The organism is uncultured Serinicoccus sp. (assembly GCF_947487915.1).
Classification (GTDB): Bacteria; Actinomycetota; Actinomycetes; order Actinomycetales; family Dermatophilaceae; genus Ornithinicoccus.
Map to the genome: position 1 here is coordinate 167,631 of NZ_CANKYH010000007.1, position 54,571 is coordinate 222,201.

Genomic DNA, 54,571 nt, shown 5'->3' on the forward strand with positions numbered 1-54,571 from the left:
CACCAGTCGCGTGCGGCGTGCGCCGCCGCCACCGGGTCCGGGGGTGCCGGTGCGGGGAGTCCCTCGGTGCGACCGCCCACGTGCAGGCGGGCCAGGGCGCGGGCGAGCGCCGCGAGGAGCTCGTCGGTCCAGTCGGCAGGGGCGCGCACCTCACCCGGGACCGCCGTGCTCACGAGGTATGCCGTGGGGTCGCCCTCCGTCGGCAGCCGCACCGCCACCGGCCGCGCGGCGAGGTCGGCGTCCGCGGGCACCCGGGCGAGCAGGTCCAGCTCGGCGTCCAGGCCGAGCGGCAGCTCGTGCACCGGCCGGTGGGGCACCCGCACGGCCAGACCGGGCTCGACCAGCCACACCACGCACGACTCGCCCCGCCCCAGGAGGCGCACCTGCGGGCGGCCCGACGGCACGGCATACCCGGCGGTGGTGAACCACGCGGGGTGGGCGGCGGCCAGGTCGGCGACCCCCGCGGCGTCCAGCTGGGTCGGCAGCACCGCCCGATCGTCGCACCCGGGGGTCGTGCCACAGTGGCCGGGTGACGCACCCCGCCGAGGCCCTGCTCGACCGCTGGCTCGCCGACGCCTCGCTGCTCGCGCCCGATGCGGGCCGAGACCTGTGGCTGGCCGAGGGGTCGCTCCTGCTGCGCGGCTGGTCCGAGCCGCAGCGGCGCTACCACACGACCGAGCACCTCACCGAGGTCCTGGCCGCCCTCGACGAGCTGCAGGAGGCCGGTGCGGTCGACGCGGGCGAGGCGCTCGTGGCACGGACCGTCGGGTGGTACCACGACCTCGCCTACGACCCCCGCGCAGCGCAGGGCAGCAACGAGCACCGCAGCGCCACCCTCGCCCGCGACCACCTGCACCGGCTCGGCGTCGACGACCGCACGGTCGACGCCGTCGAGGCCGGGGTGGTCATGACGCTGGACCACGAGGGCCCCGGCGAGGGAGGTGCCGCCACGGACGCCGTGCACGACGCCGACCTGTGGATCCTCTCGGCGCCGCCCCTGCGGTATGCCGCCTACCGCGCCCAGGTGCGCGAGGAGTACGCCCACGTGCCCGAGGACGCCTTCCGGGCCGGACGACTGGGGGTCATGGGGCCGCTCGCCGCCCGGGAGCGGCTCTACCGGACCGAGCACGCGCACGCGCACTGGGACGCCCGGGCCCGGCTGAACCTGCAGGCCGAGCTGGCGGAGCTGCGGCGGCCCTGACCAGTGACGACGCCGACCCGGCGGTGCTGAGGTAGGCCCGCGGAGCGCCGCACCAGGTGGTGACCGCGGGGGGAGGCGCCGGTGGATGGTCTGCCCGACCCCACAGCTCCCACGAGCCACACGCGCACCACGCTGCGGAGACCTTGCCCGACGCCGGGGATATAACCCCGGCTCGCGTGACTTTCCCCGCAGCGGGATGCGTATGAGGCCAGCGTGACCCAGGTGAGGTCGACGGCTCGGCCGGACACCACCGGTCCCGCACGCCACACGCGCCCCGCCCTGCGGAGATCTTGCCCGACGCCGGGGATATAACCCCGGCGCGCGTGACTTTCCCCGCAGCAGGGTGCCCGAGGGGCCTGTGTGACTCATGTGGTACCGCTTCCCTCCGGTGGCGGCGCCTCACCCACGGACGCCCAGCCCGTCGGCGCCCCGGCCTGCGCAGCCCCAGCCCCCGAGGCACGACCTGCGGCGCCCTACCCCCGGGGCCACCACCACTCGGCGAGCGGCCACCAGGCGGCCGCGCCCGCGACGTCCCGCGCCTCCACGAGGGTCAGCCAGCGCGCCTCGAGCACCTCGACCCCGTCCGGCCGCAGCGGCAGCGGGGACGGGAGCGTGACGGCATACACCTGGACGTAGTTGTCCCCCTCGTCCCAGCTGCGGGCGCCGTGCCCGGGCGGCAGGGTGATCCGCTGGTAGCCCACGGCGACCAGCCGTTCCTGCTCGAGCTCCACGGAGATCTCCTCGGCGACCTCGCGCACGGCCGCCGCCCGCGCGGAGCCGTCGCTGACCTCGCGCTTGCCGCCGGGCGCGCCCCAGCCCTCCCGGGTCGAGGTGCGCACGAGGGCCATGCGCTCCGGGGCCCCCTGCGCCCGGGTGAGGACCACCGACGCCCCGGCGCCGAGACGCTCCAGCGGGGAGGCGACCACCTCCAGCAGGTGTGGTGTCGGCGCGGCCCCGGCCAGCCCGTCCTCGACCCGGGCCAGCGGCCGCTCCCCCTTGCGCTTGCGGAAGCGCAGCCCGCTGTCGCGCAGCCGCCGGGCCAGCTCGGTCCCGCTCACCTCGACCGCGCCGGCGGCGACGACCTCGGCATACCGCTCCTGGGGTATGTCGTAGTGGTCTCCCTCGAAGGACCGTCGCGGGATGCCGACCCCGGCCGCGAAGGCGTGCAGCTCGGCGAGGGAGGCGTCGCTCGCGACGTGCGACCAGAGCCGCCCGTGCGCCGGCCAGCGGGGCGGGTCGACGAGGACGGTCATGCTTCGGACCCTACCTGTGGACAACTTCTGCGCGGGGACCGCGAGGCGGGCTAGCGTCGTGAGCACGAGGTGGCCGACCGGCCGCCGCACGAGGGAGGGACCCCCATGAGCAACACCTTCGCCGTCGACACGGCACGCATCGCCGCCGCCTCCGGTGACATCGAACGGATCGCCGCCAGCATCGAGGGGGAGGTCCGGTCCATGATGGCCAAGCTCAACGCGCTCCAGGACTGCTGGCGCGGGTCGGCGGCCGGTAGCTTCCACAGCGTCACCCAGGACTGGAGCGCGACCCAGGAGAAGGTCCGCACGTCCCTGCAGCAGATCTCGACGACGCTGCGGACGGCGGGCCAGGACTACGAGCTGGTCGAGCAGACCAACCGCACCCGTTTCACCCCCCAGTGAGGCGGCGGCCTCGTCCGGCGCAGGGGGCGGGACGAGGCGCAGGATGTCCCGGGTGGAGCGTCATCCCTGCGGGTGACGGGCGACGCCGCAGCGGGTCCGCAGGCCGGACCCGGCGCGTCGCCGCGCGGGCCGCACCCCGTGAGGCGGTCGGCGCGGGGCCCCCAACCCCAGCCGTCACCTGGCTCCCCGGGCACACGCCGACGGGCGGCCCCTCCACGAAGGAGGGACCGCCCGTCGGTCGTTGGTCGCCCGCGAGGAACGCAGGCGCGTCAGGTCTGATCCGGGGGGATCAGAAGTCCATGCCGCCCATGCCACCCATGCCGCCGTCACCGGCCGGCATGGCCGGAGCCTTCTCCGGCTTGTCGGCGATGACGGCCTCGGTGGTGAGGAAGAGCGCCGCGATGGAGGCGGCGTTCTGCAGGGCAGAACGGGTCACCTTCACCGGGTCGGCCACGCCGAAGCCCAGCATGTCGCCGTACTCGCCGGTCGCGGCGTTGAGGCCCTCGCCCGGGGTGAGGTTGCGGACCTTCTCGGCCACGACCCCGCCCTCGAGACCGGCGTTGATCGCGATCTGCTTGAGCGGAGCCTCGATCGCCACCTTGACGATGTTGGCGCCGGTGGCCTCGTCACCCGTGAGCGAGAGACCCTCGAAGGCCGTGGACGCCTGGATGAGCGCCACGCCACCACCGGCGACGATGCCCTCCTCGACCGCAGCCTTGGCGTTGCGGACGGCGTCCTCGATGCGGTGCTTGCGCTCCTTGAGCTCGACCTCGGTCGCCGCGCCCGCCTTGATGACGGCCACGCCACCGGCCAGCTTGGCCAGGCGCTCCTGCAGCTTCTCGCGGTCGTAGTCGGAGTCCGAGTTGTCGATCTCGGTGCGGATCTGGGAGACCCGGCCGGCGATCTGGTCGGCGTCGCCGCCGCCCTCGACGATGGTGGTCTCGTCCTTGGTGACCACGACCTTGCGGGCGGTGCCCAGCATGTCGAGCTCGGCGGTCTCCAGCTTGAGACCGACCTCCTCGGAGATGACCTGGCCACCGGTGAGGATGGCGATGTCGGCCAGCATGGCCTTGCGCCGGTCACCGAAGCCCGGGGCCTTGACGGCCACGGACTTGAAGTTGCCGCGGATCTTGTTGACCACCAGGGTCGCCAGGCCTTCGCCCTCGACGTCCTCGGAGATGATCATCAGCGGCTTGCCGGACTGCATGACCTTCTCCAGCAGCGGGAGCAGGTCCTTGACCGAGGAGATCTTGGAGTTGACGACCAGCACGTAGGCGTCCTCCAGGACGGCCTCCATGCGCTCGGTGTCGGTCACGAAGTAGGGGCTGATGTAGCCCTTGTCGAACCGCATACCCTCGGTGAGCTCGAGCTCCAGCCCGAAGGTGTTGGACTCCTCGACGGTGATGACGCCCTCGTTGCCGACCTTGTCCATGGCCTCGGCGATCATGCCGCCGATCTCGGTGTCGGCCGCGGAGATGCTCGCGGACTGCGCGATCTGCTCCTTGGTCTCCACCGGCTTCGCCATGGCGAGCAGGTCGTCGTTGACCGCCTGGACGGCGACCTCGATGCCCCGCTTGAGGGCCATCGGGTTGGCGCCGGCGGCGACGTTGCGCAGGCCCTCCTTCACCATGGCCTGGGCGAGGACGGTCGCGGTGGTGGTGCCATCTCCCGCGACGTCGTCGGTCTTCTTGGCGACCTCCTTGACCAGCTCGGCGCCGATCTTCTCGTAGGGGTCCTCGAGCTCGATCTCCTTGGCGATGCTCACGCCGTCGTTGGTGATCGTGGGGGCGCCCCACTTCTTCTCGAGCACGACGTTGCGGCCCTTGGGGCCGAGGGTCACCTTCACGGCGTCGGCAAGGGTGTTCATACCCTTTTCGAGCCCGCGGCGAGCCTCCTCGTCGAAAGCAATGGTCTTGGCCATCTGAGTTGCTTCCTCCACATGTGGATGGACGGGTGACCGGGTGCCGCCCGCGACGGACGAGCCAGGAGGCGCGAGGATCAGGTCTCCCCGGCTCCCGACCCTCGACAGGCCGGTCGGATTATCACTCTCGTGGTGAGAGTGCTAGGTCCATGATGAGCACTCGGGGCCCTCGAGTGCAAATGACCGGGCCGGTATGCCGTCCCGCACCCGGTCACGGCTGCGCGGCTCGGCGGACGGGGGCTCGCGTCAGTGGCGCAGCTCGAGCGTGCGCACGGCGGCCAGCCGCAACGTGTCCTCGGTGAGCCCCAGCCCGCGGCCGGCGTTGGCCAGCGAGTCGACGCCGGCGATCCCGGTGCCCAGCACCTCCGCGAAGCGCTCGGCCATCGCGGCCAGCTGGCCGGCCTGGCTCTCGACGAAGGACCGGTCGACGACCCGGCCGTGGCCGGGCACCCAGGTGTCGGCCAGCCCGGCGGCGGGCTTGTCCAGCAGCGTGCTCAGCGTGGGCGCCCACTCCAGCGGGTAGGCGTCCTCCATCGCCGGGTCCGCGCCCTCCTCGACCAGGTCGCCCGTGAAGACGACGCCGACGTCCGGGACCGCCACGGACAGGTCGTGGTCGGTGTGCCCGCGCCCGGCGAAGAGCAGCTCGACGCTGCGGTCCCCCAGGTCGAGGACGGTGTCGTCCTCGACGAGGTAGAACGGCAGCACGATCTCGGTGTCCTGCACCTCGTCCGCCAGCCCCTCGCGGTCGGTCGAGCGCAGGTGCTCGACCACCTGGCGTCGCTGGTGCTCCCCGGTGCGGCGCAGGTCGTCGGCGGCACCGGAGTGGGCATAGATCTGCGAGTCGCGGAACGCGACGTTGCCGAAGCAGTGGTCGTAGTGCGCGTGGGTGTTGACGACCACGAGCTCGGTGTCGGTGATCTCCCGCACCGACTCCAGCAGCTCCTGGCCGAGGGAGCGGTAGCTGCGGGTGTCGACGACGAGGGACCGCTCGCTGCCCACCACCAGGCCGCAGTTGAGCTTGAGCTCCTCGTGCCGGCGGACGTGGACCCCGGGAGCCACCTCTCTCCAGGTCACCTCAGTCATGCCGCCCGAGTCTAGGTGCTGGGCGGACCACGCCCCGCCGCCCCGCCCGGACACGGCGGGTCGCCGCCCCCCGGTTACCGCAGGGTCACTCTCGACTGGCGGACCCGGGGCGGGCAGGGCAGGGTGGGGCCCGCCAACCGCACGCCCGCAGCGCCCGGAGGGGTTCAATGACGTTCCCGACCCGCATCCTCTATGCCACCGACGGATCCACGAGCGCCGCCCTGGCGCGGGCTCGCACCGTCGACCTGGTCCGGCATACCGACGCAGAGGTGCACGTCGTGCACGTCGCGCTGGTCTCGCCCTGGACCAACCCGACGCCGCTCAGCCCCAGCCAACGCGAACGCCTCCAGATCGAGGCCAGACCCGTGCTGGACGCCGGGGCTGCCGCCCTGGAGGCGGAGGGGGTGGCCGTCACCGGCACCTACCTGCGCAGCGGTCGCGCGACGGACGAGATCCTGCGCCTGCGCGACGAGATCGACGCCGACCTCATCGTCATCGGCAGCCGCGGGCAGAACGCCTTCGTGCGCGTCCTGCTCGGCAACGACGCCGAGGGCGTCGTCCGGCACGCGCCCTGCGCCGTGCTCGTCGTCCGCAGCGAGGGGGAGACCCGATGATCACCGACGTGCTGCTCCCGCTCTCCGGCTCCTCCGACGGGGGGATGCCCGACTTCACCGTCCGCGCCCTCGACCTGTCGGTCATCATCGGCTACCTCGTCCTGAGCCGGATCATCCCGCTCGTGGCCGGCGCCCGGATGAAGCGCAAGGCCCACGCCGAGGCCAAGGCCAGCGGCAAGGAGAGCGACGCCTCCGAGGACTACTTCCTCGGCGGGCGCAACTTCATCTGGCCCTTCGTCGGCCTCTCGCTGGTCGCCACCAACATGTCCGGGGCGACCTTCGTCGGTCTCGCCGGCGGCGCCTACGAGCAGGGCATCTCGATCTTCGCCTACGAGTGGATGTCGGCCGTCATCCTCGTCGTCTTCATCTTCTTCATCCTGCCGTTCTACCTGCGCTCCAAGGTGTTCACGCTGCCGGAGTACCTCGAGCAGCGTTACGACCGGCGCTCCCGGATGGCCTTCGCGGGGTTCAACCTCTTCGCCAACATGTTCATCGACATGGCTGCGGCGCTCTTCGCCGGGGCCGTGGTCGTCAAGGTGCTCTACCCCGACATCCCCATGATCGTCTCGGTGGCGGTCCTGGCGATCCTGGCGGCGATCTACACCGTCATCGGCGGGCTCGGCGCGGTCATGATCAGCGACTCGATCCAGGCGACCGTCACGCTGATCGGCGGCGTCATCGTCCTCATCGCGACCTTCAACGCCATCGAGTCCTGGGACTCCATGGCGCAGGCCGCCGGCGACGAGAAGATGAGCCTCATCCTGCCGGCCGACAACGCCGACCTGCCGTGGCCCGGGCTCATCACCGGTGTGCTCGTCGTGGGGCTCTACTACTGGACGACCAACCAGCTCGTCGTGCAGCGCACGCTGGGCGCGAAGTCGCTCGACCACGGTCGCTGGGGCTCGTTGCTGGCCGGCTTCATCAAGCTGGCCTTCCTCTTCCTGTTCATCTTCCCCGGGGTCATGGCGATCTCGCTCTACCCCAACCTGGACAACCCGGACACGGTCTTCCCGACGCTGGTCTTCGACCTGCTCCCCGTCGGGCTGCGCGGCCTCATCCTGGCGGCCGTCATCGCGGCCATCACCTCGACCGTCGACTCCATCCTCAACTCGGCCTCGACGATCGTGACGATGGACTTCGTCAAGACGCTGCGTCCGGACACCTCGCAGCGGGCGCTGGTCTTCACCGGTCGGGTGGCCACCGTGGTGGCGCTGGTCGTGGCGATCATCTGGGCACCGTTCATCGCCCAGTTCGACACGCTCTACAACTACCTGCAGTCGGTGCTGTCGTTCCTCGTCCCGCCCGTGGTCGCGGTCTTCCTCGCGGGCATCGCGTGGAAGCGGATCAGCGGCACCGCCGCCTTCCTCACGCTGATCATCATGCAACCGGTGGGACTGATCGCCTTCATCCTCACCCAGGTGCTGCCCGAGGAGCCCACGATCCAGTTCCTGTATGCCGCGGGCATCAGCACCGCGCTCTCGGTGCTGCTCCTCGTGGTCGTCAGCCTGCTCGGACCGTCCCCGGACGAGTCGAAGACGGCCGAGCTCACCTGGAAGTCGGAGTACTGGACCGAGGAGTCGCAGGCGCTGCAGGGCACCGCGGTGTGGGCGAACTACCGGGTCATCTCGGTCGTGCTGCTGGTCCTCACGGCGGCCATCGTCGTCACCTGGGCCTGACCGGCATACCGGAGCCTCCCCGCCGCCACGCTCCCACTCATGCACGGAAGGTGTTCCTCTGCGGTGACGCATCACGGCAGAGGAACACCTTCTGTGTATGAGTCCGGTCAGCTGAGACCGGTGATGGTGCCGTCCTCGGCGATGTCCATCCCGAGCGCCGCCGGGACCTTGGGCAGCCCGGGCATCCGCATGATGTCGCCGGTGAGGGCGACGACGAAGCCGGCCCCGGCGTTGACGACCAGCTCGCGGACGGTGATGGTGAAGCCGCGCGGGGCGCCGAGCAGGCTCGGGTCGTCGGAGAAGGAGTACTGCGTCTTGGCCATGCACACCGGCAGGCCGCCGAAGCCGCCGTCGGTGAGCTCGGCGAGCTGAGCGCGGGCGGTGGGGGCGAAGTCCACCCCGTCGGCGCGGTAGACCTGGGTCGCGATCGTCTCGATCTTGTCCCGCAGCCCGGCGTCGTCGGCATACAACGGGGCGTAGTCGCTCCACTGCTCGCACAGCTCGACGACCGTGCGGGCCAGCTCCTCTCCCCCCTCGCCGCCGCGGGTGAAGACCTCGGAGAGCGCGACGTCGACGCCGAGCTGGCCGCAACGATCCCGGACCAGCTCGAGCTCGGCGTCGCTGTCGCTCGGGAACCGGTTGATCGCGACGACGACCGGAACCCCGAACTTCTGGAGGTTCTCCAGGTGCTGCTCGAGGTTGGCCAGGCCGTCCCGCAGGGCGTCGAGGTCCTCGGTGCCGAGCTCGCCCTTGGCCGCCCCGCCGTTGAGCTTCAGGGCGCGCACGGTGGCGACGATGACCGCCGCGGCCGGGCGCAGGCCGACGGCCGGGCAGACGATGTCGAAGAACTTCTCCGCGCCCAGGTCGGCGCCGAAGCCGGCCTCGGTGACGACGTAGTCGGCCAGCTTGAGCGCCGTGCGGGTGGCGAGCACCGAGTTGTTGCCGTGCGCGATGTTGGCGAACGGGCCGCCGTGGATGATCGCCGGGGTGTTCTCCAGGGTCTGCACGAGGTTGGGCTTGACCGCGTCCTTCATGAGCATGGCCATGGCCCCTGCCGCCCCGAGCTGTCCGGCGGTCACCGGCTGCTTGTCGTGGGTGTAGCCCACGATGATGCGGCCGAAACGCTCCTTGAGGTCCTCCAGTCCGGTGGCGAGGCAGAGCGCGGCCATGATCTCGCTGGCCACGGTGATCTCGAAGCCGGACTCGCGGACGACGCCGTCACCCTTCTTGCCCATGCCGATGACGATGTTGCGCAGGGCGCGGTCGTTCATGTCGAGGACGCGCTTCCAGGTGATGCGCTTGGGGTCCAGGCCCAGCGGGTTGCCCTGGTGCAGCGAGTTGTCGACGAGCGCGGCGAGCAGGTTGTGCGCCGAGGTGATGGCGTGGAAGTCGCCGGTGAAGTGCAGGTTGATGTCGTCCATGGGGACGACCTGGGACCAGCCGCCGCCGGCGGCGCCGCCCTTCATGCCGAAGCACGGGCCCAGCGAGGGCTCGCGCAGGGTGGTGATGGCGCGCGCGCCGATCCGGTTGAGCGCCATGGACAGCCCGACGTTGGTGGTCGTCTTGCCCTCGCCGGCCGCCGTCGGGTTGATGGCGGTCACCAGGACGAGCTTGCCGTCCGGCCGGTCCTGCAGGCGGTCGAGGACGTCGAGGGAGATCTTGGCCTTGTGGTGGCCGTACGGCTCGTACTCCTCCTCGCGCAGGCCCAGCCGCTCGGCCACCCGGCCGATCCGCTCCAGCGTGGCCCCCTGCGCGATCTCAACGTCGGTCAACATCCCTGCCTGCCTCCTCGCAGCCGGTGATCACGAGCGCCGACCGGTGATGCTCAGCACGGTCCACGGTGATCGTCAGCACAAACTACAAGACGCCGCCGGCAGGCGTGTCGACTCGCCGCACCCGGCGGCGGGGCGCGCTGAGGCAAATCACACACGTGTAAGTCCGGTGTCGTAGACTCCACTGCAGATCCAGCCGGACCACCAGAGGAGAGGACGCATCCATGGGTGCTGCCAGCCATGTGCAGCAGGTCGAGCCTCCCGTCGGGCTGTCGGCGCGCGACCAGGAGATCCTCGACTTCGAGAACCGCCACTGGACCTACGCCGGCTCCAAGGAGCAGGGCATCAAGGACCTCTTCAGCCTGAGCTCGACGCGCTACTACCAGCTCCTCAACCAGCTCATCGACAGCGAGGCCGCCCTCGCCTACAAGCCGCTGCTGATCAAGCGACTGCGTCGCGACCGTTCGCGCCGCCAGCGGGCGCGGTCGATGCGGCGCCTGGGGATGCAGAGCTGAGCCACGGCATACGCTGGGCGGCGTGAGCCCGACACCGCTGCGCGACCTCGTGCACCCGAGCTGGGCCGAGGCGTTGGCTCCGGCGGACGAGACCGTGGCACGGATCGGGGAGTTCCTGCGCGGCGAGGTCGAGGCGGGGCGGGGCTACCTGCCGGGCGGCCCGCACGTGCTGCGCGTCTTCACCCGGCCGCTGGACGACGTGCGGGTCCTCATCGTGGGCCAGGACCCCTACCCGACTCCGGGGCACGCCGTCGGACTCAGCTTCTCCGTCGCGCCGGACGTGCGTCCGGTGCCACGCAGCCTGCAGAACATCTACACCGAGCTGGTCGAGGACCGCGGCGTGCCGCGCCCCAGCACCGGTGACCTCTCCCCCTGGGCCGACGCCGGCGTCATGCTGCTCAACCGCGTCCTCACCGTCCGCCCGGGCGCCCCGGCCAGCCACCGCGGCCAGGGCTGGGAGGAGGTCACCGATCTGGCCATCGACGCCCTCACCCGGCGCGGCGGCCCGCTCGTCGCGATCCTCTGGGGCCGCGACGCCCGCAACCTTGCGCCCCGGCTCGGCGACGTGCCGCGCGTCGAGAGCGCCCACCCCTCACCGCTGTCCGCCCGCCACGGCTTCTTCGGCAGCCGGCCCTTCAGCCGGGCCGACGAGCTGCTGCGCCAGCAGGGCGGTGCGCCGATCGACTGGAGGCTGCCCTGAGCACCCACGACCACACCGCCACCGCGGCCCCGCCGCAGCACCGCCTCGCGGAGGGCCGTGACCAGCACTCCCACCCGCTGCGGCTGGTGCACGGCGAGGCCGGGCCCACCGTGCACGGCCAGGCCGGCAGCATCCGTCCCGTCCCCCGGGCCTGGGCGCGCTACGTCGCGATCGGCGACTCCTTCACCGAGGGCATGAGCGACCCGGATCCGGACACCCGGGACGCCTACGTCGGGTGGGCCGACCGGCTCGCCGGGCTGCTGGCCGGGCACGTCGACGACTTCGGCTACGCCAACCTGGCGGTCCGGGGCCGCACGCTCACCGACGTCGTCGGCCCCCAGCTCGAGGCCGCCCTCGGCCTGCAGCCGGACCTGGTGAGCATCGTGGGGGGCGGCAACGACATCCTGCGCCCGCGCGCCGACATCGACGACCTCGCGGCCCGGCTGGACACCGCGGTGGCGCGGATCCGGGCCACCGGCGCCGACGTGCTCATGGCGACCCCCACCGACCCCGCCGGGGCCCCGATCATCGGTCGCACGCGGGGGCGGGCCGCGGCCTACATCGCGCACATCTGGTCGATCGCCCAGCGCCACGGCTGCTACGTCCTCAACCAGTGGGCGTGCGACTTCCTCAAGGACTGGCGCATGTGGGCGCAGGACCGCATCCACATGACCCCCGAGGGGCACCACCGCGTCGCCCTCACCGCCTACGTCGCGCTCGGGCACAGCGCCGAGGGCGCCGACTGGCGGGCGCCGCTGCCGCCGCAGGCTCCGGCGGCCACCGTGGACACCCTGCGTGGGCACGCCCGGTGGGCCCGCGAGTATGCCGGGCCCTGGGTCCAGCGACGCCTCACCGGCCGCTCGTCCGGGGACAGCGTGCTCGCCAAGCGCCCCGAGCTGGGGCCGGTGGCGCGGCCGGCCCCCTCCCACGCCGACCGACCGCCCGCGCAGGGCACCCCCGAGCACTGAGGAGCCGATGATGTTCGAGACCCCCTCCGGGCTGTGGCTGACCGTCCTGGGCCCCGACGAGCTGGAGGTGCTGTCCGCCCGCGGCCTCGGCTGGCTCGGCGTCGACCTCCAGCACGGCAGGTATGCCGTCGCCGACCTCCCTGGGCTGCTGCGCGCCGCCCCGGTGCCGGTGCTGGCGCGCGCCGCCTCGGCGGACGCCGCGCACCTGGCGCAGGTGCTGGACAGCGGGGTGGCCGGGGTCATCGTGCCCGGGGTGACCTCCGTGGACGGGGCGGCCGCACTGGTGCAGGCCGTCCGTTTCCCGCCCGAGGGCGTGCGCAGCACCGGGCTGACGAGGGCGGTCCTCACCGGCGCACCGGAGCGGCCGCTGCTGCTGCCCATGGTCGAGACGGCCGGGGCCCTGGAGGACGTCGAGCGGATCGCCGCCCTGCCCGGGGTGGACGGCCTCTTCGTCGGGCCCTACGACCTCTCGCTCTCCCTGGACCGCCCCGGCGTGACCGACGAGCAGGTCGTCGCCGCGATCCGGCGGGTGCGGGAGGTCTGCACCGAGGCGGGGCTGCTCGCAGGGGCCTTCTCCGGAGACCGCGAGCTCGACCGCCTGCTCCCGCCGGGGCTGGACCTCCTCGCCCTCGACACCGACGTGACCGTGCTGCGGCGCGGGCTCGAGGCGCTGCTCGGCACGCCCTGAGGGACGACGGGGCGGGTGCACGACCGCCGGACGTCAGGCATACCCCTGGCAGGCACGCAGATGCGTGGGTATTGTCTCGCTCATGACGCAGATGCGCGTGTCCGAGGCGGCCTCCCTCCTCGGCGTCTCCCCCGACACCGTCCGACGGGCCATCGACGCCGGCCGCCTGGCCAGCACCCGTGACGGGTCCGGTCGCACGGTCGTCGAGGGCACGGACCTCGCCGCGCTGGCCCAGCAGCAGGCGCACCCGGCCGAGGTCGGCGCCGTCGGCGCCTCCTCCGCCCGCAACCAGCTGCGCGGCATCGTGACCCGGATCGTCAGCGACACCGTCATGTCCCAGGTCGACATCCAGGCCGGGCCGTTCCGGCTGGTCTCCCTCCTCTCGACCGAGGCGGTCGAGGAGATGGGGCTGGAGGTCGGCTCGGTGGCGATCGCCACGGTCAAGGCGACCAACGTCGGGGTCGGGGTGCCCGCGTGAGGAGGAGGGGTCGTCCCGCGGTGGTCCGGCTCGTCGGCCTGCTGGCAGCCGCGTCCCTGACCCTCGCGGCCTGCACGCGCGACGCCGCCCAGCCCGACAACGCCGACGAGCCGCAGGACGCGCTCACGCTGACCGTGCTCGCCGCGAGCTCGCTCACCGACGTGCTCGAGCCGGTCGTGGACACCTTCGAGGTCGACCACCCCGGCCTGACCGTCCGCGCCAGCTTCGCCGCCAGCTCGACGATCGTGCAGCAGGTCAACGAGGGCGCCCCGGCCGACGTCGTCGCCCTCGCCGGTGAGGCCTCGCTGGAGCCGCTGGAGGAGGATCGTCGGGACGGCCCGGTCAGCCTCTTCGCCACCAACCAGCTCGAGATCGCGGTGCCGGTCGACAACCCCGGCGGGGTCGCCGACCTGGACGACCTCGCCGCCGGCGAGCTGACCCTCGTCGTGTGCGCCGAGCAGGTGCCCTGCGGCCAGGCGACGGCCCGCCTGCTGGCGCAGGAGGGGCTGGAGCCGCCGATCGCGTCCTACGAGAGCGACGTCCGCGCCACCCTGACCAAGGTGGAGCTGGGCGAGGCCGATGCCGGCCTCGTCTACCGCAGCGACGTCGCGGCGGCCGGGGACCGGGTGGCCGGAGTCGAGATCCCCGAGGACCGCAACGTCGTCAACCGCTACCCGGCGCTGGCCGTCTCCGACCGCGAGCTGGCCCAGGCCTTCGTCGACCACCTGCTCGCGGAGCGCGTGCAGGCGCGCCTGAGGGAGGCCGGCTTCGGCCCGGCCCCCGAGCGGTGAGGGCGACCTCGACCCGCGAGCGGCCGACCACCGGCTCCTGGTCGCTGCGGGTCCCGGCGCTCATCGGGATCGCCTTCGTCGTTGTGCCGCTGCTCGCCCTGCTGGCCCGCACCGACTGGCCGCAGCTCGGCACCCACCTGTCCTCCCCCGTCGTCGGGCAGTCGTTGCGGCTCTCCGCCGTGACGACCAGCGCCACCATGGTGCTCGTGTGGCTGCTGGGCACACCGTTGGCGTGGTTGCTGGCCAGGTCGGACCACCCGCTCACCGCGTGGGCCCGCGCGGTCATCACGGTTCCGCTGGTGCTGCCACCGGTGGTGGGGGGCGTCGCGCTGCTCATGGCCTGGGGCCGGCGCGGCGTGGTCGGCGGCCCGCTGGAGGCGTGGTTCGGGATCAGCGTGCCGTTCACCACCCTCGCCGTGGTCATGGCCGAGCTGTTCGTGGCGCTGCCGTTCTACGTCGTCTCCGTGGAGGGGGCGATGCGCGGGCTGGACCGCCGGGTCGACCAGGTGGCGGCGACGCTCGGGGCGGGCCCGGTGCGCACCTTCGTGCACGTCGTGGTGCCACTGGTCCTGCCGGGCATCGCCGCCGGGTCGGCGCTCGCCTGGGCCAGGGCGCTCGGGGAGTTCGGCGCGACCATCACCTTCGCCGGCAGCTTCCCGGGGCGCACCCAGACCGCGCCCCTGGGGGTGTACGCCGCCCTCGAGCAGGACCCGGACGCCGCCCTCGCCCTCTCGGTGGTCATGCTCGCGGTCAGCGTGCTCGTGCTCGGCGGCCTGCGCAGCAGGTGGCTGCGGTGAGCGGGCTGCGGGCCGACCTGCGGGTCCGCCGGGGCGAGCACGTCGTCGAGGCCCGGCTCGACGCCCCCGCCGGGGTGAGCGCGCTGCTGGGGCCCAACGGCTCGGGAAAGACCACCCTGCTGCTCGCGCTCGCCGGCCTCCTGCACGCCGAGCGGGCCCGGGTCGAGGTGGCGGGACGCACCTGGGCCGGTGACGGGGTCGACCTGCCGCCCGCGCGGCGCAGCGTCGGCCTGGTGCTGGCCGACCCGGTGCTCTTCGGCCACCTCAGCCTGCTCGACAACGTGGCCTTCGGCCCGCGCTCGAGAGGTATGCCGCGGCGCGCCGCCCGCGCCCGCGCCCAGGAGGAGCTGGGGCGGGTCGGGCTGGGCGAGCTGCTCCGTCGCCGACCCGCGCAGGTGTCCAGCGGCCAGGCGCAGCGGGTGGCGCTCGCCCGGGCCCTGGCGACCGACCCCGACGTGCTGCTGCTGGACGAGCCCCTGTCGGCGCTGGACCCGCAGACCCGGTCCCGCACCCGCGCCGACCTCGCGACCCGGTTGCGCGCCTACCCCGGGGTCACCCTCCTGACCACGCACGACCCGCTGGACGCGCTGACGCTGGCCGACCGGCTGCTCTTCCTCGAGGAGGGGCGGGTCACCCAGACCGGGACGCCGGGTGAGGTCGTCGCCCGGCCGCGCACGGCCTACGTCGCGTCGCTGGTCGGCCTCAACCTGCTCACCGGCACGCTGGTGGATCAGGAGGGGTGGGCGGTGGCGCTGGAGGCCGACGGCGCGCGGCCCGCGGGCCGTCTGGTGCTCGCCGAGGCGCCGGAGGGCGCGGCAGCCGGCGAGCAGGTCTGGGCCAGCGTCAACCCCGCTGCCGTCGCGCTCTTCTCGCAGCGGCCGCAGACCTCCGCCCGCAACCTGTGGCTGCTGCGGGTCGAGTCGGTGACCGTCACCGGCCAGCGCGCCCGGGTCCACCTCACCGGCGACGTCGACCTCGTCGCCGAGGTCACGCTGGGGGCGGTGGCGGAGCTCGACGTCCAGCGCGGGCGCGAGCTGTGGGCCGCGGTCAAGGCGACCGAGATCCACGCCTACCCGGCCTGACCACCGGACCCCTCCCTCCCGCGCCGGACGCAGGGTGGGCCCGCACCGGACGCGCGGTAGGCCCGCCGCGCCGCACCCGGCGCGCGGCCGCTCCGGTTAGCAGGTGACGCGACGTCCGGAACTATCGTCCTGCAGCATGGTGCCAGTGACGCGCGTGCTCCCCACCGAGGAGGCCGGCGACCTCCTGGCCCTGGTCCGCGAGATCACCGACGAGCAGCTGCTCCCCCAGGTCGACGAGGCCGAGACAGCCGCCCGGTTCCCGCGGGAGACCTACACCACGCTCGGCCAGGCGGGGCTGCTGTCGCTGCCGTTCCCGGAGGCCTTCGGCGGCGGCGCCCAGCCCTACGAGGTCTACCTGCAGGCGGTCGAGGAGATCGCGCGCGGGTGGATGTCGGTCGCGGTCGGCGTCTCGGTCCACTCGCTCACCGCCTCCCCCATGACCGGCTTCGGCACCGCCGAGCAGCAGCAGGAGTGGCTGCACGGCATGCTCTCCGGCGACCAGCTCGGCGCCTACTGCCTGTCCGAGCCGCAGGCCGGCTCCGACGTCGCCTCGATCCGCACCCGTGCGGTCCGCGACGGTGACGACTACGTCATCTCCGGCACCAAGGCCTGGATCAGCCACGCCGGGCACGCCGACTACTACACGCTCTTCGCCCGCACCTCCGACGACGGCGGCCGCGGGCTGTCCTGCTTCCACGTGCCCGCCGACACCGAGGGGCTCGTCCTCGGCGAGCCGGAGCGCACGATGGGGCTGCACTGCGACACGGTCCGCGAGGTCGTCTTCGACGGGGTCCGTCTGCCGGCCGGCCACCGCATCGGCGCGGAGGGCGAGGGTATGCCGATCGCGCTCGCCGCGCTCGACGCCGGCCGCCTGGGGATCGCCGCCTGCGCCGTGGGGCTGGCGCAGCGGGCGCTCGAGGTCGCGACCGCCTACGCCGGCGAGCGCGAGCAGTTCGGCCGGGCCGTCGCCGGCAACCAGGGCCTCGCCTTCCTGCTGGCCGACATGGCGGCGGCGGTCGGGTCGGCACGGGCGACCTACCTGCACGCGGCGCGCCTCAAGGACGCCGGCCTGCCGCACGGCCAGGAGGCCTCGGTCGCCAAGCTGGTCGCCACCGACGCCGCCATGCGGGTGACCACCGACGCCGTGCAGGTGCTCGGCGGCTACGGCTACACCACCGACTTCCCGGTCGAGCGCCTCATGCGCGAGGCCAAGGTGACCCAGATCTTCGAGGGCACCAACCAGATCCAGCGCCTGGTGATCTCCCGCCACCTGCTGGCCGCACACCACTGACCCCCGAGAGGATCCACCATGCAGATCACCGAGCGCACCGTCGCCCTCGTCACCGGCGCCGCCAGCGGGCTGGGCGAGCAGAGCGCCCGCCGTCTCCTCGAGGCCGGCGCGCGGGTCCTGCTGGTCGACCTGCCCGGAGGGCGCGGCGAGGAGCTGGCCGGCGAGCTCTCCACCGAGCACGGCGAGGACCGGGTCGCCTTCGCCGCCGCCGACGTGCGGGACGCCGAGCAGGTCGCCGCCGCGGTGCGGGCGGCGAGCGAGCTCGGCGAGCTGCGCGTCGTCGTGAACTGCGCCGGTGTCGCGACGCCGGGCCGGATCCTGTCGCGGCGCGGCGTGCTGGACCTCGAGGCATACCGCACCGTCGTCGAGATCAACCTCATCGGCACCTTCAACGTGCTCCGCCTCGCGGCCGAGGCGATGGCCGGCAACGAGCCCGACCTCGCCGAGCACGGGGACCGCGGCGTCATCGTCATGACCGCCAGCGTGGCGGCCTTCGACGGGCAGGTCGGGCAGGCGGCCTACGCCAGCTCCAAGGCCGGGGTCGTCGGACTCACGCTCACCGCCGCCCGCGACCTCGCCGACAAGGGCATCCGCGTCATGACGATCGCGCCCGGGGTCTTCGAGACGCCGATGATGGCGGGGCTCGGCGACGACGTCAAGGACTCGCTCGAGGCGCTGGTGCCCCACCCCTCCCGGCTGGGCAGGCCCGAGGAGTACGCCTCGCTCGTCACCCACATCGTCGACAACCCCATGCTCAACGGCGAGGTCATCCGCCTGGACGGCGCACTGCGGATGCCCCCGCGCTGAGCCCCACCTGCCCGCCTGCCGCGCGACCCACGGACCCGGGACCTATCGTCGAGGGATGAGCTATCCCCTGACCAAGACGATGGCCGCGCTGACCGCCGGGTATGCCGTCTTCGCCGCCGCCCGACCCCGTCACCTGTCCTCCGCGCTCGACGAGACGGGCGCGGCCGCGCAGGCCACCGACCGGCTGGCGTGGACCTACGCCGTGCGCGACCTCAGCACCAGCGCGCTCGCCTTCGTGCCGGGTCTGGCCCCGGTGGCGGGTCTGCTGCGGATCACCGGGGACCTGGGGGACGCCGCCATCCTGGGCGCCACCGGCCCGGCCTCCGAGCGGGCCAAGCTCGCCGGGGTCCCGCTCACCTGGGCCGCCCTCAACGCTGCGGCGTTGCTCGTCGACCGGCGCTGACGCTCCCGGGCTCAGCCCTGCGGTCGCCCCGTGGCCCGGTCACGGCGGCCGGGCAGACGCCGCAGGAGCTCCTCACGGTCGCGCCACGCGCCCGTCGACCACAGGGCCCAGGCCACGAGGACGGGCTGGAAGAACAGCCGGACGAGACGGGCCCGGTCGGTGTCCAGCCCGAAGCCGTCCTTGCCCTCGACGTACTGCGCGATGTTGCCGGGGAAGATGGCCACGAAGAACGCCGCGGTGGCCCAGCCGACCGGCACCCTCCACCTCGGCAGCGCGACGAGGGCCGCACCGAGTCCGACCTCGGCCACTCCGGACAGCACGACCACGACGTCCGGGTCGACCGGCACCCACGAGGGCACCTGCGCCTGGAACTCCTGCCGGGCGACCGTCAGGTGCGACACCCCGGTGAAGAGCAGCGTGCCGCCGAGCAGCACCCGGCCTGTCGTGCGGGCGAGACGGTGCAGGTCCATGCGGGCGATGGTAGGTGCTCACCCTGGGCTCAGGGCAGGAAGATCCCGTTGCCCGGCCCGAGCGGCAGGTCGAAGAAGTACCAGATACCGACGAGCGTGGCCCAGGACACCCAGAACGGCACGACGAAGACGATGAGCCGGGCGATGACGGTGCCCAGCCCGGCGTCCGGCTCGTAGCGGCGCAGCAGCCCCAGGATGACGATCATGTAGGGGTTCAGCGGGGTGACGATCTGCGTGGCGGAGTCACCGACCCGGAAGGCGGCCTGGGTGAACGCCGGCTCCAGCCCGATGAGCGCGAACATCGGCACGAAGACCGCCGCCATGATCGTCCACATCGAGGACCCGGACACGATGAAGAGGTTGAGGCAGGAGGCGAGCAGGATGAAGCCGAGCACCGCCGGGAAACCGGTGAGACCGCTGGCCTCGAGCCCGGCCGCCCCGTTGACCGCGATCCACGCCCCGATCCCGGTCCAGTTGAACAGCGCGATGAACTGCCCCAGCACGAAGGCCAGGATGAGGAAGCTCATCATGTCCTTCACCGCCGAGCTCATCATCCGCACGACGTCGCTCATGCCCGACACGGTGCCGACGACGCGCCCGTAGACCACGCCCATGGTCATGAAGTAGGCGAAGACCAGGAACACGATCGAGTCGAGCAGCGGGGAGCTCGGCAGGAAACCGCCCTCCTCGTTGCGCCACGGTGAGGCCGGCACCAGCAGCGCCGCCAGCACGACCACGGTGAGCACCCCGGCCGCTGCCAGGGACCACCACAGCCCCCGCGTCTCGACGGCCGACAGCTCGGGGTCCACGGTGTCGCCGGAGGTGTCGGCGTCGTTCGGCGCCTCGACGTCGACCGCCTGGTCACCCCGGGCGGAGCGGCCCTGGCCGTCCTCGTCCTGCGAGGCCTGCGCAGAGCCGGCCCCGCCCCGCTCCCCGGCCGCGGCCTCCTCACCGGCGTCGACCTGCGCGGTCGGCACGTCCTGCTTGACCATCCGTGGCTCGAGGATCCGGTCGATGATGAAGCCGCACACCATGCCCAGCAGCAGGGCCGCGACGACGTTGAAGTAGTAGTTGGAGACGGGGTTGACCGGCGTGGTCTCGATCCCCGGCAGCGACTCCATCACCCCCGTCGTGATGCCGGCGAAGAGCGCGTCCAGCGACGTGGGCACCAGCGCGGTCGAGTAGCCGGCGCCCACCGCGGCGAAGCCGCCGAGCAGCCCGGCGACCGGGTGCCGCCCCGCCGCCTTGAAGACCAGCGCGGCCAGCGGCGGGATGATGATGAAGGCCGAGTCGGCCATGACGGAGCCGGTCACGCCGACGATGCCGACGACATACGGCAGCATCCACCGCGGCGCCGAGCCGAAGGACTTGCGCACCACCGCCGCGAGCATGCCGGTCTTCTCGGCCACGCCGACGGCCAGCAGGATGGTGAGCACCGTCTGCAGCGGGGGGAAGCCGATGAAGTTCGGCCCGAGGTTGCTGGTGAACCACGCCAGCCCCTCACCGGTGAACAACCCGCGGATCTCGATCGGCCCGTCCTCGGTGCCGGGCACCGTGACCGCGACGTCGGCGAGCGCCATCCCGGTCGAGACGACGCCCGTGATGAGCAGCAGGACGAGGAAGAGGGTGAACGGCTCGGGGAGCTTGTTGCCCCACCGCTCGATGGTGGTGAGGAGCCGGTCGCCGATGCCTCGGCGCTCCTGCGTGGCAGTGGTCATGGCGTCCCTCCGGTATGTCGTGGGGCCGGGCGGCGGGCGCCGCTCAGTCGGGGTGGTGCCCGGGCGGGCGCCGCTCAGTCGAAGTAGGTGGCGGGGTCGAGGGCTCCGCCGGCGGCCTCGAACTCCTCGCGCGTCGCGCGCGCCAGCTCGTCGTCGGCGAGGAAGTCCCACGCGGTGTGGGCCAGCCCGACCGCCCCGTCGACCGCGGCCCGCTCGGCCGCCTCGGTGGCCGCGGCCGCGGCGAACTCCTCGGTGTGCAGCGCGGCGTCCGGACCGGCGATGGCGATCATCGGGTGGATGCCGGGCACCCGGACGCTGACGTTGCCGAAGTCGGTGGACCCGGCGAGCACGTCGGGCACGGTCCCCGCGGGCAGCACCTGCCGGCCGCGCTCCCCCAGGCTGCGCACCCAGCGCCCGCCCAGGGCCGCGTTGCCGCGGATGGGCAGCGAGGGCGGGTAGTGGTCCCACTCCAGCTCGACCGAGGTGTCGGTCATGGTCGCGGCGCCCTGCATGACCCGCTCGACCCGCCCGGACAGGTCGACGAGCGTCCGGGGGTAGGCGGAGCGCACGTAGAGCTGCAGGGTCGCCGAGCCGGTGATGATCGAGGGGCGCGTGCCCCCCTCGGTGATGACCGCGTGCACCCGGTCCGAGGGCGGCATCTGCTGCCGCAGCAGCCCGATCCCCTGGTAGGCGAGCGCGGCCGCGTCGAGGGCGTTGCGGCCCTGGAACGGCTGGGCGGAGGCGTGCGCGGGGTGACCGGTGAAGGTGGCGCGCAGCAGCCTTCGGCCCAGGAAGAGGGTGTCGACCACGTCGTAGCCGAACGGGTGCGTCATACAGGCGGCGTCCAGGCCCTCCCAGGCGCCGCCGCGGGCCATGACCTCCTTGCCGGTGTGCCCCTCCTCGGCCGGGGTGCCGAGGAAGACGACCCGGCCCTGCACGTCGCTGCCGCCCTCGGCGATGAGCCGCGCCAGCGCGACGAACGCCCCGACCCCGGTGGCGGCGATGACATTGTGGCCGCAGGCGTGGCCGATGCCGGGGAGCGCGTCGTACTCGCTCAGGACCGCCACCGTTCGGTGCCGGTCGGGGTCGAAGCCGGGCGTGGCGACCTCGGCGCGCAGCGCGGTCTCGACGCCGTGGGCCCCGACCTCGACCGGTATGCCGGTGCGCCGGGTGACGAGGTCGGCGAGCAGGGCGGCCGAGCGGTGCTCCTCGTAGGCCAGCTCGGGGTCGGCGTGCAGCTGCCGCACCACCCCCACCAGGTCCTCGGTGCCTTCCTCGACCAGGGCGCTCAGCCGCTCGAGATCCTCCTGCGGCGCCCCGGCGAAGGGGCTGTCGGGCGGGTCGGCCGCGGCGAAGGTCGCGCGGGTCTGCCGCTCGAGCTCGTCGAGGAAGGCGGTCGAGATGGGGGGTGTGTCGGGCTGCATCTGCAGCAGACTACTCAGGTTGAAAGCGCTGTCGAGGCGGACGACAGCGGCAGACGCGTCGGCTCCGCCTGCCCGCCGCGCCACCGCCCCCCACACTGGGGACCGTCCCCGTCGCCGAGGAGAGGTCATCGACCGTGTGGTTCGACTCGTGGTCCGCCGTCCTGAGGATCGTGCTCGTGGGTGCCGCGTCCTACGTCGCGCTGGTGGTGCTGCTGAGGCTCGGGGGCAAGCGCATCCTGGCCAAGCTCAGCGCCTTCGACCTCGTGGTCACCGTGGCCCTCGGATCCATGCTCGCGAGCGCGGTGCTGAGCAAGGACGTGCGCTACGTCGACGCGCTCACCGGCATGGCCCTGCTCATCCTCGCTCAGCTGCTCGTCTCCCTCGTGACCAGCCGGCTGCCCGGCGGACGCTCCTTCGTCAACGCCGAACCGAGCCTGGTGGTCGTCCACGGCCGGCTCCTGGACGACCAGCTCTCCCGGGTGCGGCTCACCCGCGACGAGGTGATGCAGGCCATCCGCTCCAGCGGCCACGGCGGCCTGGACGCTGTCGGCGCCGTGGTGTTGGAGCCGGACGGCACCCTGAGCGTCGTCGCGGGCTCCACGGTCGGTGACGGGCAGGCGCTGGCTGCCGTGCCCGGCTGGAGGCCCCTCACCTGCGACGACACCGGCGACAGCACGTGACACAGATCACAAGGACGCCAGGTCTCGCTCTCTGTCCAGGGGCCCTCGGGTGACCTAGCATTCCGTCCACCGGGGCGTCGCTCCGACCCGCCCCCCACCGGCGCGGCAGCACGCACAGACCCCGGAGAAGCACATGTCCCTACCCCGCCTCACCCTGCGCCCTCCCGTCCACCTCCTCACCGTCCTGCTCGCCACGCTCGCTCTCGTCCTGGCATCGCTCCTCGTCGTCCCGGCCGCCTCGGCCCTGGAGGATGACGCCGCGCAGACCTCTCAGCCCGCCCCCATCGAGGACGAGGGAACCCAGACCCCCACCGACGAGCGGACCCCCGAGGACGCGGTGGTCCAGGCGCTGCCGGCCGAGGACTTCGCCGTCGAGTACGTCGGCCCGGAGTGCTGGGACAGCTCGTACAACGTCTACGTGGAGTACGCCGGGGACGACACCGACCTGCGCCTCGTGCTGCAGGAGGAGGTGGACGGAAGCTGGGTCACGATCGAGACCGAGCGGTTCTACGACGGATCGGCAGGCATCTACAGCGACTGGCTGGAGGAGGGCGAGGTCGCGACCTTCCAGGTGCTGGTCTACGACCGCACCGCCCCCGAGGAGCAGACCCTGCTGCACGGCCCGCTCGCCGTCACCGGCGTCTCGACCGAGGACTGCGAGGACGACTTCTTCGGCGCCCTCCCGGAGGAGGAGTGGACCCTGGCCGAGGCCGGGTGCGGGTCGGTGACCTTCACCAGCCGCGCGGACGAGGAGGTCGCCGTCATCTACGGGGACCCCGACGCCGAGGACTTCGAGGACTACTTCTTCCTCGACCCCGGGGCGTCCGCCACGATCGAGACCTCTGGTGAGCTCGTCTACTGGGTGAGCGCGACCGGCCTGGACGAGAACCTCGAGTTCTTCGGCGACGTCCTCCTCGCGGGCGAGGGTGAGGTGGAGGTCGAGCAGGACTGCGCCCCGGAGCCCGGCGAGCCCACGACCCCCGGGCAGCCGGCGCCCGGCCAGCCGGGCGACGGGGGCCACCAGATCCCCGGCACGGTCCAGACCGACGGTGGTGCCGACCCGCTGGCCATGAGCCTGGGTCTGGGCCTCGCCCTGCTCTCCCTGGCCGGGCTCGGCCTCGCGCACCGCGGCGCGTGACCAGGACGGGTCACCGCCGCCGGCCCGCGCGCCGGGCCGTCACCCTGGCGCTGCTGTCGCTGGTGCTGGTCGGCGCCCTGGTGGCCTTCTGGGGGTGGCGGGGTGCCCCGACGGCCGCCGGGCCGGACACGGCAGCTCCGACGAGCGCCCCGCCGTCCGCCGTCACCTCCGCGCCGAGCGTCGCGGAGGTGACCGGCCCGGCACGGGCAGCACCGGAACCGGACGTCGCGGCCCGGACGTCGACGCCGGAGGCCACCGCGGCCCCGGCGACCGCGACACCCACCCCGGCACCGGCGGAGATGACGGCCGACCCGCAGGAAGGACCCGTCCACGTGACCATCACGCGGGGCGAGATGGTGCTCGTGGACGCGCCCGTGGGGCTCACCCAGCTCAACGACCGGGATGAGCTGAACCCGCCCCCGGGGGTGGTGGGCTGGTACGGCCCGCCCCAGTGGTCCACCGTGCCCGGCGACCTGTCGACCTACCCCGGGGTGCTGGCGGGGCATACCAGCTATGACGGGGTCCGCGACGTCTTCCACCGCCTCGGCGAGGTCCGGGCCGGCGACGTCGTCGTCATCCGCTACGCGGACGGCCAGGAGGCGAGCTTCGACGTCGACGCGGACGCGCTCTCGGTACCCAAGAACGAGGTGACCGAGAAGGCCGGCACCGACTACGCCTGGGTCTGGAGCCTGGACGAGCCGGGTCGCACGGTCTCGCTGTTCTCCTGCGACCTGGCGCAGGGTCTGGACGTCACCGGGCACAGCCTCAACAACTGGGTGGTCCAGGCCACCCGGACGACCTGATCGCCGAGCCGAGCGGGCCCGGCGAGATGCCCTAGGCCGGGGGCGGGGCCAGGAGCATGTCGTGCAGGTCGTCCGCCCCGTCGCTCCCGAGCCTGCGGCAGGCGTCGACGACGGCGCTGATGGTGACCTTGCCCTGCGCGACCAACCTCCCGTCCGCCTCCGGTCCGCTGTCCTGCGACTCGATCACGTCGAAGAGCACCTGCGGCTCGGGCGCGGACACCGAGAGCGGGGTGAACCTCGCGTAGGGCGCGAGCACCCGCTCCCACACCGCGGCCCGCGCGAGCGCGTCCGCGTCCGGGTCCGGGGCCGTGTCCACCGGGTATGCCTCGACGCCGTCCATGTCGGCGAAGGCGGCCTGCAGGACCTCCCGCTGGGTGCCGAAGAGCACGTAGGTCCAGGGGCCGGTCGGGTCCTCCGGGTCGTCCATGAACTGCGCGCGGCACCTCAGGTCCAGCGCCGGGGAGAGCGGGCGCGCCGCCGGGAGGGCCAGGACGCCGTGGGCCACGTCGATGAACTCGGCCGCCTGGGCGATGACGCTGTTGCGGTGCATCGAGCTCAGCGGCAGGTCCGCCCGGGAGACCTGGTCGTGCGAGAGCCGCCCGTAGACGCCGTCCGGGTCACCGGTGGCGACCACCTCGTGACAGACGGTCGCCAGCGTGGAGACCACCTCGGCCCGCCAGAGCGGCCACCCCAGGAGCTCCAGCCGTCGCGTCACGTGCGGGAGGGAGATGCTGCTCGAGAGCCGATAGCCGCGCGGTTGGCTGTAGGGCATCAGTCGCTCGTTCCTGTCGTCGAGGAGGTGTCCCAGATGCTGCGCTCGCCGGCGAGCGCCTGCTCGGTGAGGAGCACCCAGGTGACGCCCGCCACGGCCGGGGCGGTCGTCATGGAGAAGGCCGCGTCGTCACGGGAGGCCCCGGGGCGCGAGCCGTCGGGGCCGGCCGGCCCGAGCCCGGTCAGGGTGGCGCGGGCGCCGGTGGCGTCCCCCGCCCGCTGCTGCGCCAGGGCGACACCCGCCGTCCCCTCGGTCCAGACCAGCGGCTGGCTCACCAGGTGCGGCGCGTAGCCGCTGAGCCCGTCGTGGGTCCAGGCGAGGTCCGCGGCACGCCCCAACGCACCGACGGCCAGCTCCGGGCGTCCGGTGGCCCGCAGCCAGATCGCTCCCCAGGAGTCGACGTCCAGCGCGCGGGTGGGGTCGGGCCCGGCCGGGCTCCGGCCCTGCAGGAAGCCCCCCACCTGGGCGTCCCAGAGCCGGGTCATGAGGGCCGCGTCCAGCCGGTCCGCCGCGTCCCCGGCCGCCACGCCCGACTCCCCTGCAAGGGTCTCCGCGGCCAGGTCGAGGGCGTGCCACGCGTCGAGGTTGTGCTCGGTGGACGCCCAGCCCAGCGCGGCCGCCGGGTCGAACCCGCCCGGCCCGTCCTGGCCGTAGCCCGCGGTGACCAGACCCGCCAGGGGACCCTCGGCGGCCTGCTGGTGCATGAGCCAGGCCACGGCCCAGGTGGCAGCGGCCTCGACCTCGGGACGCAGGGGGTCCTGCGGATCCAGCTCCCTCAGCCAGCGCAGGAGGGCATAGGTGCCGACGCCGTGGATGCCGGTGCGCAGCTCGGGACGGGCGTAGCCCGGGGCCAGCGCGGCCGAGGAGGCGACGATGGCCCCCTGCTGCGCGCCCTCGTCGACCTGCAGGGCGAGGAGTCCCCTGCCCGTCCGACGGGCGGTCTGCTCATCACCGAGCGAGAGCGCTGTGAGGAGCGTCAGGGCCTGGTCGTAGGCGTAGGTGCGTCCGTGCAGCGGGTGTCCCTGCGGCACGCCGAAGGAGCGCACCAGCCCGGTGTCCGGCGCGGCCTCCGCGAGCACCTGCGCGGTGCGCGTGTCGACGAGCCGCAGGACCTTGGCCCCCGGACGGCTGTCGGACAGCAGGAACGTCCCGTCGACCCGCGCCGTGGTGGACCCCACGTGGTACGCGGCGTCGGTGACCACCCACAGCTGGACCTCGAGATGCTCGAAGACGGCGGGGCTGGGCCAGGTCGCGCCGTGCTGGGCATACCCGGCCTGGGCGTCCAGCAGGCGCAGCCCCCACTCGCCGGTCCCGTCCGCCGCCGCAGCCAGGTCGAGGCTGAAGCGTCCTGAGGCGTCGACCAGGGTCTGCAGCTGCGCCGAGACCTCGCCGCCCGGTGTCCGGCGGACCACGTCGATGATCCACCGCCCCGGCGAGGGCGGCACGTCGACCCGCCCGTGGACCACCCCGGGGACGTCGGGGTCGGGCACCTCGTCCACCTCGACGGGCGTCTGCGGCAGGTGCTGCGGCGGGTCGAGCCCCACCAGCTCGAACGACCCGGTGACCGGCCCGGTCCAGGCGTCCGGGTAGGCCTCGTCGGTCGCGATCACGGACGGCGTCGTGACCGGGGTCCCGCTGCCGAGCTGTCCACGGACCCACGGCCAGCCGGTCGGGTCCGCACCCGGTGTCTCGACGCCCGGCGTCTCCTGCGCCCGGGCCGGACCGGCGCCCGGCGGCACCGTCATCAGCAGGCTCAGGCCCGCGACCAGGGCGACGCGGGTCCAGACCAGGAGGAGGGCGGGGCGGCGGCGCGTCATACCCACCACCGCTGACGCAGGTAGGCAAGGACGAGGACCAGGACCAGGGCGAGCAGCCCCTTCCACAGCACCCCTCTCTCGCCGCGGGCGTCCGCGCGCAGGATCTCCTCGGGGGTCCGGCGTGCCGGTGTGGTCATGAGAGTGCCACCTTGCCTGTCTTCTCGGTCTTGTCCCACGTGGTGGCGGCACCGCGCGCCTGCGCGACGTAGGCGGCGACGGTGATGGCGCACAGCAGCGGCCCGTACCCGACGAGCACGAGCAGCGGGACGACCAGACGGCTGCCGGGTCGCGCCTGGTCCAGCCGCTTCACGAGCCAGGCGGCGAGCATGCAGCAGGACGTCCACAGGTAGACCGCGAGCTCGAACCAGCGCCGGGCGCCGGGACCGGGGTCCATCCCCACCCCCTGGGCCAGCTGCCCGACCGCGAGCTCGACGGGGGCCGGAGCCAGGACCCAGCACAGGATGGCGAGGTTGACCAGACCTGGGAACGTGAGGGCCTGGAACCAGCTGCGCCGGGCGATGCGACCGTCCAGCAGGAGCGTGAAGGTGGTGCTGTAGACGAAAGCCAGGGCGCTGATCCCCCAGTAGGCCTGGAAGGCCAGCCAGGCGCTCGCCGAGTCGAGCAGCCACATCGTGACGAGGGCCGCCGAGGCGAGGACCATGAAGGCGGGCAGGAGCATGGTGCAGTACCACTGCAGGCCGAACCACAGGTTGCCCAGGTGGTGCTCGCGGTGGGGGCGGAAGAACACGTCGTGGAAGCGCCGGGTGACCTGCAGGTTGCCCCGTGACCAGCGCAGCCGCTGCTTCCACAGCCCGGTCACCGAGGCCGGTTCCTCGGCCAGGCACTCCGCGTGCGGGTCGAAGATGACCGTCCGGCCGGCGACCTGGGTCTTCAGGGTGGTCACGGTGTCCTCGGCCAGGGTGCCGACGTCGATCCGGCCCCCGAGGTCCACGAGGTTCTCTCGGCTCAGCAGCTGCGCCCCGCCCGCCAGGCAGGCCTGGGCCCCGACGACGTTCTGGGCCCGGCGCGCCGCGAGCTGGGCGCCGGCGTACTCGTAGCCGATGTAGCGGTTCAGCCAGGTCGGTGGCTGGCTGGCCTCCCGGATGAACGCGGTGACCGCCCCGACCTGCGGGTCGGCGAGGTGCCGGGTCATCCGGGAGATCGCGTCCGGCCGGAAGATGACGTCCGCGTCGGTGATGAGCACCGCCTGCGCCCAGTCGTCGTCGAGGAGGATGTCGAGGCCGTGGTTGAGGGTGTGCGCCTTGCCCTGACCACCCTGCTCCCGACGCAGCCCCAGCACCCGGCCGGGGTGGCGCCGCGCGGCGTCAGCCAGCAGCTCGGGGGTGTGGTCGGTGCTCGCGTCGTCCACGACCACCAGCCGCAGCCGGTCGGTCGGGTAGTCCAGCTCCATCATCCGGTCTACCGAGTGCTCGAGCACCGGGGCCTCGTTCCACGCCGGCACCAGCACCGCGACCCGGGGCTGCTCACCGGGGTCGACGGCGTCGTAGTGGGTCCGCCAGCGGTGGCCGGAGACCAGGAGGAAACCGACGGAGGAGACCACCATGGGCAGCGCCCCGAGCAGCACCAGGCCGGTCAGCACGAGGACCAGCACCTCCGTCGGCCCGCCGCTCACGTGAGCTCCCGCAGGACCGCCGGCACGTAGTCCCAGCGCCCGACGTCCGCGGCCCGGTGCGCGTCGCTGCCGGCGCTCACCACGACTCCCCGCCCGGCCAGGTGGGTGAGGGCGGGTATGCCGGGGCAGCGCCACTTCTCGTTGACCTCGACCCATCCGCCGGTCGCCAGGCAGGCGTCGGCGAGCGCGTCCAGGTGCTCCTCGTGCACCTGCCGCTCGTCGAGCCCGCACTTGGGCAGCAGGCTGAAGAGGTGGGCCAGCACCGGTGGCACCGGGCTGGCAGCGAGGGCCCGCGCGGTCGCCGTCACGAGCATGTCGAGGGCGGAGGCGACGTCCCAGGTGCCCTCCTCCAGCAGGGTCCGCACCCGGTCGGGGTGGATCGGGCCGTCCGGCCCCGGGAACTGGTGGTCCGCGACCAGCAGGTAGTCCAGGGCGGGCAGCTCGGAGGGCAGATCCAGGTGCCCGGCCTCGTCGAGGATCTTCACCTCGACCCCGCAACGCACCGCCAGGGCGGCCGAGGCCGCCAGGTCGCGGACCTCGCGCACGTAGTCCGGCAGCCAGCTGGTGCTGGCGCGCACGTGGTCCGACAGGCCGAGGGTGTGCAGCCCTGCGGCGGCGCCCGCCGCGACCATGTCGGCCAGGGGGTCCTGACCGTCGGTGGTGGTGGAGTGGGTGTGCCAGTCGGCCCCGGTGTCGATCACGACCGGGGGTCCGGGTGATAGGGGTAGTCGTCGACCGGGACCACGACGTCGGCCCAGTGACGCACCACGGCGACCTCGCCGAAGTCGAGGTGCTCCGGCAGGCCGGCGCCCAGCGCTGCCTGCGCCGCCAGACGCGGCATGTCGATGCCGGCCGCGCGGGTGAGGGACATGGTGCCGGGGAAGCGCGGGTTCACCTCCAGCAGGGCCGGGGTGCCGTCGGCCGCGCGGCGCACCTGGACGTTGACCACGCCCACGACGCCGATCCGTTCCGCCACCGCACGCCCGGCCGCGACCAGCTCCGGGTCGGCGACCGTGCGACCGGCGACGGCGATGCCGGAGTCGACCTTGTCCCGGCGTCGTGGCACCGCCGCGACCGGGGGCCCACCCCCGGGCCGACCGAGCACGTCGACGGAGAACTCCTCGCCCGGGAGGTGCTCCTGGGCGATGACGGTCCCGTCCCGGGGCACGCGCTCGAGCTCCTGCGCGCTGTGCAGCACCGCGAACCCCCGTCCACCGGCGCCCTGGCGGGGCTTGACGATGAACGGCAGCCCGAGCTCCTCCTCGATCTGCGCGGCGCTGATCTGGTCGTCCCACAGCAGGGTGCGCGGCACCCGGACGACCTCGGCGCAGTGCTGCATGAGCAGGTGCTTGTCGAGGCACAGGCGCAGCGTCTCGGGCTGCTCGACGAGGACGGTGATCCCGTGCTCGGCGAAGCGCTCGCGGGCCGCGGCGACGCCCGCGAGCTCCACGTCCACCGTGGGGATGACGAGCCGGGCGCCCACCCGGCGGGCGAGGTCGAGGAGCGCGTCGACGAACTCGGGGTCGGCCCCTCTCGGAAGGAGCCCCCGCCGCTGCTCCTGCACGAGGTAGAGACCCACGGCCAGCGGGTCGAGGTCGGCCGCCGCCACGGTCCAGTCCTGGGCGAGCGCCTCGATGAGGGTCACGGCAGCCGCTCCGCCCGCACCGGTGACCAGGACGACCGGTCGCTGGGCCGCTGCCTGCGCCGTCACCCGCGGGCCCCGGTGGGGAGGTGGAAGAGCGAGGCGGTCGCGTCCTTCCCGCCCCGCCCCGGCAGGTCGGACCGGTCGGGCGTGAAGGTACGGATCACCTCGAACGGCTCGGCATACCTCGCTCGCGGCGCCAGGCTGCGGGCCCAGTAGCGGGCCGAGGCGACCACGGACTCCGGCTCCAGGTAGGGGCGCTCACGCTGGGACTCGAACAACGAGAGGACCTCGACCTTCTGGGCGATGACGGCGTCGACGGGGACGTAGCGGGTGGGTGAGAAGTCGTTGGAGGAGGACGGCGACTGGTAGGCGTAGACCCGGGGCACCTGTCGCACCGCACTGAGGACCGCGGTGTTGACCGCCCGGTGGTCCTGGTGGTTGTCGTGCTTGGTGTGCACGTAGACCACGGTGGGGTCGACGCTGCGCACGACCGCCTCGATCAGCCGGATGGTGTCCACGCCCGCGTCGATGCGGGTGTCCGGCAGGTCGGCGATGAGCAGCCGTGCCCCGACGCGGGCGGCTGCGGCCTCGGCCTCGCCCAGCCGGTCCTCCTGGTCGCCGCCGACGGCACCACGGCTGAGGGTGAGGATGACGATGTCGTCACCGCGGCGGCGGTGGTCCAGCAGCGTGCCCGCGCACCCGATCTCGACGTCGTCCGGGTGCGCGCCGACGGCCAGCACCCGCTGCGCGGACTCCTGGGCGCGCGCCAGGACCCGGTCGACGCAGGCGGAGAGGGTGATGACGTCCTCGGGATCCACCACGTCGGCGACCCCGGCGCGCAGCGCCCGGACCAGCAGGGCCGGGTCGAGCTGGTCGGTCGGTGCCAGCAGGAGGACCTCGAGGCCGGGCACGACGCCACGGAGGTCGCCCACCAGGCCCTCGCCCTGCCCGTGGGCCATCACGGAGGAGGTCACGACCGCGAGCCGCACCGACCCGGCGTCGGCTGCCCGCTCGACCGCCGCCCAGGGCTCCACCGGCTCGACGGTGCATCCGGCACGGCGCAGGCACGCGAGGACCTGCTCGCCGGGCGCCTCCCCGACCAGGAGCACGGTGAAGGGTGGTGCCGGGGTGGAGTGCACGACGCCCGGCAGCCCCGCTCCGCCAGGGTGCCAGGTGGGGTGACCGACGGACAGCAGGAGGGACTGGTCCTCCGTCGAATCCCCCACGTGGCTGTCTCCTCTGAGCGGTCTCCTCGGTGCTGGTCACAGCGTAGGGTCGAGGAACGGCCCTACCGTCGACTTTTGCGAAGTCTTTACCCTCCGCGGACCGGCGACGGTGCCGAGCAGGCTCGGACGCGGGGAGCAGACCGCCTCTCGGCCCCGCGCCGGCCCCCCGACGTGTCAGGCCCGCAGCCGCCCGAGCTCGGCGGGCGGGACGGCCAGGAGACGAGCTTCAGCGTCGACGGGTCAACTGCCAGCCGGCAGGTCAACCATCAGCCTCGAGGAGGAGGCCGTCAGATGACGAGCCGGCTGCCAGATGACATACCGGCTGTGAGCTGCCTCGCCACGAGCAGAAGACGGGGTAGACAGGCGCCGCCCGTCACCGCGTCGACGCTCACACGCCCGTCAGCGGCCCCCCGCCGGCCCCCCGACGTGCCAGGCCCGCAGCCGCTCGAGCTCGGCGGGCGGGACCGCGAGCAGGGTGATGAGCCGGCCGTCGCGGCGCACCGCCTGCACCCGCCAGGCCCTCCTCCCCGGCTGGTCCGTGCGCAGGTCGAGGATGTCGGCACGGGTGAGGCGGGTCGTCCGCCCGCCGGAGGTGACGACGACGACGGCGTCGTCCTCGAGCCGGGTGCCGCTGCGCTCCCGGCGGCTGGCCCAGACCAGGAACGCGCCATACCCTCCCCACAGGGCGACGAGGGCGACCTCCAGCCCCCGCCAGGGGTAGGCCAGCGCCAGCGCGGTCACGGCGCTGACGATGACCGCGCCGCCGATCGCCGCGCGCAGCGTCGGCAACCAGCGGGGCTGCATCAGCCACTCGCTGGGTGGGTCCGGTGCGCTCACGTCCCCAGGGTAGGAACCTGCGCCCGCCCCGTCGCCCCGACCGCGCTCAGGCGCGCTCCACCTCGCTCTTCAGCTTGAGCACGGTGGTGCCGTCCTCCTGCTCGATGACGTAGGCGGGGTCGTCGTCGCTGCCCTTGCGCTTGATCGTGCTGCCCTTGCTCTGGCGCTCGACCGTGTCGTGGTGGACCTCGCTGACCTTGCCCTCGGCGTAGTCGTCGCCCCACTTCCAGCGGACCGTCGTGCCGGTGCGGATCGCCATACCTGCTCCTTGTCGTGTGTCGATGACGCCGGCCACCACCCCGGGCGGGGCAGCGGCCGGCGAGGTGGGTGTCCTCAGAGGACGGTCGTGGACTCCTCCAGCTTGAGCGCGACGCCGAGGGCGAAGAACGTGGGCGCCCACTCGCCGACGAACAGCCCCCACCGGTCGGCCTGGGCCTTGCTGTCGTCCTTCTTGCCCCGGGAGGCGAAGTGGCTCACGAAGGACAGCCCGATCGAGGCGAACCCGGCCGCATAGAGGTGGTCGGACCGCAGCCCGTAGGACGAGAGGGTGGTGATCATGTGTCTCCTTGGGTCAGGGGTCAGGGGCTGGGTCTTCCATCGTGGGTCACCCTGGCGGGGCGCGCAGGGTGAACGGCCCCGGGTATGCCTCAGCGCCCCTTGAGCGCGCGCCGCACCTGCCGCACGTCGGTGATCGGCACCCCCGGGAGCTCCACGCCCTGGCCGCTCGTCAGCAGCGCGACGACCCCGCCCCGGCGGGGGTCCTCCTGGATGGTCCGGACCGCCTGCGCCGGCACCTGGGTGGCGCGCAGCCCGTTGTGCACGACCAACCCCTCCCGCGAGACCTGCGTGCTGCCGCCGGTGCGCAGGTAGGCCAGCACGATGAGCACGAGCACCGCCAGCCGCACCACGAGCCCCAGCAGGTCCTCACCCAGGGCCACCTCTCCCCCGGTGTAGCGGCCGATGGTGAAGCCGACGACCAGGACGAAGGCGAGCAGCAGCGCCCAGGACAGGGCCTTCGGCCGGTGGCGGGTCCAGGTCATGCGGCACGTCCCATGGGCTCACCCTAGGTGCTAGGTGCACCGCGGGCGCGGGACCGGACGCGGGCCGGCCGGTGGGGCGAGAACGGTGGCGGTGGCGGACGCAGCGACACCCCCGGCCGGGGCCGGGGGTGTCGTGGTGCGGCGGCGGCGTCAGCTGCGGAAGGTGTCCTTGGCCTTCTCGACCGCCTGCTTGGCGTCGGCGGCGGTCTGGTCCTGACGACCCTCGGCCTCCGGCCGCTCGTTGTCGGTGGCCTTGCCGGCGGCCTCCTTGGCCTTGCCGGCCAGGTCCTGCGCGGTGTTCTTGGCCTTGTCGGCGAGTGACATGTGCATCTCCTTCTCGATGGGTTTCTTCACGATGGGTCCTTCACGACCCGGGGGCGGTTACTGCACCCGCGTCGCCGTGCTGCGCCGCAGTGGGCGGCGCCGTGGTGCGTCCAGCAGCAGCTGCAGGCGCACGTCGGTGTCCGGCAGGGCCCGGCGCAGGTCTGCCGCACTCTGCTCGGCCGCGTCCCGGATGTCGGTGCCGCGGGCTCCCGGTGCCAAATCCGCGCGCACCTGCAGGACGGGGTGGTCCTCGGTGCCGACCGGGCGGGCCCGGACGTGGTCGAGGGGCGCAGCCGCGGCGAGCTGCCCGGCGACGGCCTCGCCCAGGGTCGAGAGGTCGACCCGCAGGCGACCGTCGGCGCGGCTCTGCGGCAGCCCCACGTCGGGGACCGAACGCCGGCCGAGGTGGCTGAACAGCCACACCAGCCCGAGCAGGCCCAGCAGCACACCCGCACCGGCGAGCGCCCAGGGCCACCAGGCCGCCTCGGCCAGGGCACCGAGCCCGGGCACATCGATCTGGTCGGGGTAGTCGTCCGAGACCACCCTGAGGCGCCACTCCAGGGCGAGCAGCCCCGCGGCCAGCAGCAGCACCGCCAGCAGGAGCACCAGGACGCGGTCCAGGGCGGCGAGTCGACGGCTCATCGGGCAGGCTCCTTCACAGTGACGGCGACCCGGGGTGCGGCGACGCCCTCGAGGCGCTGCTCCACCGAGCGGGTCACCTCGGTGGTGAGGTGGTCGCGGGCATCCTCCATCGGCGTCCGCACGGTCAGTCGCACGCCGGACCGGGAGGAGGCGGCGCGCTCCACCGCGGACACCCCGTGGGTGCGCTCGGCAGCCTCGCGGGCCAGGTGGGTGAGCGCGTCCTGCGAGGCCCACACGTCGACCTCGCCCGGCGCCCGCCGGTGCGTCCTGGCGCCCGGGCGCAGGCCGATGACCAGCAGCACCAGGCCGAGCAGGACAGCGGCGACGCCCAGGGCGAGCGTGCGCGTGTCCGGGGCCAGGGTGAGCGACCCGGTGAGCACCGGGGTCAGCCACGGGGACCCCTCCAGCCATCCCTGCATGACCAGCAGCTCGCGGACGGACAGCACTCCGAGGGTGACGAGGCCCGCAGCCAGCAGCAGGGCGGGCCAGATCGCGACGGGGCGGCGACGTGGTGTCCTCACGACACTCTCCTCTCTCGTGCCTCTGCGGTGGGTGGGACGGCGCGGACCTCGACGTCGACGGTGTGCACGTCGATGCCGGTGAGCCGGGTGGTCTCGGAGCGCACGACGTCCCTGACCTCGGCGGCGACCTCGGCGAGGGCGCACGGCCAGGTCACGTCAACCGTGAGGCGGACATGGGCGCTCAGGCCGGTCATCCGCACCTCGGCGTGCGGGCTGCCGAGGCCGCGCAGGGAGTCCAGCGTGCCGGAGCGCTCCGCGACCCCGGTGACCCGACGGGCGGTCTCCTCGACCACCGTGCGGACCACCCGGTGGGCGACCGTCAGGGTGCCGGCGACCCGGTCCTGCTCGGTGCGGGTCGCCGCCGTCCGGTCAACCACGGCGACCGCGCACCAGGGCGGTCAGGTCGATCTCTCCGGACGCCTGGCCGGCGACGGCGAGCCCGGCCCCGCCCAGGACGAGCGCCAGCAGGAACCCGCCGAGGCCGCCCAGGATGCCGGTCAGGGCGAGCAGCAGGCCGGCCATCAGGCCGATGGTGGAAGCGTTCATGGCACATCTCCTTCGTCACCGGTTCCCGGTCGTCGGGAGCCGGACAGGTGGGTGGGTAGGTGCTGCGCGGAGGTGCGGCGACACGGGCCATACCTCCGCTGCCGACCGGGTCTCACGGGGTGGCGACGTCCTCGACGACGACATCCACGGGACCCTCGACCAAGGGGCGCACCGCGGCGCGCACGGCGTCCGTGGTTCCGGCGACCGGGGCTGCCCAGTCCAGGACCACGTGCACCTCGCAGGTGTCCTGGGTGAGCCGGACCCCGGCCACCCGGCGGCCGGGCAGGTAGGTGGCGACCTCGCCCATGACCCCGGGGTGCAGGTCGTGGACCCCGGGCACGGTCAGGACGCGCTCGCCCACCAGCTCGGCCAGGGCCGGGTCGGGCGTCTCACTCGACACGGCTCTCCCGCGGCTCGGCGTCGTCGTCCTGGCCCGGCAGGTAGACGTCGTGCACGCTGATGTTGACCTCGGTAACCTCCAGACCGGTCATCCGCTCGACGGAGGACGTCACGTTGCTGCGGACGCCGGCCGCCAGGTCGGCGATGGACACGCCGTACTCGGTCACCAGGTCGATGTCGATGGCCGTCTGGCGCTCGCCCACCTCGACCGCGACGCCCTGGCTCATGTTGCTGCTGGAGCCGGGGATGCGGTCGCGGACGGCGCCGACGACGCGAGCGGCTCCGCCGCCGAGGTCGTGCACCCCGCTCACCTCACGGGTGGCGATGCCGGCGATCTTGGCGACCACCGTGTCCGCGATGGACGTGCGGCCGTGGTCGGTGACCAGCACGCCGTCGGACGGGGTGGCGGTGTGCTCGGTGCCGGTGGACTGCTTCTGCTCGGTCATCGGGTGACCCTTTCGTCTCGGGGACTGACACTCTGTAGTCGGGTCGACCCCCCGAGATGTCACGCCCGGATGTCTGTGACGTGCATCACGCCCTCTCGTGGCGCATCCGGCAGCGGGCGCAGCGCATGATGAGCGCGTGAGCAGCTCCGCGGACCTCCTGGAGGACGCGTCGGCACCGGACGGACCCGTGACCGATGGCACGCTGCTGCGCGCCGCGCGACTGGGTGACCAGGGGGCGTTCCGGCAGATCGTGGATCGCCACGGGCCCGGCATGTACCGGTACGCCCGCACCCTCGTCGGGCACGAGCAGGACGCCGGCGACGTGCTCCAGGAGGCGTTCGTGTCGGCGTGGAAGAACCTGCCGACCTTCCGCGGCGAGTCCTCGCTCAAGACGTGGCTGTTCCGGCTGGTGCACCGCCGGGCCATGGACCACCACCGCACCAGGCGGCCGGTGCCCGTCACCGAGGAGGTCTTCGCGGACGTGGTCGCGGACGTCTCGGGCGACCCGGTGCGCCAGGCGGAGAGCCGCGAGCTGCTCGCGGACCTGCGCCGCTGCCTCGGCGAGCTGCCGGAGACGCAGCGGGCCTGCTGGCTGCTGCGCGAGGTGGAGGGTATGTCGTACCAGGACATCGGGGACACGCTCGGCCTGCCTGTGGGTAGCGTGAGGGGTCAGCTGCACCGAGCCCGGACCACACTTGCGGAGAGGATGTCGCGATGGCGCTAGAACCCTCGGACCCGCTGGAGCGGGCCGCGAGAGCGCTGCGCGATGAGGAACGGGCGCAGGAGCCCCGGTGGCTGGAGCTCTCGGAGTCGATCATGACGCGCGTGCGCGGTATCTCCTGGCCGGCGGCGCGCGTGCTGGCGACGGACCCGGAGGGCCGGACGGACCGCGACGTCCTCGGGTCGCGGACCTACGTCTCGAGCCGGGTCGTGCGCGACGCGCTCCGTCGGGCCCTCACCACCAGCCAGGTGGAGCCGAAGGACATCGACCTGCGCGTCGTGGACGACCACCTGCAACGTCTCGACCTGCAGCTGGTCGCGACCTACGCCCAGGACCTGCAGGAGGTCGGCTCCTGGGCCAGGGGCGAGACCCTGCGTGTGCTCGACGAGCAGCTCGGACCGCTGCCCGACCTGGACCCGGACACCGACGTCAGCATCACCATCACCGACCTGCACGACGACGACGCCCGGCTGGGCGACACCGACTGATCCCGGTGCTGGGCGGCACCGGATGACGCCGGCAGGCGCTGGGCATCAGGCCGCCTCCACGAGCCGGACGACGGCGTCGACCAGCGGTGGGCCCGTCATCGCCGGATCGTTGTGACCCACACCGGGGAGGACGACCTCCTCGACCAGGCTGGGGGCGGCCGCGGCCACGCGGGCGCTCAGCTCGCTGGGCACGATGAAGTCCTCCTCGGCGCGGACGACGGTGACGGGGACCGTCGTCTCCGAGACCCGCGCGAGCACGTCGAAGCGGTCCCGGAGCAGCGCCCCGACCGGCAGGACCGGGTACTGCGCGCGGCCGACGTCGACCAGGTCGGTGAAGGGGGAGCGCAGCAGCATGGCGCGCGGTGGTCGCTCCTCCGCCAACCGGACCACCACCCCGGTGCCGAGTGACTCGCCGACGTAGACCACCCGGTCCGGCGGGAAGCCCTCGCTCTCCAGCAGGTCGGACATGGCGAGCGCGTCCCGTGCCAGACCGTCCTCAGAGGGGGTCCCGGGGTTGCCCCCATAGCCGCGGTAGTCCATGAGCAGCACGGTGAAGCCGCGCTCGCTGAGCCGCCGGGCGAGGTCGGCACCGTCCTCCCGGTTGCCCCCGTTGCCGTGGGCGAAGAGCACCGCCAGGTCGCGGTCGGCCGACTCCTCGGCCGGCACCAGCCAGGCCCCGAGCTCCAGCCCGTCGGACGTCACCGCGGTGACGTCGCGGGCCCCGGGCACCACCTCGGCGGCCGGCGGCACCGGCGAGCGGTCGGGGAAGTAGATGAAGTACCGCTGCAGACCCCAGACCGCCACGAGCATCACCGCCACGACGGCGAGGAGCACGACCCCCACGCGCAGAAGCCGGCGCAGCAGCCTCCGGCGGCGCGACGTCTGGGGCATGTGCCCATGATCGCCTGCGGGCAGGGCCGGCCGGTGCCCGGGCCTGACCTCACTCGCCGTCGAGGCGCTGCGAGCCTCCCACCACCAGGGTCAGCTCGACGTCGACGCCGGCCAGCCGGGCCTGGTCCAGCGCCTCCCGCAGCTGCTCCGGGCCCGGGCGCGGCGGGTCGCCGATGACCACGACCTGCAGCGTGGACCCCTGCAGGGAGATCTGCGAGACCCGCCACCCGGACTCCTCCGCCCAGGCGTCGGCCACCGGCTGCGCGGCACTGATGAGGCGCTGCTCCTGGATGACGGTGTAGGAGCCGATGCCCAGGGGCACCGCGACGAGGACGAGCGAGACGGCCACCGCTGCCAGCGAGCGGCCCCCGAGCCGGTCGACCGCCATCCCCGCCTCCGTCGCGGCCTGGCGCACCCCCGCCAGCAGCATCACCAGCGTGCCCGTCGCGATGATCGCCGCGACGTTGGTGCCGAAGAGCAGCAGCGCACCGACGGCCTGCCCGGGCGCCCCGGACTCGAGCGTCAGCCCGACGACGGCCAGCGGCGGGACCAGGGAGATGGCGATGGCGACACCTGGCAGGGTGTCCGAGACGTCGGACCGGACGAGCGCGAAGGCCCCGACCATCCCCGTGGCGATGGCGGCGAGCAGGTCGATGAGGCGGGGGCTCACCCGCCCGGACACCTGGCTGTTCGTCGCGGCCACGACGTCGGTCAGGACCACCAGGCCGACGGCATACCCGATCACGATGACCGCGAGGGAGGCTCCGAGGACGGTGAGGATGTTGACCATCAGCTGCCGGCGGTCGGCCAGCACGACAGCGACCGCCGTCCCGAGGATGGGGGTCATCAGCGGCGCGACGATCATGGCGCCGATGACGGTGGCGGTCGAGTCGGCGACCACCCCCGCCGAGGCGATGACCCCGGCGAGCACGAGCAGGACCCAGAAGGCCGTGAGGTTGCGGAACCGGTCCCCCAGGGTCAGGAAGAGCCGTCCGGTGATCCGGTCGATGTCCTCGGCCGTGACGGCCAGCGCCTGTCTCATGGGCGAAGTCTGGACCCGGTCGGAGCGCCCGTCCACCCCTTCGGGTGGAGCGGTCCACGCGGCGGCGGCATCTCGGAGGGCCGGATCGGGAGTTCTTTGCACAACTTTTAACCGTCAACTTCTTGCCCGGCTCGACGAGGGGCGGAACACTCGACTGGTCGTCCGGCGGTCGCCTCGGCTGGTCCCTGCCGGGGTCGGTGTGCCGTCACCCCGCGTCCTGACCCCACCGCAGGGCAGAGAAGAGTATGAGATGCCACCCTCCCGCCGTGTGCTGCTGCAGGCTGCCAGCCTCGCCCCGATGATCCTTCCCGCGCACCACCGCCACGGGCACGGTGGCCCCAAACCCGCCCCCGCACCCACCCCGAGCGACCCCGGCCCGGCAGGTGACCTCTCCTTCGGCGGCTACCACTGGCTGCGGCGCACCTGGCCCGGCGCGCCCCACCACAACGGCCAGTGGTCCGGGGACAACGTCGTCCAGAACGCCGACGGGACGGTGACGCTGCGCCTGACGAACCCGGGCGGCTCACCGGTGGCCGCGGAGCTGCTCTCGACGCGCACCGGCTGGGGCTACGGCAGCTATGCGCTCGACTTCCGGGCCGACTTCGACGTGGTCTCGCAGTCGGTGGTCTGGGGCAACCTGTTCACCTACGACTCGAGCCAGCCCTGGGACGCCAGCCACAACGAGATCGACGCGGGCGAGATCTCGGCCTGGGGCGTGCCCGGCATCGCGCCGCGGCTGACCGCTGGGTACTGGCTGCCCGGGCCGACCAACGTGCTCAGCCACAACGAGCCGCTCCCCCGCGGTCTGCGGGTGTTCCGCACGACGATGACGTGGGGGCCGGGCACGGTGTCGTTCGCGACGTATGCCGGTGTGTCCGCCGCGGACACGCTCATCGCCTCCTCCCGCGTCGACAGCTCGGCCCTACCGGTCCCGGCCGCCGAGCGCGCGCACATCAACCTGTGGGTGACCGACGCCAACGAGGACGACGAGAGTCAGGCGGCGCCGTTCGAGGTCACCGTCACCGGCTTCGGCTTCACCCCGGCCTGAGCGCCGACCCGACGGGCGCCAGCAGGCTGCCGAGGCGACTGCCGTCCGTGTGCGGCCGTGGCCCCTGGAGGGCCACGACGGCACACAACCCGATCGGACCGGTGCCCGAGCCGCCCCGCGGCTCAACCGAAGGCGCCCCGGGTGAGCCGCCGGTGCGCGGCGACGACGTCGTCCTGCTGGCGCCGGGCGCGCTCCTCAAGGCCGCGGAACTCGTCGGGGTCCAGCCCGAGGGCATCGGCGTGCACGGTCAAGGACCGCCACAGGCCAGACTTGCCGCTGATCCCCGCGTGCACCACCTCCAGCTCGAGGAGCGGGGTCAGCGGGGAGCGCCGTCGCACCCGCCCGTTGAGCTTGAGCCGGCCGACCAGCTCGCCGCTCCTGGCCAGGAGCAGCTTGGCCGGGTGGGGCCGGAGCCCGAGCGAGCGGATCACCTCCACCAGGGTCTGGCGGTCCTCGGTGACCTCCTGCAGCAGCTGGGTGACCTCCGCCGCCACCGGCAGGTCCTGGTAGGAGTCGCGCATCATGGTCAGCCGCTGCACCATCCCCGTGGCTCCCGTGAGGTGGTCGCTGAGGTAGATCTGCAGCAGCGCGCGGTCTGGCAGGCCCGAGGGCTGGGTGTCGACATCCACGTGTCGAGACTTAGGCACCCGCCGCCCCACGGCAACCCGAGCCGCCACCGTCCGGGGTATGCCGTCACTCCGAGATGCACCGCCTCACCGGCGAAGCCGGCGGCCCGGGTCAACCGGCCGTGGCTCAGCAGCACCGCGACGACCACGAGCACGTGCGCGTGCACACGGTCAGGCCGGAACTCCAACGACCTCGCCGGCGACGCGCCGCACGGCTTCCACGCACCGCTCGACGTCGTCCTCCGTCGTCGACCAGTTGCTCACGGAGATGCGCAGGACCCGCTGCCCGTGCCAGCTGGAGCCGGTCATCCAGGTGGTGCCGTCGGCGAGCAGCCGGCGGACCACCTCGTCGGTGCGTTCGTCGGACCCGAAGCCCAGGCATACCTGGGTGAAGACCACGTCGTTGACGACGGTGACGCCCGGGACGGTGCGCAGGGCCCCGGCGAAGGCGTCAGCGTGACCGCAGAGGCGTTCGACCAGCTCGGCGACGCCGTCCCGGCCGAGGGAGCGGAGCACCGCCCACACCGGGACCGCGCGGCCGCGCCGGGACAGCTCGGGCACCTTGTCCAGCGGCTGGCACACCTCGTCGCGCACCAGATAGGCCCCCTGCACGCCCATCGCCGCCTGGAGCGCCGCGGCGTCCCGCACGATGCACAGCCCGCTGTCGTAGGGCACGTTGAGGGTCTTGTGGGCGTCGGTCGCCCACGAGTCGGCGCCCTCGTGACCGCGCACGAGATGACGGTATGCCGGTGACGCGGCGGCCCAGAGTCCGAACGCGCCGTCGACGTGCACCCAGGCACCGTGCCGGTGGGCAGTCTCGATGGTCTCGACGAAGGGGTCGCTGGCGCCGGAGTGGATGTTGCCGGCCTGCAGGACCACGACGACCGGTCCCGGTGCACCCTCGGTCAGGGACTGCTCGAGCGCGTCGGGTCGCACCCGTCCCTGGTCGTCGACGTCGACCACGTCGGGGGCACCGAGGCCGAGGTAGCGCAGCGCGACGTCCACCGTGTCGTGCCGCTCGGCGCCGACGAGGACCCGGACCGCGGGCCCCCCGCTCAGCCCGTGTCGCGCGACGTCCCACCCCGCCCGGCGGAGCACGGCGTCACGCCCGGCGGCTAGCGCGGTGAAGTTGGCCATCGTGGCGCCGGTCGTGAACCCGACGGCACTCTCCGCCGGCAGGCCCAGCAGGTCGAGCACCCAGGAACTGGCGATGTCCTCGACCGCGCTGTGGGCCGGCGTGACCGTGCGCAGCCCGGTGTTCTGGTCCCAGGCGCTCACCAACCAGTCGGCGGCGAGCGCAGCGGGGTGGGTGCCCCCGATGACGAACCCGAAGAAGCGGCCCGATCCCATGGCGGTCAGCCCCGCGTCGCTGGCCTCCGCGAGCAGCGCCACCGCCTCCTCCGGTGGGCAGCCGCGCTCCGGGAGGTCCGGCCCCAGGGCGGCGACCACCTGCTCGATCGACGCCTGAGCGGGCACCGGTCGCTCCCCCAGCGAGCCCAGCCAGCCGAGGGCGTGCTCGTGCGCGACCTCCAGCGGCCGGGAGTAGGGGCTCATCTTCCGGAGTGTCCTCCTGCCGAGCTCCTGGCCACAAGCAGGTGCTCAGGTCTGCTAGTGCTCGTCGAGCAGTCGGATGATGGCTCGGGTCATGACCGGATGGGTGACGTGGTGCGTCGTCAGCCAGCCCAGCACGGCCCGCGCGGCGTCCACGTTGTGCTCGTAGCCCGGGACCATGCGGTGCAGCGGGAGGTCCGTGGGCAGGTCGGCCTGCTCGATGCGGCGGGTCGACTCGAAGTGGTCCGGGTGGTCCAGCCGGGAGGCGGGATCGAGGCGCACGAGCGCGAGGACGCGGTCCACGGCATACACCTGGATGAAGCGCATCGCGGTCAGTCGCTCTCCCCGCAGCTCGCGGTGGAGCCCGACGTAGAGGTTCGTCAGGGCCTCGTCGACGTGGAAGTCGACGGTGTCGATGGCGGTGGGGCTCGGCGGGGTCGGCGAGCTCGTCAGCGGGTCGTAGTCGTCGCGCGACCAGACCACTCGCGCGCCGAGGACGGGCAGGGGCGCGAGCTCGTCGGGCGTGAAGACCGCGTACTCCACGAAGAGCCCGTCGGCGAAGAGCGCCTTCCGGCCGTGGGGGTCGTTGACGAAGCTGTAGGCGACGTGTCCGCCGAACCCGCCGAGCCAACCCGGGTCCCGGAGGTAGCGCTCCTTGGCGCGGGCGGTGTCGACGACGACGAAGAAGTCGATGTCGGAGTGCTCGTCGAACCGGTGGGTCTCCTCCCCTGCCGACCCCAGGCCGAGGACGGCCAGGACGTCGTCGTCGGTCGCCAGATGCGTCGCCAGGCGGTCCAGGCGGAGCAGGGTCGGGTGCAGAGGTCGGGAGTGGAACTCGGGTCGCGACATGTCGTCGTCCTTTCGGTGAAGGTCGACGTTTCAGCCCGCACGGCACATCCCGCCGGGGTCGCGACGCATCCAGGGTAGCCCTGGGTCAGCGGTGCGCGCAGAGCTGCCGCACGCAGCCGCACCGGGTGGGTCGGGCCGCGCTACCCGGCGATGAGGACCAGACGCTCCTCCAGAAGCTCCGCGACCGCGTAGGCGACACCTTCGCGTCCCTGGCCACTGTCCTTCACCCCTCCGTAGGGCATGTTGTCCGTCCGGAAGGCGGGTGGCAGGTTGACCAGGACGGAGCCGGCCTCGATCTCGCGGGTGCACCGCATCGCAACCCCGAGGTCTCTCGTGAAGACCGCGGCGTTGAGCCCGAAGCGGCTCTCGTTGATGCTCCGGATACCGGCGTCCGCGTCTGGCACGGAGATGACCGAGACAACTGGGCCGAAGACCTCGTCGCAGACGACGCGCGCGGAGGCAGGGACGTCGGCCAGGATGGTAGGTCGTAGCGCCCGGCCCTCACGCCGCCCTCCGGTCACCAGACGTGCACCCGCGGACACGGCCTCGTCCACCCATTGCTCGACCCTCTCGAGCGCGGCGGAGCTGATCAGCGGACCGACCGTCACGTCCTCTCGTGCCGGGTCACCGACACCCAGCGCCTCCGTGGCCACACGCAGCTGCTCCACGAGGGCCTCCACCTGCTCCTCATGGACGTACAACCTCTGGAGAGAGACGCACGCCTGCCCGGAGAACGCGAAGGCGGCGCTGATCACGCTGTTCACCACGAGGTCGAGGTCGGCATCGGGCATCACCAGGGCGGCCGTGTTGGACCCCAGCTCGAGGACGTGTCGCTTCCGAGGCGACCTCGCCTTGAGGTCCCACCCCACCTGGGCGGACCCGGTGAAGGTGAGCACCTCGACCCTGTCGTCCTCGATGAGCCGGCCGACCACCTCAGCCGGGTCCCCGGTGACCATGTTGAGCCGTCCGGGCGGTAGCCCGGCCTCGTGGAGGATGCGCACCAGAGCCCCGGCCGCCAGAGGGGTGCGTTCGGACGGCTTCAGCACGACCGCGCACCCGGCTGCGAGCGCGGGGCCGATCTTGTGCGCGACCAGGTTCAGCGGGAAGTTGAAGGGAGTGATGGCACCGACCACGCCGACGCCCTGGGTGAGGGTGTAGGCGGTGACGTCCTCGCCGCCCGGTACCACCGACATGTCCAGGGACTCGCCGGTGATCCGACTGGCCTCGGCGGCCGACAGGCTCAAGGTCTGCACGCAGCGCGCGACCTCGGCACGCGCCGCGGTGATGGGCTTGCCCGCCTCCCGCCGCAACAGGTCGGCCAGCTCCTCGGACCGCTCGGCCATCAACGCGGCGGCCCGGCGCAGGGTTGCCGCACGCTCGTGCGCCGGCCAGGGTACGTCCATGGCGGTCTGGGCGGCTGTGATGGACACCGTGACCTGCTCGGGCGCGGCGACGGCATAGTGACCGACGACCTCTCCGGTCCATGTGTCGTGGACCTCCCGCGGCGTCCCCGCGCCCTCCTGCCACGCGCCGTCGAGGTAGAGCTGCTGCTCGATCATGCCTGTCCTTCCAGAGTGGTGATGACGGCCGTGGTGAACTCCTGGGTCGTGGCCCGGCCACCGAGGTCCTTGGTGGCCACCCCCTCGGACAGCACGGCCTCGAAGGCGGCCTCCACCGCGTCCGCCGCCTCGGGCTGCCCGAGGTGGCGCAGCATCATGGCGCCCGACCAGATCTGACCGACGGGGTTGGCGATGCCCTTCCCCGCGATGTCCGGCGCCGAGCCGTGGACCGGCTCGAACATCGACGGATACTCGCCCTCGGGGTTGAGGTTGGCGCTGGGAGCGACCCCGATGGACCCGGTGATCGCCCCGGCCAGGTCCGAGAGGATGTCGCCGAAGAGGTTGGAGGCGACGACCACGTCGAGCCCCTGGGGCCGCAGCACGAACTCGGCGGCGAGGGCGTCGATGAGGACCGAGCGCCACGCCACCCCGGGGTGCTGCGCGGCGACCTCGGAGACTACCTCGTCCCAGAACGGCATCGAGTAGACGATGCCGTTGGACTTGGTGGCGCTCACGAGGGTGCCCTGGCGCTCTGTCGCGAGCCGGAACGCGTACTGGGCCGCTCGGCTGACTCCTGCCCGGGTGAAGACGGCCTCCTGGATCGCCACCTCCTCGGGGCGACCGCGGTAGAGCCGGCCGCCGACCTCGGAGTACTCACCCTCGACGTTCTCCCGGACGATGACGATGTCGAGGGGTCGCTTGTCCTCGAGCGGCGAGTGCACCTGCGGGAGGCTGCGCACCGGACGCAGGTTGATGTACTGCAGGAAGGAGCGTCGGATGGGGATGAGCAGCCCCCACAACGTCTCGGCGTCCGGTATGCCGGGGGTCCCGACTGCGCCGAGGAAGATGGCGTCGTGCTCCGCGAGCTGGTCGATCCCGTCCTCCGGCATCATGCGGCCGTGGGCACGGAAGAAGTCCGAGCCCCAGTCGAAGTCCGTCCACGACAGTCGGAACCCGAAGCGGTCGGCGACGGTGTCCAGCACCCTCGTGGCGGCTGGCAGGACCTCCTGCCCGATGCCGTCGCCCGCAAGCGCGGCGATGCGGTAGTGCCCGTTCATGCCGGTGCCTCCGTCGGTTGCGGTCGGATGAAGATCTTGTCGGCCACGCCACCGCGTTGCGCCTCGAGCGCGTCAGGCACCCCGTCCAGGCCGAAGGACCGGGTCCTCAGCTCGTGGAGGGGCAGCCGCTGCAGCAGCGACACCGCGCGCCGGTGCGTGTAGGGGTTGAGCGCCGTGCCGAGGATGGTGAGCTCGCGCTGGTAGATGTCGTTGGGCGACAGGTCGGCCCGCTCGGCGGGGTCGCTCACGCCGAACACGAGGATGCGTCCGCCGCGGGCCGACATGCTGACAGCCTGCTCGAGCACCCGAGCGGAGCCCACCGCATCGATCACCGCGGCGAAGCCGTCACCACCCGTCGCCGAGGCCACCTCGTGGGTCACGTCCTGGCGGGGGTCCAGGACCACGTCGGCGCCCATCCTCCGTGCCAGGTCGCGGCGCGTCTCCTGCGGGTCGAACGCCACGACGGGGTAGGCCCCGGCCAGCTTGGCGAGGGCGATCATGATGGCGCCCGCGGGTCCGGCCCCGAAGACCGCCAGCGGCAGTCCCGAGCTGGGGGCGAGGCGGTCCATGCCGTGGACGCAGCAGGCGATCGGCTCGGTCATCGCCGCGTGCTCCGCCGGCACGCCGTCCGGGACCGGGTAGGCGAGGGTCGCCGGCACCACCAGACGTTCTGCCATACCTCCGTCCAGGTGCACGCCGGGCGCCCGGCGGTCCGGGCACAGGTGCTGGCGTCCGGTCTGGCACGGGGTGCAGCGCCCGCAGTACAGGTGTGGCTCCACGGTGATGAGCTGGCCGACGTCCAGCCCGTCCACCCGCTCCCCCACGGCCAGGACCCGCGCCGCGATCTCGTGCCCGAGGACGACCGGGGGGCGGGACACGAAGTGCCCGGACACGATGTGGGTGTCCGTCCCGCAGACGCCGACCGCCTCCGGGGCCAGCAGCACGTCCTCAGGTCCTGGCCGGGGGTCAGCGATGTCCTCCAGCAGCAGGGTGCCGTCTCCGTGGTATCGAACAGCCTTCACTGATCCTCCTTGCGCTCGGTGCTGGGGTCCACCAGATGCACGGTGAGCCCGTGCTGGCGGAGCATCTGCTCCGTGGTGGTGGCGATGCCGGAGTCCACGACGACGGTGTCGATGGTGTCGAGTCCGCAGACTCGGACCATGGCGCTGCCCTCGAACTTCGAGGAGTCGCAGATCAGCACCACCCGGTCGGCCACCTCGATGAGCCGTCTCTTGATCACCGCGTCGAAGTCGTTGCCGCAGTAGACCCCGCGCTCGTTGACACTGCTGGCAGAGAGGAACACGACCCGCAGCTGCAGGTCCTCCAGGCAGCGCATGGTCATGGGTCCCGAGAGGGTCTGGGCGTTCTGGTGCAGCTCGCCCCCGAGCATGATGACGCGGGTGTGCTCGTCGTCGAGGAGCGCCAGGACGTTGGGGATGGAGTTGGTGACGACCGTGGCCCGGCGCTCCGTGGGCCATACCCGTGCCAGCTCCAGTGCCGTCGTCCCCGAGTCCAGCCCGACGGCACCCTGGTCGGGCACCATCTGCGCAGCGACCAGAGCGATCGACCGCTTCTCCGCCGCCTGGCGCAGCTCTCGGGAGGTGAACTGGCTGCCGACCAGCTCGCTGGGCGGCAGGGCGCTGACGCCCCCGTGGACGCTACGGAGCGCTCCGTCCTTCTCCAGGCGCTGGACGTCCCGGCGGATCGTCATTTCGGAGACGCCGAGGAAGTGCGACAGCTCTGAGGTCGTAGCGAACCCCTGCTCCTCGACCCGGCGTTGCAGGCGTGCTCTGCGCTGCGGTGCCGAGCCGTATCTCAGGCCGTCGTCCAGGGCGTCCGCGGTGTCGCTCATCTCTCTAGCCTGCCGCACCCTGGTCTCCGCGGGCCGCCTTCACGATGCCTCGGAGCTCGTCCAACCGGTCGACGGACCGCTGGCGCAGACTGGCCGAGCGGTCCGCGTCGAGCACGGTGTCGGCCCAGATGGCGCGTCCCGCGAGGAATCCATGGGCCCCACCCAGGCACGCCTGCCGCACGGCCTCGGCGAAGTCCTCTGCCTGCACCCCGTTGGACAGCACGACCCACGGGACCTGCAGCCGCGAGGTCAAGAGCTCCGCCTGCGCCCGCACTCCCTGGGTCTCTCCGGGCGCGTAGCCGGGGACCTGGGCCTTGTAGAGATCGGCACCGACCGACAGCTCCTCGGCTGCGGCGATGACGGCCGCGTCCCGCTCACCAGCCGCGAACCCACCCTCGGGCGGCACGACGATTCCCTCCACGACCGCCGCCACGCCGGCATCCGCACACCGCTGGAGGAACGGGTCGACGATGGCCCGGCGCTCGTCCTCGGCCTTGTCCGCACGCCACATGACCAGCAGCTTCAGCGCCGCAGCGGCAGACTCCTCGATCACGCGTACGGTGACGTGCTCGTCGAACTCGGTCCGCACGACCGGCCCGCCTGCCGGCTGGTGCAGGATGTCGGCCGCGAGGATGAGGGCACACTCCGGCGCCCTCTGCAGACCAGGCTCGTCCAGGGCGTACAGACGGTCGAGCAGCACAGCCGTCGCGTGGGGCGTCAGGACGGTGCCCGCCTCGGCCTTGAAGTCCACGAGCGACGCGTCGGGCACCGACTGGATCTCGTCGTCGCCCGCGAGCATGGCTCGCAGTGACTCACGCTGGTCCAGCGCCAGCATGGCGAGGGTCCCCTCCTCGTCGCCCAGCGGTTGGAGCCGGGGGGGAAGCACGGTGGCGTTCATGTGAACCTCTCAGGTGGTGGTGGTTGGGGTCTGGTCGCTGAGTCGCCCCAGGAACTCGTCGAGCTGGGGACCGGTGGGGATGGCAGACCTGCCGTCGAGCCCCTGACAGGCCAGCGCTGCGCACGCGTTGGCACGCTCCACCGCCTCCGCGAGGGGCCGGCCCTGGATGACTCCGGCCACGAGGGCGCCATGGAAGACGTCTCCCGCCCCCAGCGTGCTGAGCGGGCCAGGCACCCGGTGCCCCGGGGTCTGGTGCAGCCGTCCGTCGACGGAGTGCCAGGCGCCAGCCGCCCCGTCCGTCACCACCACCCGGTCCGCCCCCTGGCTGCGCATGTGGTGGACGGCGGCGCCGAGGTCTCCCGGCCACAGGGTGCTGACCATCGGCCTGGACGGGACATAGAGATCGATCCCGTTCAGGTCGAGGCTCGGGACCGGGTTGCCGTGGTCGAAGCTGATGAGGCTGTTGCGGCTGTGCTCTCTCGTCAAGGCCTCGTAGCCGACCTGGTCGACGTGCAACCAGCCCTCGACATCGGGGATGCGCTCGGGCGGCGGGGCGGTCCGGGCGCAGATCTGCCGTCCGGCTTCCGTCCTGTCGACGATGATCACGCTCGCACCGCTGGGCACCTCGCGGTCTCGCGTGACGTGGGCGATGTCGACCCCCTCGCTGGTGAGGCTGTCGAGGATCAGGTCCCCCTCCGCGTCCGCACCCACCCGGCCGCAGAACCCCACGGACACCCCCAGTCTCGCGGCGGCCACCGCCGCCGTGGCTGCCGGCCCGCCGCCGGCGTGCACGATCTCCCGTGCGACGACCCGCTCGTCCGGACGAGGGGCTCGGTCCACCGACACGACGACGTCCAGGTTGGCGGCCCCGACGCACAGTAGATCAAGCCCCATCTCGAAGTCCTTTCACGTCGCCTGGCCCGGAGAATGACCGACCTCGCCGATCCCTCTTGTGCATCTTCGCACACTTGTGTGAGAATACCAACACACTCTGTTGGAACACTCACAGCCGAGTCACCGCCGCTGGCCCGACGACACAGCGGCCCTACCGAGGAGACACGATGACGTCAACGACGACTCGCACCACCCGCATCCTGGCGATCCTGCTTCCTGCCGCCCTGCTCACCGGAGCGTGCGGGAGCAACGACGGAGCCGGTCAGGAGAACCCGGCCGAGGCCACGGGAGAGTTCGACTGGCAGCGGTACTCGGGAACTGAGATCCGCGTCTCCTCGCTCCAGTTCCCGTGGCAGGAGGCGATCGCGGAGCGACTGCCGGAGTTCGAGGAGCTCACCGGCATCACCGTCGCCCTCGACGCGTTGCCGGAGGAGCAGTTCCGGCAGCGCCTGCAGGTCGAGATGACCTCGGGGTCGGAGGACATCGACGTCTTCGCCACGTCCCCGCAGAACGACGCAGCACGATTCGTCCAGCTGGGGTGGTACGAGGACCTCAACCCGATGCTGTCCAACGAGAGCCTCACCAGCCCCGACTACGACTTCGCGGACTTCGGCGAGGGCCTCATCGAGTCGCAGACCTACGACGGGCAGCTCGTCTCGCTCCCCACCGTCGTCGAGACGCAGATCTTCTTCTACCGCCCCTCCGTCCTGGAGCAGTACGACCTCGAGGTGCCCGGAACCATCGACGAGCTGGAGTCGGCCGCGGCCACCATCTCCGAGGACGGTGAGGTCATCGGCTGGGCGACCCGAGGCAAGCGTGCGGCGGCGGTGACGCAGATCGCCTCCTTCCTCTACAACTACGGCGCGGAGTTCATTGACGAGGACGGGCAGGCTGCCTTCGACACCCCGGAAGGGGTCGAGGCCTTCCAGACCTACGGAGACCTGCTGCGCGAGTACGGCCCCGCCGGGTCGGCGAACAACTCGTGGGAGGAGCTGCTGGCCCTCTTCCAGCAGGGCCAGATCGCCATGTGGGCGGACAACAGCGGCCAGGTGGCCTCGGTCCTCGACCCGGAGGTGTCCTCGGTTGCCGACGACGTGGAGTTCGCCCCGATGCCCGCCGGGCCCGCGGGCGACGCCCAGACCTTCTTCGGCTGGTCGGCAGCCATCTCCCCGGAGTCCCAGGAGAAGGGCGCGTCCTGGCTCTTCCTCCAGTGGGCCACCTCGCCGGAGATGGTGGAGGAGCTCCAGGTGGAGGCGGACGTCGTCGGTGGGCGTGAGTCGGCCGAGTTCGCCGACGACACCCCCGAGAGCTTCATCGACGCGTTCCAGTCGTCGCTCGCGCGCAGCCGCTCCCAGCTGCCCGCCGTCATCCCGGTGCCGGAGGTGCGCGATGCCATCGGTCAGGCCATCGTCGTCTCCATCGAGGGTGGCGATGTCGAGGCCGCGGTCTCGACGGCCGCCGAGGAGTTCAACCGCATCGTGCAGGCGCAGCAGTGACCTCCGCCCACGCGCGGCCCGGCAGAGGCGGCACCACCCGGGCGGGACGAGGAGGTGGACGCACGTGACCCCTCCGTCGACGAGAGCACGTGAGCGCCGTGTCCAGGACGAGCCTCGTCAGGACCCGGGCCAGGGAGCAGAAGAGCGGCGACGAGGCTGGCTGTCGCGGGTGAACGACGTCATCGACCGACATGTCAAGTCGGTCTTCGCGACCCCGGCCGTGGCCTTCGTCGTGCTCATGATGATCTTCCCGATCGCCTACACGCTCTACCTGTCGCTGCACGACTGGTACGGCAGCACCACCAGCCCGCCCACGTTCGTCGGGGTCGACAACTACGTGCGCATCTTCTCCAACGACCCGCGCTTCTGGGACGCCCTCGGCAGGACTCTGCTGTTCACCGGGCTCGCCGTGTCGATCCAGACGGTCCTGGGAGTGGCCATCGCGGTGCTGCTGCACCGGCAGTTCGCCGGCCGAGGACTCGTCCGCAGCCTCATGCTCCTCCCGATGATCGCCACCCCCGTCGCGGTGGCACTGGTCTGGCGGCTGCTGTTCCAGCCCGAGCTCGGGCTGCTGAACGACATGCTGATGGCGGTCGGGCTGTCGCCCTCCGCCTGGGTGGCCGACTCCTCCATCGCACTCTTCTGCCTGGTGCTGGTGGACGTCTGGGAGTGGACCTCGCTCATCACCCTCGTGACGTTGTCCGGGCTGGTGGCCCTGCCGACCGAGCCGATGGAGGCTGCCGTGGTCGACGGCGCCAGCGCCTGGCAGCGGTTCTGGCTGATCACGCTTCCCATGGTGCGGCCGGTGATCGTCATCGCGGTGGTCTTCCGGCTGATCGAGGCGCTGAAGACGTTCGACCCCATCATCGTCATCACCCAGGGCGGCCCGGGGTTCGCCACGGAGACCCTCAACATCTACATCTACAACACGGCGTTCCAGTACCAGCAGCTCGGATACGCCTCAGCGCTGCTCCTGGTCTTCTTCGCCATCGTCTTCACCCTCGCGGCCGTCACCCTCAGCTTCCGCCGCGGAAAGGCCTCCTCATGATGACGGAAACACAGCAGCAGGCACGCCGGGCATACCGGCGCCGGGCCCTGGTACGCACGGCGGGGTTCTACCTCCTCCTGGCGTTCGTCCTCGCCCCGTTCATGTTCGTCTTCCTCTACATGGTCGCGACGTCGTTCAAGAGCCCGCTCGACATCAACTCGGGGTCGTTCACCCTGTGGTTCACCCCCACCCTGGACAACTACCGAGACGTGCTGCTCGGGACGGACTTCCTCGCCTTCACGGTCAACTCCTTGGTGGTCGCCGGGTGCTCGACGCTCATCGCGTTGGTCATCGGCCTGCCCGCGGCGTTCGCCATCGCTCGCTACAAGATGCCCCGGCTGGGTGCCGTGATCCTGTCCTCCCGCATCACCCCGGGGATCGCCTTCCTCATCCCCTGGTTCATCATCTTCAGCCAGGTCGGTTGGATCGACACCTACCAGGCGCTCATCCTCAGCCACCTGCTGGTCAACCTGCCGTTGGTCACCTATCTCATGGTCAGCTTCTTCGAGGACTTCCCGGAGGAGCTCCTGGACTCGGCCGCGGTCGACGGCGCCTCGGCGGTCGGTACCTTCGTGAAGGTCGTCCTCCCGGTCACCAGGGGCGGCATCGCCTCAGCAGCCATCCTCGGCTTCGTCTTCAGCTGGAACAACTTCCTCTTCTCGGTCGTCATCGCCGGCCGGGACACGCGGACCCTCCCGGTCGCGGTCTTCGAGTTCATGTCCTACGGCAGCATCAACTGGGGTGCCATCTGTGCGGCGGCGACCGTGATGACGCTGCCCGTCATCGTGCTGGCCCTCCTCGTCCAGCGGCACATCGTCGAGGGCCTGGCCGGGGGCTCGCTCAAGGGCTGAGCGCCCGCGACGAAGGGGGCCGTGGCCTGCACTCCCACGGCTAGATGGCCTGGTCCGCGCGCAGTGCCGCGATCTCCTCCGCCGTGAACGCGAACTCGCTGAGCACCTCATCGGTATGCTGCCCGTGCAGCGGCGGAGGCGTCCGCACCGAGGCCGGGGTCCGGGACAGGTGGTAGGGGACCCCCAGGAAGCCGAGCTCCCCGACAGGGGTCTCCAGCTGGACGACCATGTCGTTGTGCTGGGTCTGCGGGTCGGTGAAGGCCTGTGCCATGGTGTTCACCGGAGCCACGAACATGTCCTCGGCCTCCATCAGCTCCACCCACTCGGCGGTGCTCCGCCTCGTCAACGCCTCCTCGATGCGCCGCGTGAAGTCCTCCCGGTTCTCGAACCGGGACCAGTAGGCGCTGAAGCGTTCGTCCTGGGACAGGTCCTCGATCCCGATGATCCTGCACAAGGTGCCGATCTGTCGCCCGCTGGACAGGGCGATGTGCCCGTCGGCCGTGCGGTAGAAGCCGTAGGGGGGCGGGGTCCAGGGACTGGCGTGGCTCGCCGGCCGCCGCAGAGGCTCCCCGTGCGGGGTGTTGAGCGCGTGGAACCCCCACTCGGCCAACCCCGCGAGAGCGCTGTCGAAGAGGTTGACACTGACCTTCTGGCCCTCTCCGGTCGCGGCACGATGCACCAGGGCGCAGGCGACGGCATACGCCCCGTTCATCGCGCCGAGGGTGTCGGCGATGGCGGTGCCGACAGGTACTGGTCTCCCGTCGGCGTCACCGTTGACCCGACCCCACCCCGTGAGTCCCTCCACCAGGACGTCCTGGCCAGGCTTACGAGCGTAAGGACCGTCGTCGCCGTACCCGGTGGCCGAGGCGTAGACCAGACCGGGGCGCAGTTCGGCACACCGCTCGTAGCCGAGACCGAGCCGGTCCATGACGCCGGGCCGGAAGTTCTCGTAGACGACGTCGACCGAGGGCAGCATGCGCTCGATCATCCGTACGCCGGCCGGGTTCTTCAGGTCGACCGTGATGCTGCGCTTGTTGCGGTTGTTCGCCAAGAACCCGGAGGAGTAGATCTTCGAGTCCTCCGGGTCCGAGCCGTAGCTGGACCTCTCGCCGTAGCGGTCGTCCGGACGACCGTCCGGCGTCAGCGACGTGCGGCGCTCCACCTTGATGACGTCGG

At 72.5% G+C, this 54,571-nt stretch carries 62 protein-coding genes (2 of these 62 only partly in view); 24 read left to right on the plus strand and 38 right to left on the minus strand.

What is annotated here, in order from left to right; translation table 11 throughout:
- Window positions 1–488, minus strand: the start of a protein-coding gene (locus tag Q0795_RS10830) for a phosphotransferase (RefSeq protein WP_298889568.1). The gene continues 499 nt to the left of window position 1, outside the view; the window shows 488 of its 987 coding nt (coding positions 1–488); it begins with the start codon at window positions 486–488; its stop codon lies beyond the left edge, outside the window.
- 41 nt (window positions 489–529) lie between these two features.
- On the opposite strand from Q0795_RS10830, the gene Q0795_RS10835 reads away from it, so the two are divergent.
- Window positions 530–1,201 (plus strand): hypothetical protein, encoded by a 672-nt coding sequence (locus Q0795_RS10835; protein WP_298889570.1) that lies wholly within the window; start codon window positions 530–532, stop codon window positions 1,199–1,201.
- 473 nt (window positions 1,202–1,674) lie between these two features.
- Here Q0795_RS10835 and Q0795_RS10840 read toward each other — a convergent pair whose 3' ends face one another.
- Window positions 1,675–2,454 (minus strand): DUF4031 domain-containing protein, encoded by a 780-nt coding sequence (locus Q0795_RS10840; RefSeq protein ID WP_298889572.1) that lies wholly within the window; start codon window positions 2,452–2,454, stop codon window positions 1,675–1,677.
- A gap of 105 nt (window positions 2,455–2,559) precedes the next feature.
- Here Q0795_RS10840 and Q0795_RS10845 point away from each other — a divergent pair, with 105 nt between their 5' ends.
- The gene (locus Q0795_RS10845) at window positions 2,560–2,856 is read left to right on the plus strand and encodes a WXG100 family type VII secretion target (RefSeq protein WP_010147143.1); all 297 of its coding nucleotides are present in this window, start codon (window positions 2,560–2,562) and stop codon (window positions 2,854–2,856) included.
- A 289-nt stretch (window positions 2,857–3,145) separates the two neighbouring features.
- Here Q0795_RS10845 and groL read toward each other — a convergent pair whose 3' ends face one another.
- The gene (gene groL / locus Q0795_RS10850) at window positions 3,146–4,777 is read right to left on the minus strand and encodes a chaperonin GroEL (protein ID WP_298889574.1); all 1,632 of its coding nucleotides are present in this window, start codon (window positions 4,775–4,777) and stop codon (window positions 3,146–3,148) included.
- Between the two features lie 246 nt (window positions 4,778–5,023).
- On the minus strand, window positions 5,024–5,860 hold the full coding sequence (locus Q0795_RS10855; RefSeq protein WP_298889576.1) for an MBL fold metallo-hydrolase: 837 nt from the start codon (window positions 5,858–5,860) through the stop codon (window positions 5,024–5,026).
- Window positions 5,861–6,027: 167 nt separating this feature from the next.
- On the opposite strand from Q0795_RS10855, the gene Q0795_RS10860 reads away from it, so the two are divergent.
- Both Q0795_RS10860 and Q0795_RS10865 read left to right on the plus strand, forming a co-directional pair.
- Complete coding sequence (locus tag Q0795_RS10860; protein WP_298889578.1) at window positions 6,028–6,474, plus strand: universal stress protein; 447 nt, start codon at window positions 6,028–6,030, stop codon at window positions 6,472–6,474.
- Window positions 6,471–8,150, plus strand: coding sequence for a sodium/solute symporter (locus tag Q0795_RS10865; protein WP_298889580.1), 1,680 nt, complete (start codon window positions 6,471–6,473; stop codon window positions 8,148–8,150). Before Q0795_RS10860 ends, Q0795_RS10865 begins: the two co-directional genes overlap by 4 nt.
- A gap of 107 nt (window positions 8,151–8,257) precedes the next feature.
- On the opposite strand, the gene Q0795_RS10870 is transcribed toward Q0795_RS10865, so the two are convergent.
- A complete protein-coding gene (locus tag Q0795_RS10870; protein ID WP_298889582.1) occupies window positions 8,258–9,925 on the minus strand; it encodes a formate--tetrahydrofolate ligase in 1,668 nt (555 codons plus the stop codon).
- Between the two features lie 221 nt (window positions 9,926–10,146).
- Between Q0795_RS10870 and Q0795_RS10875 the strand changes: the two genes are divergently transcribed.
- The 11 genes from Q0795_RS10875 (at window position 10,147) to Q0795_RS10925 (ending at window position 18,442) form a co-directional block, all read left to right on the plus strand.
- Entirely contained in the window at window positions 10,147–10,437 is a 291-nt protein-coding gene (locus Q0795_RS10875) for a DUF3263 domain-containing protein (protein ID WP_298889584.1), read from the plus strand.
- A gap of 22 nt (window positions 10,438–10,459) precedes the next feature.
- Window positions 10,460–11,137 (plus strand): uracil-DNA glycosylase, encoded by a 678-nt coding sequence (locus tag Q0795_RS10880; RefSeq protein ID WP_298889585.1) that lies wholly within the window; start codon window positions 10,460–10,462, stop codon window positions 11,135–11,137.
- An 86-nt stretch (window positions 11,138–11,223) separates the two neighbouring features.
- A complete protein-coding gene (locus Q0795_RS10885) occupies window positions 11,224–12,105 on the plus strand; it encodes an SGNH/GDSL hydrolase family protein (protein ID WP_298889587.1) in 882 nt (293 codons plus the stop codon).
- 10 nt (window positions 12,106–12,115) lie between these two features.
- Entirely contained in the window at window positions 12,116–12,793 is a 678-nt protein-coding gene (locus tag Q0795_RS10890) for an aldolase/citrate lyase family protein (RefSeq protein ID WP_298889589.1), read from the plus strand.
- A gap of 82 nt (window positions 12,794–12,875) precedes the next feature.
- On the plus strand, window positions 12,876–13,271 hold the full coding sequence (locus tag Q0795_RS10895; RefSeq protein WP_298889591.1) for a TOBE domain-containing protein: 396 nt from the start codon (window positions 12,876–12,878) through the stop codon (window positions 13,269–13,271).
- The gene (modA, locus tag Q0795_RS10900; RefSeq protein ID WP_298889593.1) at window positions 13,268–14,062 is read left to right on the plus strand and encodes a molybdate ABC transporter substrate-binding protein; all 795 of its coding nucleotides are present in this window, start codon (window positions 13,268–13,270) and stop codon (window positions 14,060–14,062) included. The genes Q0795_RS10895 and modA overlap by 4 nt, the downstream gene beginning before the upstream one ends.
- Window positions 14,059–14,859 carry an ABC transporter permease gene (locus tag Q0795_RS10905; protein ID WP_298889594.1) on the plus strand — a complete coding sequence of 267 codons (801 nt, stop codon included), beginning with the start codon at window positions 14,059–14,061 and terminating at the stop codon, window positions 14,857–14,859. The genes modA and Q0795_RS10905 overlap by 4 nt, the downstream gene beginning before the upstream one ends.
- Window positions 14,856–15,941, plus strand: coding sequence for an ABC transporter ATP-binding protein (locus Q0795_RS10910; protein WP_298889595.1), 1,086 nt, complete (start codon window positions 14,856–14,858; stop codon window positions 15,939–15,941). The genes Q0795_RS10905 and Q0795_RS10910 overlap by 4 nt, the downstream gene beginning before the upstream one ends.
- 139 nt (window positions 15,942–16,080) lie before the next feature.
- Window positions 16,081–17,232, plus strand: a complete 1,152-nt coding sequence (locus tag Q0795_RS10915) for an acyl-CoA dehydrogenase family protein (RefSeq protein WP_298889801.1) — start codon at window positions 16,081–16,083, stop codon at window positions 17,230–17,232.
- Between the two features lie 18 nt (window positions 17,233–17,250).
- On the plus strand, window positions 17,251–18,039 hold the full coding sequence (locus Q0795_RS10920; protein ID WP_298889597.1) for an SDR family NAD(P)-dependent oxidoreductase: 789 nt from the start codon (window positions 17,251–17,253) through the stop codon (window positions 18,037–18,039).
- Between the two features lie 55 nt (window positions 18,040–18,094).
- Window positions 18,095–18,442 (plus strand): hypothetical protein, encoded by a 348-nt coding sequence (locus Q0795_RS10925; protein ID WP_298889599.1) that lies wholly within the window; start codon window positions 18,095–18,097, stop codon window positions 18,440–18,442.
- A gap of 11 nt (window positions 18,443–18,453) precedes the next feature.
- Here the strand turns inward: Q0795_RS10925 and Q0795_RS10930 are convergent, their stop codons facing one another.
- The 3 genes from Q0795_RS10930 to Q0795_RS10940 all read right to left on the minus strand — a co-directional run bounded on the left by Q0795_RS10930 (window position 18,454) and on the right by Q0795_RS10940 (window position 22,054).
- Complete coding sequence (locus Q0795_RS10930; RefSeq protein ID WP_298889600.1) at window positions 18,454–18,912, minus strand: hypothetical protein; 459 nt, start codon at window positions 18,910–18,912, stop codon at window positions 18,454–18,456.
- 29 nt (window positions 18,913–18,941) lie between these two features.
- Complete coding sequence (locus tag Q0795_RS10935) at window positions 18,942–20,630, minus strand: AbgT family transporter (RefSeq protein ID WP_298889602.1); 1,689 nt, start codon at window positions 20,628–20,630, stop codon at window positions 18,942–18,944.
- A gap of 74 nt (window positions 20,631–20,704) precedes the next feature.
- Window positions 20,705–22,054, minus strand: a complete 1,350-nt coding sequence (locus Q0795_RS10940; RefSeq protein ID WP_298889604.1) for an amidohydrolase — start codon at window positions 22,052–22,054, stop codon at window positions 20,705–20,707.
- 134 nt (window positions 22,055–22,188) lie between these two features.
- On the opposite strand from Q0795_RS10940, the gene Q0795_RS10945 reads away from it, so the two are divergent.
- The 3 genes from Q0795_RS10945 to Q0795_RS10955 all read left to right on the plus strand — a co-directional run bounded on the left by Q0795_RS10945 (window position 22,189) and on the right by Q0795_RS10955 (window position 24,675).
- A complete protein-coding gene (locus Q0795_RS10945) occupies window positions 22,189–22,734 on the plus strand; it encodes a DUF421 domain-containing protein (RefSeq protein WP_298889606.1) in 546 nt (181 codons plus the stop codon).
- Window positions 22,735–22,867: 133 nt separating this feature from the next.
- Window positions 22,868–23,872 (plus strand): hypothetical protein, encoded by a 1,005-nt coding sequence (locus Q0795_RS10950; RefSeq protein WP_298889608.1) that lies wholly within the window; start codon window positions 22,868–22,870, stop codon window positions 23,870–23,872.
- Window positions 23,869–24,675: a class F sortase gene (locus tag Q0795_RS10955; RefSeq protein WP_298889609.1), complete on the plus strand. Its 807-nt coding sequence runs from the start codon at window positions 23,869–23,871 to the stop codon at window positions 24,673–24,675. The genes Q0795_RS10950 and Q0795_RS10955 overlap by 4 nt, the downstream gene beginning before the upstream one ends.
- 31 nt (window positions 24,676–24,706) lie before the next feature.
- Here Q0795_RS10955 and Q0795_RS10960 read toward each other — a convergent pair whose 3' ends face one another.
- From Q0795_RS10960 to Q0795_RS11045, 18 genes are all read right to left on the minus strand, one after another.
- Window positions 24,707–25,447, minus strand: a complete 741-nt coding sequence (locus Q0795_RS10960) for a hypothetical protein (protein WP_298889611.1) — start codon at window positions 25,445–25,447, stop codon at window positions 24,707–24,709.
- Complete coding sequence (locus Q0795_RS10965) at window positions 25,447–27,264, minus strand: hypothetical protein (protein ID WP_298889613.1); 1,818 nt, start codon at window positions 27,262–27,264, stop codon at window positions 25,447–25,449. Before Q0795_RS10965 ends, Q0795_RS10960 begins: the two co-directional genes overlap by 1 nt.
- On the minus strand, window positions 27,261–27,401 hold the full coding sequence (locus Q0795_RS10970) for a hypothetical protein (protein WP_298889615.1): 141 nt from the start codon (window positions 27,399–27,401) through the stop codon (window positions 27,261–27,263). The genes Q0795_RS10965 and Q0795_RS10970 overlap by 4 nt, the downstream gene beginning before the upstream one ends.
- Window positions 27,398–28,897 carry a glycosyltransferase family 2 protein gene (locus Q0795_RS10975; protein WP_298889616.1) on the minus strand — a complete coding sequence of 500 codons (1,500 nt, stop codon included), beginning with the start codon at window positions 28,895–28,897 and terminating at the stop codon, window positions 27,398–27,400. Before Q0795_RS10975 ends, Q0795_RS10970 begins: the two co-directional genes overlap by 4 nt.
- Window positions 28,894–29,598 carry a PHP domain-containing protein gene (locus Q0795_RS10980; protein ID WP_298889618.1) on the minus strand — a complete coding sequence of 235 codons (705 nt, stop codon included), beginning with the start codon at window positions 29,596–29,598 and terminating at the stop codon, window positions 28,894–28,896. Before Q0795_RS10980 ends, Q0795_RS10975 begins: the two co-directional genes overlap by 4 nt.
- A complete protein-coding gene (locus Q0795_RS10985) occupies window positions 29,595–30,608 on the minus strand; it encodes an ATP-grasp domain-containing protein (RefSeq protein WP_298889620.1) in 1,014 nt (337 codons plus the stop codon). The genes Q0795_RS10980 and Q0795_RS10985 overlap by 4 nt, the downstream gene beginning before the upstream one ends.
- The gene (locus Q0795_RS10990) at window positions 30,605–31,768 is read right to left on the minus strand and encodes a PIG-L family deacetylase (RefSeq protein WP_298889622.1); all 1,164 of its coding nucleotides are present in this window, start codon (window positions 31,766–31,768) and stop codon (window positions 30,605–30,607) included. Before Q0795_RS10990 ends, Q0795_RS10985 begins: the two co-directional genes overlap by 4 nt.
- A 399-nt stretch (window positions 31,769–32,167) precedes the next feature.
- Complete coding sequence (locus tag Q0795_RS10995) at window positions 32,168–32,605, minus strand: hypothetical protein (protein WP_298889624.1); 438 nt, start codon at window positions 32,603–32,605, stop codon at window positions 32,168–32,170.
- 46 nt (window positions 32,606–32,651) lie between these two features.
- Entirely contained in the window at window positions 32,652–32,864 is a 213-nt protein-coding gene (locus Q0795_RS11000; RefSeq protein ID WP_298889627.1) for a DUF2945 domain-containing protein, read from the minus strand.
- Window positions 32,865–32,938: 74 nt separating this feature from the next.
- On the minus strand, window positions 32,939–33,163 hold the full coding sequence (locus Q0795_RS11005; protein ID WP_298889629.1) for a hypothetical protein: 225 nt from the start codon (window positions 33,161–33,163) through the stop codon (window positions 32,939–32,941).
- 89 nt (window positions 33,164–33,252) lie between these two features.
- The gene (locus Q0795_RS11010) at window positions 33,253–33,645 is read right to left on the minus strand and encodes a hypothetical protein (RefSeq protein ID WP_298889630.1); all 393 of its coding nucleotides are present in this window, start codon (window positions 33,643–33,645) and stop codon (window positions 33,253–33,255) included.
- A 150-nt stretch (window positions 33,646–33,795) separates the two neighbouring features.
- Entirely contained in the window at window positions 33,796–33,969 is a 174-nt protein-coding gene (locus Q0795_RS11015) for a CsbD family protein (RefSeq protein ID WP_298889803.1), read from the minus strand.
- Window positions 33,970–34,026: 57 nt separating this feature from the next.
- The gene (locus Q0795_RS11020; RefSeq protein ID WP_298889632.1) at window positions 34,027–34,611 is read right to left on the minus strand and encodes a hypothetical protein; all 585 of its coding nucleotides are present in this window, start codon (window positions 34,609–34,611) and stop codon (window positions 34,027–34,029) included.
- Window positions 34,608–35,132: a DUF6286 domain-containing protein gene (locus Q0795_RS11025; protein ID WP_298889634.1), complete on the minus strand. Its 525-nt coding sequence runs from the start codon at window positions 35,130–35,132 to the stop codon at window positions 34,608–34,610. Before Q0795_RS11025 ends, Q0795_RS11020 begins: the two co-directional genes overlap by 4 nt.
- Window positions 35,129–35,509, minus strand: coding sequence for an Asp23/Gls24 family envelope stress response protein (locus tag Q0795_RS11030; RefSeq protein WP_298889636.1), 381 nt, complete (start codon window positions 35,507–35,509; stop codon window positions 35,129–35,131). Before Q0795_RS11030 ends, Q0795_RS11025 begins: the two co-directional genes overlap by 4 nt.
- A complete protein-coding gene (locus Q0795_RS11035; protein WP_298889638.1) occupies window positions 35,502–35,678 on the minus strand; it encodes a DUF2273 domain-containing protein in 177 nt (58 codons plus the stop codon). Before Q0795_RS11035 ends, Q0795_RS11030 begins: the two co-directional genes overlap by 8 nt.
- 112 nt (window positions 35,679–35,790) lie before the next feature.
- The gene (locus Q0795_RS11040) at window positions 35,791–36,078 is read right to left on the minus strand and encodes a hypothetical protein (RefSeq protein WP_298889640.1); all 288 of its coding nucleotides are present in this window, start codon (window positions 36,076–36,078) and stop codon (window positions 35,791–35,793) included.
- Window positions 36,068–36,523: an Asp23/Gls24 family envelope stress response protein gene (locus Q0795_RS11045; protein WP_298889642.1), complete on the minus strand. Its 456-nt coding sequence runs from the start codon at window positions 36,521–36,523 to the stop codon at window positions 36,068–36,070. Before Q0795_RS11045 ends, Q0795_RS11040 begins: the two co-directional genes overlap by 11 nt.
- Window positions 36,524–36,659: 136 nt before the next feature.
- On the opposite strand from Q0795_RS11045, the gene Q0795_RS11050 reads away from it, so the two are divergent.
- The gene (locus tag Q0795_RS11050) at window positions 36,660–37,247 is read left to right on the plus strand and encodes an RNA polymerase sigma factor (RefSeq protein ID WP_298889644.1); all 588 of its coding nucleotides are present in this window, start codon (window positions 36,660–36,662) and stop codon (window positions 37,245–37,247) included.
- Window positions 37,238–37,732: a hypothetical protein gene (locus Q0795_RS11055; RefSeq protein ID WP_298889646.1), complete on the plus strand. Its 495-nt coding sequence runs from the start codon at window positions 37,238–37,240 to the stop codon at window positions 37,730–37,732. The genes Q0795_RS11050 and Q0795_RS11055 overlap by 10 nt, the downstream gene beginning before the upstream one ends.
- A 45-nt stretch (window positions 37,733–37,777) precedes the next feature.
- Here the strand turns inward: Q0795_RS11055 and Q0795_RS11060 are convergent, their stop codons facing one another.
- Both Q0795_RS11060 and Q0795_RS11065 read right to left on the minus strand, forming a co-directional pair.
- Complete coding sequence (locus Q0795_RS11060) at window positions 37,778–38,623, minus strand: alpha/beta fold hydrolase (RefSeq protein ID WP_298889648.1); 846 nt, start codon at window positions 38,621–38,623, stop codon at window positions 37,778–37,780.
- Window positions 38,624–38,672: 49 nt separating this feature from the next.
- Window positions 38,673–39,665, minus strand: coding sequence for a DUF389 domain-containing protein (locus Q0795_RS11065; RefSeq protein ID WP_298889649.1), 993 nt, complete (start codon window positions 39,663–39,665; stop codon window positions 38,673–38,675).
- 298 nt (window positions 39,666–39,963) lie between these two features.
- Here Q0795_RS11065 and Q0795_RS11070 point away from each other — a divergent pair, with 298 nt between their 5' ends.
- Entirely contained in the window at window positions 39,964–40,713 is a 750-nt protein-coding gene (locus Q0795_RS11070; RefSeq protein WP_298889651.1) for a hypothetical protein, read from the plus strand.
- A gap of 122 nt (window positions 40,714–40,835) precedes the next feature.
- Here the strand turns inward: Q0795_RS11070 and Q0795_RS11075 are convergent, their stop codons facing one another.
- The 9 genes from Q0795_RS11075 to Q0795_RS11115 form a co-directional block, all read right to left on the minus strand.
- Window positions 40,836–41,342, minus strand: coding sequence for a hypothetical protein (locus Q0795_RS11075; protein ID WP_298889653.1), 507 nt, complete (start codon window positions 41,340–41,342; stop codon window positions 40,836–40,838).
- Window positions 41,343–41,510: 168 nt separating this feature from the next.
- A complete protein-coding gene (locus Q0795_RS11080) occupies window positions 41,511–42,893 on the minus strand; it encodes an aminotransferase class V-fold PLP-dependent enzyme (RefSeq protein WP_298889655.1) in 1,383 nt (460 codons plus the stop codon).
- A 54-nt stretch (window positions 42,894–42,947) separates the two neighbouring features.
- Entirely contained in the window at window positions 42,948–43,739 is a 792-nt protein-coding gene (locus Q0795_RS11085) for a hypothetical protein (protein ID WP_298889656.1), read from the minus strand.
- A 140-nt stretch (window positions 43,740–43,879) separates the two neighbouring features.
- Window positions 43,880–45,298 (minus strand): aldehyde dehydrogenase family protein, encoded by a 1,419-nt coding sequence (locus Q0795_RS11090; protein ID WP_298889658.1) that lies wholly within the window; start codon window positions 45,296–45,298, stop codon window positions 43,880–43,882.
- On the minus strand, window positions 45,295–46,356 hold the full coding sequence (locus Q0795_RS11095; protein WP_298889660.1) for a tartrate dehydrogenase: 1,062 nt from the start codon (window positions 46,354–46,356) through the stop codon (window positions 45,295–45,297). Before Q0795_RS11095 ends, Q0795_RS11090 begins: the two co-directional genes overlap by 4 nt.
- Window positions 46,353–47,378, minus strand: a complete 1,026-nt coding sequence (locus Q0795_RS11100) for a zinc-dependent alcohol dehydrogenase family protein (protein ID WP_298889662.1) — start codon at window positions 47,376–47,378, stop codon at window positions 46,353–46,355. The genes Q0795_RS11095 and Q0795_RS11100 overlap by 4 nt, the downstream gene beginning before the upstream one ends.
- Window positions 47,375–48,208, minus strand: a complete 834-nt coding sequence (locus tag Q0795_RS11105; RefSeq protein ID WP_298889664.1) for a DeoR/GlpR family DNA-binding transcription regulator — start codon at window positions 48,206–48,208, stop codon at window positions 47,375–47,377. The genes Q0795_RS11100 and Q0795_RS11105 overlap by 4 nt, the downstream gene beginning before the upstream one ends.
- A 4-nt stretch (window positions 48,209–48,212) precedes the next feature.
- Complete coding sequence (locus tag Q0795_RS11110; RefSeq protein WP_298889666.1) at window positions 48,213–49,106, minus strand: aldolase; 894 nt, start codon at window positions 49,104–49,106, stop codon at window positions 48,213–48,215.
- Between the two features lie 9 nt (window positions 49,107–49,115).
- Window positions 49,116–50,000 carry a carbohydrate kinase family protein gene (locus Q0795_RS11115; protein ID WP_298889668.1) on the minus strand — a complete coding sequence of 295 codons (885 nt, stop codon included), beginning with the start codon at window positions 49,998–50,000 and terminating at the stop codon, window positions 49,116–49,118.
- Between the two features lie 167 nt (window positions 50,001–50,167).
- Between Q0795_RS11115 and Q0795_RS11120 the strand changes: the two genes are divergently transcribed.
- The 3 genes from Q0795_RS11120 to Q0795_RS11130 all read left to right on the plus strand — a co-directional run bounded on the left by Q0795_RS11120 (window position 50,168) and on the right by Q0795_RS11130 (window position 53,395).
- Window positions 50,168–51,496, plus strand: coding sequence for a sugar ABC transporter substrate-binding protein (locus tag Q0795_RS11120; protein WP_298889670.1), 1,329 nt, complete (start codon window positions 50,168–50,170; stop codon window positions 51,494–51,496).
- A gap of 169 nt (window positions 51,497–51,665) precedes the next feature.
- A complete protein-coding gene (locus Q0795_RS11125; protein WP_298889672.1) occupies window positions 51,666–52,544 on the plus strand; it encodes a carbohydrate ABC transporter permease in 879 nt (292 codons plus the stop codon).
- Window positions 52,541–53,395 carry a carbohydrate ABC transporter permease gene (locus Q0795_RS11130; protein WP_298889674.1) on the plus strand — a complete coding sequence of 285 codons (855 nt, stop codon included), beginning with the start codon at window positions 52,541–52,543 and terminating at the stop codon, window positions 53,393–53,395. The genes Q0795_RS11125 and Q0795_RS11130 overlap by 4 nt, the downstream gene beginning before the upstream one ends.
- 40 nt (window positions 53,396–53,435) lie before the next feature.
- On the opposite strand, the gene Q0795_RS11135 is transcribed toward Q0795_RS11130, so the two are convergent.
- A protein-coding gene (locus tag Q0795_RS11135; protein ID WP_298889676.1) for a CaiB/BaiF CoA-transferase family protein crosses the window boundary here: on the minus strand, window positions 53,436–54,571 show its 3' portion. Its footprint extends 91 nt past the window's final position; the window shows 1,136 of its 1,227 coding nt (coding positions 92–1,227); its start codon lies off the right edge, out of view; the stop codon is at window positions 53,436–53,438.

Excerpts from the sequence above, each read along its gene's own strand:
- Q0795_RS10840 (WP_298889572.1), bottom strand. The coding sequence starts at position 2,454 with ATGACCGTCCTCGTCGACCCGCCCCGCTGGCCGGCGCACGGGCGGCTC.
- Q0795_RS10845 (WP_010147143.1), top strand. The coding sequence starts at position 2,560 with ATGAGCAACACCTTCGCCGTCGACACGGCACGCATCGCCGCCGCCTCC.
- groL (WP_298889574.1), bottom strand. The coding sequence starts at position 4,777 with ATGGCCAAGACCATTGCTTTCGACGAGGAGGCTCGCCGCGGGCTCGAA.
- Q0795_RS10855 (WP_298889576.1), bottom strand. The coding sequence starts at position 5,860 with ATGACTGAGGTGACCTGGAGAGAGGTGGCTCCCGGGGTCCACGTCCGC.
- Q0795_RS10860 (WP_298889578.1), top strand. The coding sequence starts at position 6,028 with ATGACGTTCCCGACCCGCATCCTCTATGCCACCGACGGATCCACGAGC.
- Q0795_RS10865 (WP_298889580.1), top strand. The coding sequence starts at position 6,471 with ATGATCACCGACGTGCTGCTCCCGCTCTCCGGCTCCTCCGACGGGGGG.
- Q0795_RS10870 (WP_298889582.1), bottom strand. The coding sequence starts at position 9,925 with ATGTTGACCGACGTTGAGATCGCGCAGGGGGCCACGCTGGAGCGGATC.
- Q0795_RS10875 (WP_298889584.1), top strand. The coding sequence starts at position 10,147 with ATGGGTGCTGCCAGCCATGTGCAGCAGGTCGAGCCTCCCGTCGGGCTG.
- Q0795_RS10890 (WP_298889589.1), top strand. The coding sequence starts at position 12,116 with ATGTTCGAGACCCCCTCCGGGCTGTGGCTGACCGTCCTGGGCCCCGAC.
- Q0795_RS10895 (WP_298889591.1), top strand. The coding sequence starts at position 12,876 with ATGACGCAGATGCGCGTGTCCGAGGCGGCCTCCCTCCTCGGCGTCTCC.
- Q0795_RS10920 (WP_298889597.1), top strand. The coding sequence starts at position 17,251 with ATGCAGATCACCGAGCGCACCGTCGCCCTCGTCACCGGCGCCGCCAGC.
- Q0795_RS10925 (WP_298889599.1), top strand. The coding sequence starts at position 18,095 with ATGAGCTATCCCCTGACCAAGACGATGGCCGCGCTGACCGCCGGGTAT.
- Q0795_RS10930 (WP_298889600.1), bottom strand. The coding sequence starts at position 18,912 with ATGGACCTGCACCGTCTCGCCCGCACGACAGGCCGGGTGCTGCTCGGC.
- Q0795_RS10935 (WP_298889602.1), bottom strand. The coding sequence starts at position 20,630 with ATGACCACTGCCACGCAGGAGCGCCGAGGCATCGGCGACCGGCTCCTC.
- Q0795_RS10940 (WP_298889604.1), bottom strand. The coding sequence starts at position 22,054 with ATGCAGCCCGACACACCCCCCATCTCGACCGCCTTCCTCGACGAGCTC.
- Q0795_RS10950 (WP_298889608.1), top strand. The coding sequence starts at position 22,868 with ATGTCCCTACCCCGCCTCACCCTGCGCCCTCCCGTCCACCTCCTCACC.
- Q0795_RS10960 (WP_298889611.1), bottom strand. The coding sequence starts at position 25,447 with ATGCCCTACAGCCAACCGCGCGGCTATCGGCTCTCGAGCAGCATCTCC.
- Q0795_RS10965 (WP_298889613.1), bottom strand. The coding sequence starts at position 27,264 with ATGACGCGCCGCCGCCCCGCCCTCCTCCTGGTCTGGACCCGCGTCGCC.
- Q0795_RS10970 (WP_298889615.1), bottom strand. The coding sequence starts at position 27,401 with ATGACCACACCGGCACGCCGGACCCCCGAGGAGATCCTGCGCGCGGAC.
- Q0795_RS11000 (WP_298889627.1), bottom strand. The coding sequence starts at position 32,864 with ATGGCGATCCGCACCGGCACGACGGTCCGCTGGAAGTGGGGCGACGAC.
- Q0795_RS11005 (WP_298889629.1), bottom strand. The coding sequence starts at position 33,163 with ATGATCACCACCCTCTCGTCCTACGGGCTGCGGTCCGACCACCTCTAT.
- Q0795_RS11010 (WP_298889630.1), bottom strand. The coding sequence starts at position 33,645 with ATGACCTGGACCCGCCACCGGCCGAAGGCCCTGTCCTGGGCGCTGCTG.
- Q0795_RS11015 (WP_298889803.1), bottom strand. The coding sequence starts at position 33,969 with ATGTCACTCGCCGACAAGGCCAAGAACACCGCGCAGGACCTGGCCGGC.
- Q0795_RS11020 (WP_298889632.1), bottom strand. The coding sequence starts at position 34,611 with ATGAGCCGTCGACTCGCCGCCCTGGACCGCGTCCTGGTGCTCCTGCTG.
- Q0795_RS11035 (WP_298889638.1), bottom strand. The coding sequence starts at position 35,678 with ATGAACGCTTCCACCATCGGCCTGATGGCCGGCCTGCTGCTCGCCCTG.
- Q0795_RS11045 (WP_298889642.1), bottom strand. The coding sequence starts at position 36,523 with ATGACCGAGCAGAAGCAGTCCACCGGCACCGAGCACACCGCCACCCCG.
- Q0795_RS11055 (WP_298889646.1), top strand. The coding sequence starts at position 37,238 with ATGGCGCTAGAACCCTCGGACCCGCTGGAGCGGGCCGCGAGAGCGCTG.
- Q0795_RS11060 (WP_298889648.1), bottom strand. The coding sequence starts at position 38,623 with ATGCCCCAGACGTCGCGCCGCCGGAGGCTGCTGCGCCGGCTTCTGCGC.
- Q0795_RS11065 (WP_298889649.1), bottom strand. The coding sequence starts at position 39,665 with ATGAGACAGGCGCTGGCCGTCACGGCCGAGGACATCGACCGGATCACC.
- Q0795_RS11070 (WP_298889651.1), top strand. The coding sequence starts at position 39,964 with ATGATCCTTCCCGCGCACCACCGCCACGGGCACGGTGGCCCCAAACCC.
- Q0795_RS11080 (WP_298889655.1), bottom strand. The coding sequence starts at position 42,893 with ATGAGCCCCTACTCCCGGCCGCTGGAGGTCGCGCACGAGCACGCCCTC.
- Q0795_RS11085 (WP_298889656.1), bottom strand. The coding sequence starts at position 43,739 with ATGTCGCGACCCGAGTTCCACTCCCGACCTCTGCACCCGACCCTGCTC.
- Q0795_RS11090 (WP_298889658.1), bottom strand. The coding sequence starts at position 45,298 with ATGATCGAGCAGCAGCTCTACCTCGACGGCGCGTGGCAGGAGGGCGCG.
- Q0795_RS11095 (WP_298889660.1), bottom strand. The coding sequence starts at position 46,356 with ATGAACGGGCACTACCGCATCGCCGCGCTTGCGGGCGACGGCATCGGG.
- Q0795_RS11105 (WP_298889664.1), bottom strand. The coding sequence starts at position 48,208 with ATGAGCGACACCGCGGACGCCCTGGACGACGGCCTGAGATACGGCTCG.
- Q0795_RS11110 (WP_298889666.1), bottom strand. The coding sequence starts at position 49,106 with ATGAACGCCACCGTGCTTCCCCCCCGGCTCCAACCGCTGGGCGACGAG.
- Q0795_RS11115 (WP_298889668.1), bottom strand. The coding sequence starts at position 50,000 with ATGGGGCTTGATCTACTGTGCGTCGGGGCCGCCAACCTGGACGTCGTC.
- Q0795_RS11120 (WP_298889670.1), top strand. The coding sequence starts at position 50,168 with ATGACGTCAACGACGACTCGCACCACCCGCATCCTGGCGATCCTGCTT.
- Q0795_RS11130 (WP_298889674.1), top strand. The coding sequence starts at position 52,541 with ATGATGACGGAAACACAGCAGCAGGCACGCCGGGCATACCGGCGCCGG.